We start from the raw sequence: 54,296 nt of genomic DNA, 5'->3' as shown, positions 1-54,296 counted from the left end.
TCGCGCGTGAGTGCGCTCGTGGGTCGCCGCGGAACCAGGCTGGTCCCCGGCGGGTTCATGAGGGGCGGCGCAGCTGCTCCGCCGACATCCGGAACAGCAGGACGTCCGCGTGGATGCCGCGTTGCTCCAGGTACTGCGTGTCTCGCCCCTGCTGTTCGAAGCCCACGCGCCCAAGGAGCTTCGCGGACGCCGTGTTGCGGGCGTCGCAGGTGGCCATGATTCGCCTCACCCCGGTGGCGAAGAGGCGGTCCGCCACAGCGGCCATCGCCTCGGTCGCGTAGCCCCGGCGCCGCATGTCCGGCGCCAACGTGATGCCCACCCTTGCCCGGCGACGGCCCGTCTCGGTCTCGACATGGAGGTCACCGATCAAGCCGGGCCGCTGGTTCTGCTCGATGGCGTACTGGAAGAAGCCGGGCCCGTCGGGATTCTCCGCGCGGTATCCGGCAACGATCGCCTCTGCCTCCGCTTGATCGATAGGCGAGCGCCAGGTCTGGTAGCGGGCGACACCGGGGTCGGAGCGGTAGCGGGCAAGGGGCGGCGCGTCGGCACGGGTGAATCGCCGTAGCCGAAGCCGACGCGTCACGATGTCGGGCATCCGTATCCCCTCTCCCTGTCTGTTGTCGAAACCGGCGACCGAGGCTGTGGGCTGTCAGAGACAGCCGCTGGGACTGGCACCACAGGCCTTGGGGGTCACCGGGCCGGCCGCTTCCACTGAGGCGGCTGCGTAGGCCGGGGTAACCGCGACGCCAAGGACCAAGGCCGCCGCTACACCAACCACCACGTGAACTGTTCGCCTGAGCACGACGCTCCTCCTAGACCGTGAACGAAAAGGCAACGCCCAGTAGGTCATCCGCCGATGGACGGTCGATCAACAACCGATCAACGGCTCTCCCCATCGCCCCGGTGCGAGCGACCGTCAGGGATGTTCCTCCTTCGGAAGGCGGCCATGGCCCGCGGGGAGCCTTGTCCGCGAAGCCGGCTTCGGCAGTCCCCCGGAACGGGTGGCATGCCGGCGTCCAAGAGTGCGCGGGCTCGGAGCAGCCGCAGACGGCTGGTAGCGGAGGCGGGCGATGGCTGGGGTCAGGGTCGGATTGTCCACGACTGGGGTGGCGAAGAGCGGCAGACCCGTGTGCTGGGTGTGGCGTCGGCGAGTGTCTCCCGTAGGAGGTCTGAGATGGCCTGCTCGTGGGGCGGAGGAGACGCGCCTGGATGCGTCGGCTTACCGGCCGAGTCTGCGTGCGGCGCCCCTGCTGACGCATGGCAGTCGTTCCCGGCAAGAGACTTCCAGCAAGGGCCTCGCTTACGCCGCAAGGGGCGGCGTGTTCCTTCGAGGCGGTGCGGGCGGGGCTGGGGGAGAGGGACTTCGGGTGAGGGATCATCGCTTTCGGAGACGGGTAGCTCCGAAAGGAGGCTCGGTCTACAACCGGGGAAGAACCTCTTCGGACCTTGGGGCGCGACGTTCCTGAAGCCAGTAGAGGTAGGCACGCAGGTCGCGTTCAAGCGCTCCGTCGAGGTAAGTGAGGAGGTCGTGCAATCCTGCGACCATCTCCCGATGGTCCCCCTGCTTGTGCTCAGACCATTCTGCGCTGAGGTCGGTAGCCCACTCGCGCAGTCGACCCCGCTCGCACCACCACGACCGGACGGACTCCGGGGTCCAATGCTGGTCCCCATCCCAGCCGTAGCCGTCGTAGGGGTCGTTGAGAGCAGCGCATAGCACCGCGTGCACCTGTGCCGGAGTCTTCGGCTGCCTGTATACGAACTCCTCGCCTGACTCGTCGTCGTACAGGATGTGTTCAGGGGCGACGATCCGTCCAGTCCAGCAGGTATCGGTCCCGCCACCGTAAAAGGGACCCGGTACGTTCTGCCAGCTGTGTTCCGGCCAGGAGCCCAGCAGGTACTCCTCGGGTCGCGGGAGAACCTGGATCGTGTCAGGCCGGGCGCCCGGCACCGGCGTACCGGCGGAGGACCGCGCGGTCGGGAGAGGATCCCAGTATCCACCGCGGTGGTCCATGCGCACTGCCCTTCATCCGTCCACCGCCCGTGCATGGCAAGGGTGTTCAGGATCTTCGTTGCTGAGTGACGTCGACCAGGAGGGCACGTGGCCGTCGATCTGGTCGCTCTGGTGACCGCACTGTACGTGAGGGTCGACGACGAGATCGGAGCGATGCGACGACTGGGACGACATCGTGTCGATCACCGACTCCACGCCGGTACCTTGCGGCACGTCACGGCCTACCGTCCAGCGGTCCAATGTCGCCGGCTGGGCCGGGTATGGCTACTGCGCGTCCCACTCCTGGTTCTTCTGGGGCTTGCGCCTGTACTTGGTGTGTGCACCCCGACCGCCATACCGATGCTGTGGGCACTGGCCAGCCCCAAGCTCGACGAGCATGAGGTGATGGCTGCGATGTTCTAGGTCAACCCGGCCTGGTCGCCGACCGCGAGGGCATCCTGCTGATCTCGGACAGGGCATTCGCCTCGCGGGCGTTCGAGCGGGAGCTTGCCGGGCTTGGCATCGAGTTGCTGCATTTCGCGGGCGTCGCAGTCCGAGTAGCGCAGCGCGTACTCGCCCTGGCCGCCGTGATCTGGCACAACAACTGGATCGGCGCACCCGTCACGCGTTCGCTGATCTCCTGGCCACTGATCACATCGGAGCTTCTCGTCCAGGGGGCGCTGACGGCGGAGGGTCGCTTGCCGAGGCCGGATTCTCTGATTGACGTACGTCGCCGCTGCCGAGCATGACATGGGCCCGGACCCGCATCGGCTCGTCCTCGTGCCGGGAGAGTACGACCAGTTCGTCGACCCGGGCCGTCATGGGGCCGAGGAGAGCCTCCACCTTGCGAGCGAGGAGGTGCGGGTCCGGGGTACGGCCGAGGGACAGGTGTGGGGTGAAGCCGTGAGAGTGCGATCCGCACAGCGGGAAGCGAAGCTCCAGGGACTCCCGCATCCGGGTCCAGGGCTCGTGGCCGGCGGCGGCCGGGTCGAGCCAGACGGTGGCGTCCTCGCGGTGGCCGAACCAGTGGACGCCCGCCAGGCGGGCGGTGAACGGCGGCGTCTCGGCAAGCGCCGCGGCCACCAGCGGCAGGGCTCGGGCGAACTCGGCCTCGGGGACGAAACCGAAGAGCACGTTGACGTGCGGCGGCCAGCGGCGGATCTGTCGGTCGTGTTCCCGGCGAATGTGCTGGATCGGCGGCCACAGCTGCTCCGGGGGCAGCCAGGCGACGGCGCTGCGGTTCGTCGGCGGGACGGCGAGGATGTCGCCGGGCACCGGGGGCGGCACGTAGCCGACCTGCCCGGCGAGGGTCTCATCGAGCCTGTCGACGCCGGAGGCACGGTCCCAGACGACCTGGCCGTCCGCCTCGAAGAACACCACCCGGTGCCAGGGGATCTCCCCGCCCGGCACGAAGTCGCCGAGCAGGACGCGATTCGGCGCGGCGCCGCGCTCCGCGATCCCCATCACGAACCGCTCGGGGTCGAATCGTGGATCCCAGAGCACACGGTGGTAGATCTCGTCGCTGGTGTGCACGTCAGCACCTGCTCTCGACTCTCAGGGTGCCGCGCGCCCCGTCGGCCCTGCAAGCCGGCGTGGCCCGCCCGCATTGCTTCAGTCTTCTCGCCGCTTCCGGCACTGGCGGGGATGGCCCACGGCGGGAGCCGGGCGATCAGGGCAGAGTGAGTCGGGCGCGGCCAGCGGGTTCCCGCGTACGAGGGGGCCGCACTCACCGTGGACAGTGTCGCTCCGCCGGCTCACGTGTGGCCGCGCCGATCTGAGGGAGCCACCCTCATGCAATAAGCGTCTCTATGACGATAACCCTCTGGGGTGTGCAGGCGGCCACAGACGTCCTGGCTGTACAGCTAAACGTTGCGAGCAGGAACGACCTGGTCGCGTTCCGCGCCCGCAATGGCGCCCACCCCTTCATCGAGGTCGGGGGCGTATCGTCCACTGGGTCGTAACGGAGCCCGGTCGGGAGATTCAGCGCCGTGCCACCGGCAACCTCGACGAGCTCCTGTACGGGTCGCCCTCGATGCCACCTTCTTCAAGGTGCAGCACTGGGAGCTGGGACAGGGCGACCACTTCCGCGCTGGTAGGGACACTCAGATCGGCTGGCTCGCCCAGCGGATCGAACTGCTGCGGCGCCTCGACGCCGTCCCGCCCGAGCGGCATCGGGCGGGACAGACGGCGAAGAGGACCACCAGTCCCGAGGCCCGTGCCGGCCGGCAACAACTGACGCTGGTCCAGCCGCAGTCGGGCGCGTGAACGTTGGTGAGAAGCAGCAGCGTTCACGCACCGGGCTCAGGGACGTACAGGGCGAACGTGGTCGGCCGAGAGATGCAGCTCGTACGGGAGGCAGCAATCGGAGCAGAGAGTGGCGACGAGGGTTCCGCAGGCGCACAGTTGGTTCATTCCGCCATTCGGGGTCGCGCCGCAGCAGGCCGGGGATGCGTGCCGCAGCTCCAGGCCGCGTGCATCGTCCGGGTTGATGACGATGTTGCCTCGTGGCCCCTCCGACACCAGCGGCTTTCCCTCCACGTTCCGGTGCTCCCCAAGGCGCGGCATCACAGGCCCGGGCAGCTCGGCGACGACCAAGGGCGCACCGTACGGCTCCGTCTCGATCGCGTAGCAGCCTGACGGCACAGTGGCCGGCGACGGGCCCGGCTCATCCGCGTCCCACCACGCGTAGTACGGGGCCTCGGGAACAGCGGGCAGCCGTGTGAGCGGCCCCGTCAGCGCGACTCCACAAGTCGCGCAAACGAACACCACCGCTTCGGCCTTCATCACCTCGGAGGCGACGTCCTGATCTTGATTTTGCTGATCGTGCACGCGTCGACAGTACGCGGCAAGCTGCCGGACGGCCTGAATTCCATGGTCGGGCAGCGCATGACACCGTCTTGAGTCGGGCAATCAGGTGCTGCTGAAACTGGGCGAGATCGTCGTCCTCGCCGCAGGGTGTTCTTCTCCCCGAGCAACAGAAGCAGTGCACCCGCCGGATCTCGACGCCAAGCTGGACCCGCTTGAGTTCGCGCTCACCGAGCGGACCGAGCGGACCGAGCGGACCTTCGCCTTCGACGAGTTCGGCCGGCCCGGCACCCGTCCCACCGCCGGGCCTGGGCTGGGCGAAGATCTGCGCGGCCCACCCGGCGAGGTCGAGCTCTGTTTCACGCCGATCAACGCGCTCCGGGCGAACCCGGTAGAGGCGCACTTCGGGCCGCTGCTGCTGCAGCCCACCTCACCTACTCCGTGCACCCCAACCACACACTCCAAGCTCGCGCGCGCTGGTCCACTCCTTGTACGGGCGCAACCAGAACGCGCGCCCTCCAGGCGTCCGGACCGCGCAGCGCAGGGAACGCGCCGGTGGCCGCAGCGAGAAAGTCATCGGCTGGGGCGGCCGCCCTCTCCATCCCGCGGCCTGACCGTCCGCCCGGTGATCGTCGGCGGTTCAGCCGAGCGGCCGCACCCGGAGGACCGAGGCCCGTCAGGGCGTTTCCGGCTTACGGGCCAGCAGGCAGGCGTGCGGTCTGTTCGCCAGTCCGCCGGGCTCCTGCTCCAGCTTCGCGGTGACGACGAGTCCGGCCTGTTCGAGCAGGTCGACCATGCGGTCCAGGGGCAGCAGGTACGACTCGTAGGACACCGGGCGGCCGTAGCCGTGGGTCGGCTGCAAACGCTCATCGCCTACGTAGTCTCCCCAGAGCAGGTAGCCGCCGGGCGCGAGCGCACGGTGGAACTCGGCGAACACCGTCGGCAGCCATTGCGGGGGAGTGTGATGGGTGGAGTACCAGGCCAGGATGCCGCCGAGCTCGTTGTCCCTCATCTCCAGCGCCGTCATCGAGCCCTCGGCGAACCGCAGGTTCGGATAGGCGTTCCGGGCCAGCCCGACCATCGTCGGCGACAGATCGACGCCGAAGGCGGACACCCCCAGCCCGGCCAGATACGCCGTCACACGGCCGGGGCCGCATCCCAGGTCCGCGACCGGCCCCAGACCCGCCGTCCGCACCAGTTCGGCAAACCCCGCCAGCATCGCGCGTGACAACGGGTCCATCTCGGCGGGAGGCGGGACGCGTAGGACGTAGTCGGCGGCCACCGTGTCGTACGAATCGCGGACAGCCGTCAGAAAGGAGGGCTCAGCCATACGGCCGACCCTAGTGCAGGCAACTGACAGACCACGGCACGACCTTCAGCCGACCTGCGCGACACCCACCGCTGCCGACACCCAGCCCTCTCACCTACAGCCCGGTGGCCAGCCAGATGGCCGCGGCTGAGGCGGCGATGAGCCCGGCGTTGAGTGCGATCCGGCGGTCTTCGCCGGTCAGGTGGCCCGTCCAGGAATGCCTGCACGCCGTGCTGTGGAACGGCACGGTCGGCCTGGCCCCCTCGGACACGACCTGCCCGCGGAGCTGGCCGTGGTGCCGCTGATCGACATGCCGCCGAGCCGAGTGGTGGCGGTGTGCAACGAAGGGGACACCAACCCGTTGATCCGGTCCTTCATCGAGATCGCGGCAGCCGCCTACCGCCACTGAAAGCCGACAACCGATGCCGCCGCCGCGCGTGAATGATGCGAGGTCCTGGCGGGATCCGCCGTTGTCAGAGGCTGCTGGCACCACTCCGTTGACAGCCGACCTCCACGACCAGCAGCGCTACTACTGCCCGATGGACGCCGAACGCATGCAGTAACCCCCTGCGCTACGGGCGCGTTCGCAGGTTGCCGATGACGGCCACGCCCAAGCTGTCTGCTTCCCGCGCCATCGGGGGTGGTCCTCTCCCCAGGTCATGCCAGTGGTCGAGCGTTGCCTCGAAGGACGACGTCCAACGCGGCCCGAGAAACCTCTTGTTCGCGTCAGATGCGATTCGCGCCGTTCCTGAGTGAGCTCAGAAAGGTCAATGGGTTGAGCTTGGAGTCTTGCTGTGAGGGGTGCGGCGATCAGGTTCTGCACGAGATGATCATGATGTATTCGCTCAGAGCGTTCGTCCGGTTGGCGAAGCCGTGGTCCGCGTCGGCCTGGAAGAACAGGGAGTCGCACAGGGGAGAGGACCGGGACTCGCCAGAGCACGTACAAGACCCGCGGTCGTGCTGGCGACCCGGCGCAAGCCGCGGGCCGGACCGGCACGGAAGTCGCCGTTCCCGATCACGCCCGGGGCCGGGCCAGTACTGAAGTCGTCCTTTCCGGCCCCGCCGGGGCCGGACCGGTTTCATCTGGCTCCCAACATGATCGGCCGGAGAAGTCCTAGGCCGTGTGTCGAAAGTGGATCTTGGACTGTGAATGATCACGGTTCATGAGTCGGGGAGATCTCACGGACGAGCAGTGGGCGGTGCTGAAGCCGTTGTTGCCGAAGGGCATAAGGGGCGGGGCGGCCGCCCGTCTGGCCTCGGCGGCGGTTGATCGACGGCATACGGTTTCGGGTCCGGACCGGTGTTCCGTGGCGGGACGTCCCCGTCGAGTACGGACCGTGGGGCCGGGTCTACGACCTGTTCCGCCGGTGGCAGCGGAACGGCACCTGGCAGCGGATCCTCACCCGGCTCCAGTCCCTGGCCGACGCGAAGGGTGCGATCGTCTGGGACCTGAGCGTCGACTCCACGGTCTGCCGCGCCCACCAGCATGCGGCCGGAGCCCGAAGGCAGGGTGACCTGCAGAAGGAACCACCGGGCGGCATCTTCACCGAGCCCCGTGATCACGGGCTGGGACGCTCACGCGGCGGATTCAGCACCAAGCTCCACCTGGCCGTCGAACAGGGCCAGAAGCCTATGTCGATCGTGGTGACGGCAGGACAGCGCGGAGACTCGCCGCAGTTCGAACCGGTGCTGGAGAAGGTTCGCGTACCCCGCATCGGGCCGGGCCGACCACGCGTCCGCCCGGACCGCGTGCGGGCTGACAAGGCGTACGCCTCCCGCAAAAACCGCGCCTACCTGCGCCGCCGCGGGATCCGCTGCACCATCCCGGACAAGGCCGACCAGGCACGCAACCGTCAAAGGCTCGGCTCCCGCGGCGGCCGGCCGCCGCACTTCGACCCGGCCGACTACCGCCAGCGCCATGCGGTCGAGTGCGGGATTAACCGCCTCAAACGCCACCGGGCTGTCGCCACGAGGTACGACAAACTCGCCGTCCGCTACGAAGCAACAGTGCTGGTAGCAACGATCAACGAGTGGCTATGACCCTGTCTCGCGCGTCATCACGTACGTGTTTCCGACATCGGGATCGCCGTAGAAGAAGAACAGCTTCAGCTCGTCGTGCTGATCGCGGTCCACGTAGAAGAACCACGCGTATGTCGATGGGGGTTCAGGAGTCGAGGTGACAGTGGCCGTCGCGGGGGAACGGCTCTCCACTCGGGTCCGGGCTGTCAGCGCGAGTTGGACGACCTGTCCGCCGTCGTCGTCAGTCAGTTGCCAGGTACCCGTACCGGAGAGGCGCCAGCCGTCCTCGAAGTCGAAGTCCTGCCCGTCGAGCTTTTCGAGAAGGGCCGTTCCGTCTTTGCGAAGCACCACGCGGGTCCCCTCGACGTTTTCCCAGCCCCCGGCGACTTCGGCTGCCGTGGTGTCGTGGATCCCTGTTCCCTCGTAGTACTGGTAGGGACCGGCGCACGCCGTCAGAACAACCAAAAATGTCATCAAGCCACCAAGGGCCACCCCCCACGCACGCAGCCTGCTTCCGCCTGCCACCACGACCTCCCGCCCTCGGCCCGCATTGGCCAACCGATAGGAGTGGGCCGTGGAGAGATACCTTGTCAGACCTGTTGAACGTGTTCAACTCTGCGACTGGAGAGGTGGCGCGCACCGCCCCCGGCTCGTGCATCCAGCGCTGCCCGCAGTCATCGATGAGCACCACGAACAGCGCTTTCGATACACGGCCTAGTCGCTGGCGGCGCCGGCGCGGTGGGCGGTCGCGATCTTCGCGTACAGCAGGTGGGCGATGGCTTCAGCCGCCAGGAGCAGGACCACGAGCCAGGGTCGGAGCACGTCCGCGCCGAGGACCACGAGGAGGGGGATCACCACCCCCGGCACCGCCCAGACGGCCACCTCGCGAGCGGGCCGGCCGAAGCGGAGGCCGATCAGGCCATGTGCCGCGTGGTAGGCCGCGAGCCCGCCGGCGAGCGCCCACACCGTGCCCCGGGCGAGGTGGTCGTGGGCGGAGTCGTCCACGGCGGTGGCCAGCCCGGCGGCCATGGAGATCACGGCAGCGGTGACGAAGAAGTGCAGGAAGCCGCCGACATCACGGGCGAGGAGGTATGCCGCACGGGCGCTCGCGGTGCCGATGACCCGCTCCGCAGCCGTCGACGCGAAGTCGAAGTACGACCACCACAGCGCGGCCAGGAGGATGAAGCCGATGACCGCGACGACACCGGCCTGGGCGGTCCAGGTGTGGTCGGCGGAGGTGATGAGGCCGAGGACCGATTCGCCCAGCACGATGATCACGAACAGGCCGACTCGTTCGACCAGATGTCCGGTGTGGACCCGCCGTGGGATGCCGCGCCCTCGCGCGGTCAGCAGCAGAGCCATCTCAGCAAGGAGCAGGCCGGCCCAGGCCACGTACCGCCAAGGCGCGGGAACGGCCGCGGAGCCCGCCCAGAGCAGAGCCGACAGCAGGCAGTACGTCAGCGGCCGCCAGCGTGGGATCCTGCCGGGCGCGGGGAACCGGGTGGCGGGCCACCACAGGGCCAGCAGGACCAGACGGGTCCCGGCGTAACCGAGTGCGTAGGCGGGGCCCCGGTCCCCGTCGGCCTCCGGGACCGCCGCGGCCATCAGGGCGAGGCAGAGCATGGCGGCCAGCATGGCGAGGCGGCGTCGGGCGCTGTCGTCCTGGAAGAGGTTGGCGGAGACGGTGAGGTTGGCCCACATCCACCACGGCGGAAAGTACAGCCCGAGGAACACGCCGAACTCGCGCCAGCCGGGGTCGCCGTGGAGGCCGTGCGAGAGCTGGGCGACGAACGCGACGAACACCAGGTCGAAGAAGAGCTCCAGCCAACCGGCGTGCCGGGGCTCGGGCTCGGCCTCCCAGGGGTCCGACGGGGGAGGCGGCGGCGACGGAACCGCAGGGTACGGAGTGCTCATCAGGCCATCCGGGTGAGGATACGACCGGACACGAACTGCCTGCATCAGACCACGAAACGCCCCTCCCACGCCCGCGACCCGCCCCCTGGCCACGAGCGAAGGCCGCCGATACGGTCCATGCGTGTGCACCTACGCCTTCGTCCACCACAAGCCGCACTACGCGTGCGTATCGTGCCGGATCAGCTTCAAGCGGCACCCGCGCGACGCCGGTCACACGTGCCCGCGCTGCAACGGGCCGTTGCTGTGCGCCGGCCACGACTTCGCCGCACCCCGCCGGAGCAACCGAAAGGCATGGTCGGTCGTCGCGGCGGTCCTCAACGCCGGGTTGCGTTACGAAGGCTTCGAGACCTGTGGTTGTCGGCGAGAGCCCAAGTTCCGCCCACGTACCCGTGCGCAGTTGCGTGCCCGCCGCACCATCGCCGCTCGTACCGGCACTCCGCTCGCGGAGGTGCTCGGTCGGGCTGATCCGCTGGACCTGACGGGTCGCGCCTGAAGGCGCTGGCGGATCGAACCGTCCGGGTACGGATCCCGGAGCCCTACGAGGGCGGTTGGAGCACGCTTCGGGGGCCCGCACAGCTGGCGCCTTCCCGCTCCACTCGTCCACGCAGCTCCCGGTCCGCCGTGACGACGAGGCACGGCCGACCGTTCGCGCCGCGGGCGAGCTCGGCGATCAGGTCGTCGCCGCTGCCGGAAGCCTCCTCGACTCGCACACCGGGTACCGAGGCGACGCCTCGGGCGCCGCCCTCGACGACCAGGACGATCTCGTACGGGCCGGGAAACGGCCCGTCGGCAGGCCCGCCGGTCGCAGCGAGCCGGTCACGCAGCCGCTCGGCGGCTCCTCGTCGGTCACGCCACCAACCGTCCGGGACGGATCCCACGACGTTGGCCCCGTCGACCACGAGCAGGGGACGAAGAGGCAGATCTTCTGGATTCACCGCTCCAGCATGTCAAAGAGAGAGGGTGTGTACGGGGGGCAGCCAGGTGACGATCAAGGCAGCGAGCGCCGAGGCACGGCAGAAAATAGGGAGGCCGCGTGGCGACGTGTGGGGGGAGAGGACAAGTGGGACGGGGGCACCACTTGTGCCGCACCCTCGCCTGCGACACGGCGTGCAGGGGTCGCCGCAGGCTCATCCGCACATTCCAGATCCTGAGGCGGAGCGCCCCTGTGGCCACGCGAACGAGGATCCGACGCACGAGCGCCCGAGTGCTGGCGGTGTCTGCAGCTGGCCAGGCGACCCGCACACGACGTGAGCACGCGGCGATAGGGGACTGCTTTGGGGCGGTTTCCCGTGCTGGGTCACAGCCAGCTCGAGCGCCAGCAGCGGACGGTGCTGTGAGGACCTGTCCATGCGATCATCCGATATGGCGCCTCGGTGATATTTTGACCGGAATCGTGGGAGGGGCGGGCGGATCCGTGGACAGTGACCTGCGGCGTGCGGTCGTCGTGACGCTTGGCGAACTCGGGCGAAGCGATGACTGGCGCGACCGGGCGGATGCCGGTCACAGCCTGGCAGGGTTCGCCGAGATGCCGGAGGCCGTAGAGCCGCTGCTGGGGCTTGTGCTCGATTCTGGTGACACCTTCGTCACCCGGCGGACTGCGGAGGGCTTGCTTCGGCGAAAGGACAAGGCCGGACTGGCGATCGTCGCGTCCGCACTGGCAGTCGCCAAGGACAACCATGCCGACTGGATCCATACCGCAATCGTCGACGTTTTCAGCGTCTTCTCGGACGACCTGGACGAGGCGCTACGGCTCTGCGAGGAGCTGTCGGCCGACGCCGACGATCGTGTTGCCCGGGGGGCCCGTCGGCTGCATGGCAGCCTGGCGAAGATCGATCCCGTTCTCCGCCCCGCATAGCGGGGGCGGTCGCTGTTGTGAGGGTGCGGATCGTCGACGACAGAGGCAACGAGGGTTTCCACCCACACCGGCTCAGCCCGCAACGCCCCACTCATACAGGCAGAAGGCCCAGTACTGAGCCTTCCGCGACACCCTCTAGATCCGCGAGTTGCGCAGCGACTGCCACACAGCGCCGGCCAGCGCCCGCGTTGCACGGGGGACGGACAGGCCCTCGTGCTCGCGGTACAGCTCCCAGTTGTAGGGGATCAGCGACATCTTGTTGGAAGAAAGTGATCCCGCCTGGTGTGCCCTGTACACGGCGAGCGGCTCGGCGAGGCCCCGGGCGTCAGCACCGTCCCGCATGATCGACAGCCATAGGGCGTAGTCCTGCCGCTTTCGCATCTCCGGCATCAGCCGCGTGCCGAGGACTCTCCGGTCGTACATGGCGGTCAGAGCGCCGATGTAGTCCCGCACCAGCATCGCCCGGTAGTCCACGTGCTCCCGCGCGCGGATCACCCGTCCGTTGGGGACGAAGTCGGTGCTCTCGCCGTCGTAGTCGGCGTCCATCTTGTAATAGGAGGTGAAGGTCAAGGGCGCATCAGCCTCAGCGGCGAACTCGAGCTGCCGCGCGGTCTTCTCCGGAAGCCACAGGTCGTCGCTGTCGAGAAAGGCGACGTAATCCCCCCGGGCCCGCTCGATCGCGAGGTTGCGGGCGCGCCCGGCACCACCCTGTTCCGGTGCTGATACCGGCTTGACGCGCTCGTCCTGACGGGCGAACTCCGTCAGCAGGTCCATGGAGCCGTCGGAAGACCTGTCGTCGGTCACCAGCAGCTCCAGGTCGGTGTGGGTCTGCGACAGTACCGACCGAACCGCTGCGCCGAGCGTCGCCTCCGAGTTGTACACAGGCATGACGACGGACACCAGGGGCACAGCGCTTCTCCTCGCTCGGTCAAAGACGACGTTCCATTCAAGCACTGGAATCGTAGTGGGAGCTGCCACGCATGTTGTTGTCACAGGTCAGGGCTGTGCGGGGCTGACATCCGCGCGGCTCCGGGTGGTGCTGGACTCTGGGGCCTGCTCCGTCACCGCCGACGCGGCAGCTCTGGCCGGGTTCGGCATCGCGGTGATCACCGTGGGCGGATCATCCACCGTCTCGGGCCGATCCTCGAGCTCCAGGCCACCAAGAGGTTCGCCGTGCTGATCGTCGGCGGCACCGTGGTCGCCGCATGCGTGGTCACTGCTCTGCTGTGGTGACGGGCGTGGGCGTGTTGGGCGTGTCGGTGGGACCGTGAGGCTTCCGTCCAAAGGATGGTGGCGGCCGCGCCATCGGCGTTGACCGAACGACGACCGCCATAGCGAAATGGACAGGGTGTGACCAGAAGACACAGGCGTCACCGGGGTTTCGGCGCTGCGGGACTGGCGGTGGCCCTCATCTGGGGATGTGCCACCGCTGGGAATGCGCGGCCCGCCGACGCGACACCCGGCGGCTTCGAGCGGGCGGCCGAGCAAGCGGCAGCGGAATTCGGTGTGCCGAAGGAAGTGCTTCTCGGAGTCAGCTACGAGTCCTCGTGGTGGGAGGCCAACGACGGCCGCCCCAGCACCAAGGGTGGCTACGGTCCGATGCACCTGACGGACACGACGTCCGGGGGAACGTACGCGCATCGCCCCGGCGAAGGGCCGGTGGACGCCACGGGCACCGACGACCCGTCCGAGCACACATTGCAGGCTGCCGCCGCGATGATCGGCGTCGCGCCCCAGGCTCTCCAGCGGGACGAACTGCAGAACCTTCGCGGCGGCGCCGCACTGCTCGCCTCGTACCAACGGCGGATCAGCCGGGAGATGCCGCTCGACCCGGGAAGCTGGTACGGGGCAGTGGCGCACTACAGCCAGGCCCCCGACACCGCCGCGGCCGGACGGTTCGCCGACGGGGTGTTCGAAGCGATCCGCAGCGGCAGGCAGAAGGTGCGCAAGGACGGCCAGAGGGTGTCGTTGCCGAAGACGCCGTCGGTGCGTCCGGCGAGGTCACAGCTCGCGTCGCTGGGCCTGCGGACGCAGGCCGCGGCGGCAGTGCCGGAGTGCCCCAGCGAGCTGGACTGCCGGTTCGTTCCCGCTGCCTCTTCGAACTACCAGGTGTCCGCGCGGAACTCGAACGGCATGGACGTCGACTTCATCGTCATCCATGACCTCGAAGGGTCCTATGACGGGGGAGTCAGCTGGTTCCAGGACCCCGCCAGCGGGGTCTCCGCGCACTACGTGATGAAGGCCGACGGCAGCGAGGCGACGCAGATGGTCGCCACCAAGGACATCGCATTCCACGCCGGCAACTACTGGGTCAACCTGCACGGCATCGGTATCGAACTGGAGGGATACGCCGCCCAGGGACCCACCTGGTTCACTCCCGCCCAGTACAAGGCGACTGCCGCGCTCGTGGCCTACCTGGCACGGCGCTTCGACGTCCCACTGGACCGGAAGCACATCATCGGGCACGACAACGTCCTCCCACCGAGGCCGTCCCGCGCGCCGGACGCACACTGGGACCCGGGCCCCTACTGGGACTGGGAGAAGTTCATGGCTCTCCTGGACGCCGATCACCGCCTGGCGCTCGAGGCCGGGGGAGGGCAGGCGAGCGGAAGAATCGCCATCGGACAGGCGGTCACGATCGCCCCGACGTACGGCAAGAACGCGCAGAAGGTGACGGTGTGCGCCTCGACGTGCCGGACCCAGACACAGCCTTCGAACCTCCTCTACGTCCGCACGGAGCCCCGCGGCGACGCCCCGCTCGTCTCCGACCTCGCCCTGCGTCCGGACGGGTCGGCGGGAACCGACCACATCGACGACTGGGGATCCACCGTGGTGTGGGGGCAGGAATTCGTGGTCGCCGATGTACGAGGCGACTGGACCGCCATCTGGTTCGGTGGGCGGAAGGGATGGATCCACAACCCGGCCGGCGTGAACACGCGCCTCGCCCCGAACGCGCGGATCGTTCGTCCCGCGAGCGGGGTGAAGTCGGTCTCCCTCTACACCACGGCCTACCCTCGCGCCGACGAGTACCCCCAGGGACTGCCCGCATCGGCACAGACGAAGTTCGGCGTGTACTCCTTCCCCCAAGGGCAGGCGTACGTGGCCGCTCGCACCCCGGTGGGAGCCGACGACTTCTTCCCCGCCACACCCACGCGCCGCGAGGTTGTGGTCACCGGTGACCAGAAGTACGAAGTGATCCAGTACAACCGGCGCCTGGCTACGGTGAGCACCGCGGAGACAGGGCGCTGACACCGGAGAAGACCCGCGGTTCGCAGTGGAGATGGCGCCCGGCGCCTCGGTGCCTGGGCGCCTGGCCGGCTCACCGGGCTGGGTCGGTCGGGGGTTCCCACAAGGGCGACAGTTCACGACACGCTGATTTGGGGCACGTCAAAGCAGAGGAGAGCCCTATGGGCAAGGTGGTCATGTACAGCTCGGTGTCGGTGGACGGCTTCGTCGCGGACGAGAATGACCAGCCCGGACCGCTGTTCGAGTGGTTGACGAACGGTGACGTCCCGTTGGACGAGAGCGGCGTGCTGAAGGTGTCGCAGACGTCCTATGACTACACCCGGCCGTACTGGGACCAGATCGGCGTCACGATCGCCGGCCGCCACGTCTTCGACCTGACGGACGGCTGGGACGGGAAGCCTCCGGGCGGGATCGACCACGTGGTCGTCGTGTCGCACCGGCCGATGCCCGAGGGTTGGGACCCCGAGGCGCCGTTTCCTTTCGTCGACGGCGTCGAGGCAGCCATGGCCAAGGCGCAGGAGCTCGCGGGTGACCGCGTGGTCGAGGTCGCCGCCGGCGACGTCGGCGGCCAGATGCTTGCCGCGGGCCTGGTTGACGAGGTGCGCATGGACGTCGTACCCGTCGTGTTCGGGTCCGGCAAGCGCTACTTCGGGTCGGTCCACGCGCAGCACCTGTTGGAGGATCCTGACGTGGTGATTCGGGGCAACCGGGTGCTTCACCTGCGCTATCGGGTGCGCCGTTGACCGAACTGAGCGGGTAAGCGAAGAGGTCCCTTGCGAACGGTGGCTCAAGATTTGATCTCCTCGTCCGCTTGGGTGGAGCGGATTTCCGTGCGGCCCTCTGGCACTTCCGGCGACGGCGAGGTTGTCCAGCTCCGTTGTAACCGTCAACCAATCCCGGTAACGACCGAGGCCAAAGACAGGAGCAACGCGCCCAGCGCCCCGACAGAACCGTACAGACGCACCTCACGCCGGCCGTCGTGTTGGCGGACATAGCGCGTGGTGGCCGCGGCAAAGGCCAGGCCACCAGCGATGAACCAGGGCCCCCACAGGTAGAGGTACCAGCGGGTCAGCAGGACGAGATCAGGCGCGACCGCGCGCGCCCCAGCCTCGACCAGCACTCCGTGGACCACGAACTGGCATCCGTGCCAGACGAGCAGCACGGTCGCGCCGCCGCCGCAGAACACCAGGAGTCGGCTCGTCCACTTGCCGCGACGGCGCGTCAGACCGATACCGATCACCGCTCCGGCGAGCTTCAGGAAACCGGTCACCCACAGCACGGCCAGGAACCACGTCACCCGGTCATGGGCAAGCTTCACCAGTGACGGAGCCACCGTCGCCTGCACACCGAAGGTGCCGCCCAACGCCCAGACGAAACTGGGGACCGCGAAGAGGAACCCCCATGCCGCAACGGCGAACCCGGGCCACGTGCCCAGTCGGAGGCGGAGTGGCCAACTCAGGGCCGGATGCACTGCATCGCCCAAGGAATGCTTGATCGTCACGACCCCACCGTTGCCGAACCTCGACGAAGGAGCCTCGTTCGCACGAACGATCACGCTCCCCCGCGCGGGGGAGTCACCTTTGATCCCGCCGACGGCTGGACGAGCCGCCGGCCTGCCGGTCGACGGCGGTGGCGGGTGGCAGCACGCTGCTCGGTACGTGCTGTCAGCTGACCCTGGAGACGAAGCCCTCTACCGCCGCAGTGAAGGCCCGCGCGTCGTCCAGCCACGGGTAGTGACCGGCGCCCGGCTGGACGGTGAGTGTCACGTGGGGGAAGAGTGACGCGGCATCGGCGGCGGACCTGGCGGTGGGCCACAGGTCCCTCTCGCCCGCGAGGAGCAGTACCGGGCAGGACAGGGCACCCAGGCGGCGCCGGAGTTCCTCGGTGTCGGGCGTGTAGTCCTTGTAGAAGTGCTCGCTGACGGGGAGCGCACGCTGGGCGGAGTCGGCGGCCGCGTGGGCGCGGGCGGCCTGGTCCCAGCGGCCGTACATCAGCGGCTCGAAGGCGAATCGGTACGGCGCGGCCTCTGCGAACGTCTTCGCGGTCTTCATGTGCCGGTGCGCCGCCGCGGCCTCTGCGTGCCAGGGCTCGGCCGCGCGGGCGGCGATCACCTCCTGCTCGCCGGTGTCGGAGGGCAGTCCGACGGCGGCGAACGACGGGGTGACCAGGGTGAGGCTGGTGAGCCGGTCGGGGTGGGCGGCGGCGTAGAGCATGGCCAGGCTGCCGCCCGCGGAGTGGCCGAGCAGGTCCACGCGGTCCAGACCGAGGTGGTGGCGCAGTGCCTCGACGTCGGCGACCAGGCGGTCGACTCGGCAGGTGGCCAGGTCGGCGGGCATCGCCGAGGCGCCGGTGCCGCGTGTGTCGGGCAGGATCAGGGTGCGGTGGGCGGACAGTCCGCCGAGGTCGCCGAGGTATTCGGCGGCGCGGCCGGGGCCGCCGGGGAGGCAGAGCAGCGGCGGGCCGTCGCCGAGTGAGCGGAAGGCGAGTGTGGTGCCGTCGTACGAGGTGAGAAATTCCATGGCGGACAGCCTGCGGGGTACTGGTCAGACCCGGCTATCGTTCAGCCACGGCTAAACGATCAGAGGGTAGGGGTGGGCATGGCGGTGGAGATCCGGCTCTCGGCGGCCGAGGTGGCGCGGGTGCGGCTCGCTCTGTCGCCGCTGGCCGAGACGGTGTTGGGGGTGCGGGCGGCGCTCGGTGTCGGTGGGCACGAGGTGCACCGGCCGTGGGTGCGCGAGGTGCAGCCGGTGCTCGCGCAGGAGCCGGAGTTGCCGTTGCTGCGGACGCTGCTCGAAGGCTGTCTGCCGTCGTTCCTGTTCCCGGTGCCGCAGGAGCGCCTGCCGGCGTTCGAGGCCGAGTTGGCGGGTTTGCGGGCGATGGACCCGGCGTACGTCGCGGAGGAGTGCGTCGCCGCGTTCGGCTCCGCCCGGGCCGGGAAGCTGCCGGGGCCGGCGGTGCTGCTGGAACGGGTCGCCGACGCGCTGACGCGCTGCCACGCCCGGCTGGTGGCGCCGCACTGGGGGCGGATGCGGGCCGTGCTGGAGGCGGACCTGGGCCGACGCGCGCTGGCGCTGGTGGACGGCGGGGTGGAGGGGCTCTTCGCTCAGTTGCACGGCGATGTGGTGTGGCGGGAGGGCGAGTTGGTGGTGCACGGGCGCCGCCGTCCGGATGTGGTGTGGACGGTCGAGGCGGAGGGACACGGGCTGATGCTGATCCCGTCCGTCTTCGGCTGGCCGGACGTGATCGTCGACTACTCCCCGCGCACTGCCGCCTCCATCCGCTACCCGGCGTCCGGTGTGGGGCTGCTCTGGGAGAAGCCCCGCGCGACGTCCGCCGGCCTCACCGCCGTCCTCGGCCGAACGCGCGCCGCACTGCTCGCCGAGCTCGGCGAACCGCTGAGCACCCCCGATCTCGCCACCCGCCTGGGTGTGACCGCCAGTGCCGTCTCCCAGCACCTCGGCGCGCTGCGCGGTGCGGGGCTGGTGGCGACCCGCCGCACGGGCCGTACGGCGGTACACCTGCGTACCCGTACAGGCACGGCGCTCACGGCCGAGCCGCTGGGCTGACCCGGGCCGGCCTCGCCCTCAGTCACCCATCACATCGTGCCGGAGGCATCCGACCGCGATCTCTCCCCGACAAGGCGCCAAGCCGGCCTCGCGATCGGCGATCGGCGATCGGCGCTCGGCGCTCGGCGAGGAGGCCTACCGGCGCGTCAGCCCGTGGCGGTCGGCCCAGTCGCTGATCGCCGCGGCGAGTTCCTCGGGGCGGTCCTCGGGGGAGTGGTGGCCGGCGACCCCATGGCGGGAGATCTCCAGGCCGGCGATGTTCTCCTCGCACCAGGCCACCGTCCCCTGGTCGGTCATCGCGCCCGGTCCCGGCTCGAACGCGGCGAGCAGCTTGGGCGTTTCGGGGCTGGCGGCGAGCCAGGCGTCGTAGCGCTCGACGCGGGCCACGACATCGGCGGGCTCGTCGTCCAGCGGCATCATGCGCGTCCACGCCAGTATCGGACGACGGCTCTGTGGGCTCGGGAACGGGCGGCGGTAGACCTCCAGGTCGACGGGGTCGAGCGGGGTGGCGAGCGTGCCGGGGAGCCCCTCGATGAACAGCGACTTCTCCAGGACCATCTCCTCGCCGACCCCGGGGGTGCGCAGGAGGGTGAACAACTCCCGCCCGGCGGGCGGGAATTCGTCGCCGACGAGAGGCTTGATGATCGTCTCGGTGAAGGCGAGGCCACGGACGCGGCCCGGGAGGCGGGCGGCGCGGTCGAACGCGAGGGCGCCGCCCCAGTCGTGGCCGACGAGGACGGCCTCGTCGAGCCCGAGGGCGTCGAACCAGGCGTCGAGGTAGCGGGCGTGGTCGTCGAAGGAGTAGGCGAGGTCGGGTTTCCCGGAGTCGCCCATGCCGATGAGGTCGGGGGCGAGAAGGCGGCGACCGGGCGCGGCCACGCCGGGCAGGACGTTGCGCCACAGGTGGGAGGAGGTGGGGTTGCCGTGGAGGAAGACGAACGGCAGGCCGTCGGGGTCGCCGGACTCGCGGTAGTGGAGGGTCGAGTCGAGGACGGGGAGGGTGGGCATGGCGGTGTCACTTCTCTTTCGGTGATGGGGAAAATTCAACGGGGAACGCGTATCGGGGACTCGTCGCGCGCGAGTCAGAGGTTGAGGCTCAGGACGCGGTCGACGGCGATCTCGATGACGACCAGGTCCGGTGGGGCGGGCGGGGAGGCTCGATAGCGGGCGGTGTATCGGCGGATCGCCTCGGCCAGGTGTACGGGGTCGTCGGTGACGGTGGCCCGGCCTTCGAGAGTGGCCCAGCGCACGCCGTCCACCTGGCAGAGCGCGACACGGGCCACCGGGCCGGCTGCTGCCACGTTGCGGGCCTTGCGGGCTCCCGCCCGGGTGGTCACGCGGGCCAGACCGGTGGCCGCGTCGAAGGTGAAGCGGACGGGGGCGACGTGCGGGGTGCCGTCGGGGCGCAGGGTGGTCAGCGTCGCCGTGTGGGGGCGGGTGAGGAACCCCTGCATGCCACCCGGGAGTTCGACGGTCGCCCGGCTCACTTCTTCTTCACGCCCTCGTTCCAGATCAGCTTGGCGATGTTGGGCTTCACTGCCGTGGTGATGACGCCCATGGCCGTTCGGACGTACCGCCGCTCCTCCAGCTCGCGCAGCATGCTCGCGGCGAGGTCGACGCGAGCGGTGAAGACGCCGTCGGCGCTCGTCTCGGCAGTGCGGTAGTCGGTGACGACGGGGTGCTCGAAGAGGCCCGAGGGCCGTACGAGGGTCCAGTCGAGGTCCGTGGCGCGGATCTCGGCCTCCATGCGACGCATGTCCTCGTGGAGGGTGCGGCCCAGACGTCGGTTGACCAGCGGGTCGAGCACGTGGTTGAAGAAGTGCGCGCCGGTGGGGCGCCAGTTCGGATCGGCGATGCTGGAGCTGACCACGAGCAGCGGCTTGATGCCGTGGCGGGCCATGCCCTCGGTGATGGCGGTGGCGCTCGCCGAGTACGTGGTGATGGTGTCCTTGCTGAAGCGCGCACCCAGCGCGGACAGGACGGCGTCGGTCCCGCCGAGCGCGGCGTGGACAGCCGCCGGGTCGGTGGCGTCGGCGACGGCCACCGTGAGACCGGGCCGCGCGGAGAGGGAGCCGGGCCGGCGGGTCACTGCCACGACCTCATGGCCGGCGGCGAGGGCTTGGTCGGTGAGGTGGCGGCCGGTCGGTCCGTTGGCGCCGAAGACTGCGATACGCATGATGCCGGGCATCCCTTCGTGTGATGGTCGGAACGCCCTTGACTGTGCCGATCACGAAACGCAGGCTCAACGCTGATGAATAACGCCGCCCCTGCCCCCGCCCGGACCCGAGGCCGCCCGCGAGGCAACCCGCCGACCCGCGAGTCGATCGTCTCGGCGGCCCGCGCTCTGTTCCTGGAACGCGGCTACCGGCGCACCACCTTGCGCGCGGTGGCCGGGCACGCCGGAGTGGACGCTGCGCTGATCTCGTACCACTTCGGCTCGAAGAAGGGCCTGTTCGCGGACGTGATGCAGTTCCAGTGCGCCAACGCGCTCGCGGTGGACGACGTCCTGGGCGGCGACCCGGCCACACTCCCGGGCCGTCTGATCGACGCGGTGACGGATCTGTGGGAGGACGCCGACTTCCGTCGGCTCACCGAGCAGGGCGACGAGGCCGCGGAGGTCATCCGCGAATACCTGGAACACGAGTTGCTGGCCCGGCTTGTTGAATTTCTCGGCGGCCGGGATGCGACCGCCCGCGCCACGGCCGTGGTGACCATCCTCGGCGGCCTCATCTACACCCGCTACCTCAACCCCCTCCCCACCCCCGCCACCCTCACCCCCTCCGAGACCCGCCGCGCACTGATCCCGGCACTCCGCGCAGCCCTGGGCCCCCGGCCGCGCACCGCGTGACGGCTGCTCGGGGCGCCCACGCGGAGACGAAAGGGATCAGCGAGCGAGGGGGGGGCACAACAGCTACAGCGAGCAGGGACTGCATTGAAGTCGCGCCAGAACCCGAACGCCGAGTTCTGGCACAACTGCCGTGAAGGCGAACCGATCCGCGGCGTCCGAGCCCGCCTTGACCGTGTGCGCGATGCGGTGCGGTGCCCGCGCAGAGCCCCATACCGTCTGTGACGGCCGCGGCTTGACTCGACCGTCTGCCGGGCCTACCAGCACGCCGCCGGAATGGCGTACGACTCCCGCAGTAACCGTTCCTACCTGCGTATACGCGGGATCAAGGCCACCATCCCGGTCCCGGCGGACAGGGTCCGCAACCGCCTGGGTCGCCGATCGCGCGGAGGTCGGCCGCCGAAGTTCGACAAGGACGACTACAAGCAGCGGCACGCTGTGGAGTGCGGGATGGCCGTAACCATCACTCTCACACGGGTCCTAATCGTACGGCGGGCCGATGACCGCTTGGCCGATCTGCTCGGCCAGCCAGGCGGCGTAGCTCTGTGAGTCCCCGGTCTCGCGGACGTCGACGCACACGGTGTGGGTCCCGATGTGTCGGGTGGTTCCCGCGTCGTCGCAGTTGAAGACGAGGGTGACCCCGTCGTGTTCGACCCGCCCGTCGTACCCGCGCTCTGGCACCGCGGGCCAGATCACCTGGTCCCAGCGGATCGAGCCGTATCTCGCGCCAACCAACGCGGTGAAGGCGTCCTCGACGCTGCCGACCGGCTGGTCCAGCATCGACGCCCAGAGCGGGAGCAGGGGAACGAGGCCATCCGCATCCTCGGAAAGCTCGGCCGCGTGCCAGTCGCACCGAAAGCCCGCCTGCCCGTCACTGAACTCCCTCGCCCAGAACTCTTCGTTCTCCGTGCGGAACCAGGCATCCGGCAGCACCCGACGCAATTCCCACACCTCCGCGACCGTGCAGAGCTCCACGTCCACCGATACCTGGGCGTAGTCCCGATCGCCCAGCGCGAGGAGCCGGCGCCCCGTGGCGAGGGCCGCTGCCGGGTCGGACGTGCGGAAGACGGGATAGGAGACGCCGTTGGACATGTGAGCACCCTGCCACACGTCGATGCTGGCCAGCATCTGCGTTTCGATGCCTGTGACCAGCACTTTCACGACGACCCCAGTGCCGCATCAGGCAACGCTCGCCCCGTCCTGCCGGACGGGTTCCGCTTAGTCTCGCGGGGTGCATTCCCATCTGAGCTTCGAGAACCCTCCCGCGCTGCCTCACGATGTGGTGGTCGAGACGCTGGAGCGTGCTCTGTGTGACCGTTCGGCGGAAGGCGAGGCGGCGGATGTGCTGGTCGGGGCCGCGCTGAACGACGACGACGCAGAGTTCGTCGAGCACTGGTGCGTGCAGGTGGGGACGCGGGCTGTGTCGGGCAGTCCGTTGCTCGGGCTCGCCGGCCTGTGCCTGGGGCACACCGCCCGGCGCTTCGGGCGCCTCAGCGATGAAGCCCTCGCGCTGGCGCAGTCGCTTTCGACGCGGGCCGAAACCGACCCGGCGGACGTGGACGGCCGGGCCGTCGACGGTTACGACGACGTCCGGAGCTTCCTGCACCGTTGGTGACGCAGTCTGCTGCCGTGGCGGGTCAGGCGGCGTCGGCCCTGCTCACCAGGGCTTTGAAGCGCTTGTCGGCGGTGTGCTTGTTCCGCCAGATGACGCGATGGGTGCGCCCTCAGGTCGGTGTGGTGGCGGGCCGGTGACGGCCGTGTTGTGGTCCGACCTTGGGGGTGCCGAGGGGAGGGCGCGATGAGGCGTGTGGGGGCGTGCTCTCGTTGGCTGTGGTTCGTTCGCGGGCTGTCGTGGGTTCTGGTCCACTGTGGTGGTGAAGTGGGTGAGGAGGACGGTCGGGGGCGGGAGGGGAGGGGCGGCAGGGCGGTGGATGTTTCCCGAGGGCCACCGCCATGCGAGGTTCGCTCCACTGCTTCTCGTGTTGACGTTCGTCAGTGGCTTGGTCGACGCGGCGAGTTTCCTCGGGGTCGGCCGGGTCTTCGTGGCCAACATGACCGGCAACGTGGTCTTTCTCGGGTTCGCGCTGTCCGGTGTCGCCCAGCTGTCGGCCCTGGCTGCGGCCGTGGCGTTGACGGCATTCGTGTCCGGGGTACTGGCGGGCGGTGCGTGGCGTCGGGAGGCGGAGGCGGGAAGGCTATTCGTGCCACTGATGGCGGTGCAGACGTTCTTGGTCGCGATCGCCCTTGCCGCAGAGGTGGCGGGTTGGGGGCGCTACGCGGTGCTGGTCCCTCTGGCCTCCGGCATGGGCCTGCAGAATGCTGTGGTGCACCGTTTGGGCGTGCCTGATCTGACGACCACTGTCATGACCCGGACCTTGACGGGGCTGGCGGCGGACCGCCCGGGGCCGGCGACTGTGCGGCGTGGGGTGTCGGTGGCGTTGCTCGCCGCAGGTGCCCTGTCCGGCGGGCTTCTGTATGCACGCACCGGAGTGGAAGGGGTGCTCGTCGCGGTCCTGGTGCTGTTGATCGTTGTCGTACTCGCCGCAGGCCGGTGGCGTTAGAGCGGGAGGCTGGTCGTGCCGGCCGGTCCGGCGCTCTCGCGTCGGTCTGCCTTGGCAGAACGGCGCCGCCCGGTGGCGACGCCTCCCGCGTCTGTGTCCGGTGCTGTCACGGTCGCCCAAGCACTGGCCGGCCCGCGCCGACGCGTACGACTCGTATCTCCTGATTCCCGCGCCCGCGGGCGCAGCAGGGGTACGTGGGCGTGTCGCTGCCTGAGGCTGAGGTGGTCGCGGGGTGAAGGGAGGCGTACAGGGGGGAGGGCTGCATCGAGGAGTTGGCGCGACGGCACCCGCCTCTTGGCCCGGGAATTCGGCCCCGGATCCAGACACCTCGTCCTCCCCTCTTCGCTGCCGCACGTCTCGTACGCGTCGACCTCACCCAGCCCACACCCTCGCCGACGTCGCGGACCGCGTCGTGCCCGTTCCGCCACTCCGCCTGCCACCTGCTCGACGTACTGATCGCGCTGTATCCAGCTCCCGCGCCTACGGTGGCGTCATGAGCGACCCGGAGAAGAACAAGGCCACAGCCAAGGCGTTCTACGACCTGATGTTCAACCAGTGTCGGCCCGCCGAGGCGATCGACCAGTACGCCGGCGACACCTACATCCAGCACAACCCGCACGTCGGTGACGGCAAGCAGGCGTTCATCGACTACTTCGAGCGCATGGCGGCCGAGTACCCCGGCAAGCACGTCGAGTACAAGCGAGACTTCGCCGACGGCGACCACGTCATCCTGCACTGCCACCAGACCTGGCCAGGCGACGAGGACTATGCGGGCATCGACATCTTCCGCTTCGACGCCGACGGCAAGATCGTCGAACACTGGGACGTCCTCCAGGCCATCCCACCCACCTCCAAGAATGAAAACACCATGTTCTGAGCGGATCTCCGGAATCACCGACATGGACGATGAAGCGCCCGACGGGGCCTGGTCGCTCTGCTCCCCGCTCGCGCGGGGATGGCCCTCACGGGCACTGGGTGGCCGACGGCACCTGCATCCGTTCCCCGCTTCGCCCGGGCCGCGGGCGGTCGGCGTGCGGGAGGGGTGGTCGGGGATCCCGCACGCCGGACGGGTTCAGTGGCCGGCGGCCGGGCCGACCGGCTGGTCCCAGTCGATGCGGTGGCGCCAGGTCGGGCCGAAGTTGCGCTCGGGGTTCATGGCGACCTTCACCAGCACCCGCATCAGTACCGGCATGACCGCGGCCGCGACGGGCCCGGGGGCCTTGACCCGGTTGACCCTCCTGGCCTGCGCGGCGATCTGCTCCACCCGGGGGCGGCGGGCCCGCTCGTAGGCGCGCAACGCCTGCTCGACCGGCAGGTCGCGCAGCGCCCGGGCCAGCTCGACGGCGCTCTCGGCTGCCAGCGAAGCACCCTGGCCGGAGCTGTTGGACGGGGCGTGCACGGCGTCGCCGACCAGCACCATCCGGCCGCTGTGCCAGCGCGGCACGCTCGGCATGATCCACACCGAGCCGTTGACCTGGAGTTGCTCCGGGTCGACCGCACGGACCAGAGCGCCCCCGGGGGCGTCCTGACCGTATGTGTCGCGCAGCACCCGCAGCCACTGTGCCGCGGGGACGGTACGGGCCTCGCTCAGGCGCATCGGGGTGTCGTGCGGGAGGTTGAAGCCGATCCGGGTGCGGCCGTCGGCCTCGCGCCAGTAGAGGTAATAGGCCCGCCGGCCGAACGCGAAGTGCGTGACGCCGGCCGGCCCGGGGACGGGGTGGTCCACCGCCGCCTCGAAGCCGAGGACGCCGGTGTACTGCGGGCCGGGTGCGCCGGGGTCGATCAGCGCCCGCACCGTGGAGTGGACTCCGTCTGCGCCGATGAGCAGGTCCGCCCGGGCGCTGCCGCCGTCTGCGAAGTGCGCGGTGACCCCGGTCCCGTCCTGCTCGGCGCCGGTCAGGCGCTTGCGGTGTTCGATGCGGATGCCCTGCGCGGTAGCGGCCTGGTGCAGCACCCGGTGCAGGTCGTTGCGGTGGATCTGCAGCGGCGGGGCGACACCGTCGAGCTGCGGGATGGTGATCTTCTTGCTGGCGAACGACAGTGCCGTACCCACGATCGGCAGGCCGATCTCCGCGACCTCCCGTCCCAGGCCGAGGAGTTCGAGTGCTGCCTGGCCATTGGGTGCCAGCGTCAGGGTGCCGCCGACGCCCTCGGTGGGGCTCGGGTAGGCCTCGTACACGGTCGCCTCGATGCCGGCCTTGCGCAGCGCCATGGCCGTCACCGGCCCGGCGATCCCGCCGCCGACGACAAGCGCGGTTCGTACCTTGCTCGTCTTGCTCATGTCTGTCATCTCTCCCAACGGATGATGCCTCCGGGGCGCGCGTGCGCACCGGGGCGCGGTGTACCGCCCGGGTGGAGAGTCCGGCTATCGTTGCCGTTGCCATCTCGTGGCCGGATTCTCCTGTCCAGGTGACTGGTTCGGGATACGACGGGCCCGGCGTCGGTGCTGCAACACCACGCCGGGCCCCCTTGATCAGCTCGCCGAGGGCGCCCCCCGGTCCTCCGGCCCCGGCATCGCGGCCGGGGCCCGACCGGTCGTCTCCCAGGCCCGCCACTCGGCCAGGCCCGGGAACGATCCGGACGTCAACTCCTCGAGCAGCGCGCGAACCCACGCCTGCTCCGCCTCGCGCATGGCGATCTCGTACTCGTCCTCGACCAGGAACAGCCGCGGCACGAAAGCGGCGTGCTCGGCCGCGGCCGCGCGCAGCGCCTCGGTGCCCTCCTCCAGAGCCGCGAGGCGCTCCCGCAGCAGGGCTGCGGCCTGGTCGGGGCCCACGACCGCGAACACCGACAGGCCCGCCTTGAACCGGCGTGGCTCCGCCTGCGGGGTGGAGATCAGCTCCCGCACCCAGTCCAGCAGCTCCGCGCGGCCCGCGTCGGTGATCCGGTAGACCGTCCGCTCGGGCAGGGCGCCCTCCCGGCCGGATTCCGCGACCTCGATGAAGCCGTGCCGGGAGAGGTTCCCCACCACCGTGTAGAGAGAGCCGATCTTGATCTCCATGTCGGCCTCCTTCCCCCGGGCCCGCAGCACCGAGGCCACCTCGTAGGGGTGCATCGGCCGCTCCAGTAGCGACGACAGCACCGCCAGCCCGAGCAGATTGGAAACCTTGCGCCGCTTCACCACAGCTCCATAGTCGTATCCGAGTACTCGTCTACGAGTATAGGGATCGACGGGATCCGCGTCATCCCCTCGGCCCGTCGTGTTGTCCCACAGGGGTGTTCCCGTCCCGGCGCTGCCGCCGCCGGCGGCCTGGACACCGATCGGCTCACCTGCCGTCACCAACGTTGGCCCACCAGCGCCAACCCCCACCTGCTGGTCACGATCACGACAGACCCTCAACCGCCTGCGCCAGGACCGGATCCTCAACGAAGCGTTCGCAGCGAAAGCCCGTGGCGGTGGCGCAGCGGGTCCGGCATCATCCCGGTGTGATCGTGATGCAACCCGTTTTGGAGATCTTCGCCGCAGACGACTTCGCGCTCTGGCCGGTTCGCGAGTACGAGTCGTACGGCTACCTCGTACTGGACGGGAAGCTGACTCCCGCGGAGGTCGGCACGGCGGTGAAGCGGATCGCCGACTGCAACGACTTCGAGCCGGAGGAGGAACACGGGCCGTGCCCGACCGACCCGCTCGGCGCTTTCCTGCACGGGCTGCTCACCATGCCCGACCTCTTCGCCGCCGGCGGGTTCCGGGTGACTGACACAGCTACCGGCACCGTCTTCGTCGAGCCGGGCTGCTGCAACGGCCTGGAGACGTGGCGGGACTGGCGGGAGGTGCTGGACGGCACCGGCTTCTCCTCCTTCGGCCACGACCCGTCCTCGGCGGCCGAGCGTGTCGGCGACAACGTCCGGCTGACTCTCGACGCCGACGCCGACGCGAAGGACGGAAGCCCGGTGATCGCATTGCCGGTGGACCAGGTACGCGCGCTCGTCACCGGTGCCGAGGCGGACTTGCGGGACTTCCACAGCCTTGCCGGCGCCTGGGCCGAAGAACAACTCCCGACACACGCCGCCGCCGTCACGGCCGCCTTGGCCCGGGCACTGGACCTGGAGCCCACAGCATGACCAGCTTCCTGACCCACCGGGCGCGTGTGCACGACGCTCGGCTCCCCGTCCACCGGCGGCACAGCGCGCTGCGCACCTGCCTCACCGTTTTCGCTCCGTACGGCCTGCGGGCGACGTACCACCATCTCACGCTCAGCGCCGCGATCCCCCGACGGCTGGAGGCGGACCCGGACGCGCTGGCGCGGGCGGTGGAGGAACTGCACGAGGCGCGGGTGCTGTGGCTCGCGCGGGCAGGGGAGTACGCCGTGCAGCGTCGCGCGGAGAAGCAGGCCGGGCGGCGGGCCGTACCGAACCCTCGGCCGTGGTGGCTGCGGAGCTGGTGGGAGAGCCCGGAACGTGCATGGTATGAAGCCCCGTTTCGCCACCCGTCGCTGCGACTGCCCGAGTACGTCCGGCGACAGAACGCGCTTCTGGACGGCGCCGATCTGCCCGGCTGCCCGGCTTGTGGGGACGAGGGACCGCGAGTGCTGAACTCGACCGGGCATGGCCGGGTCGAGCTCTGCCGTGGGTGCGCGTGGGCGCTGGCGCCATGTCCGTGCGGCCGCCGGCACCGGTTCGTACCGGATACCCCGTTCAACTGGAACGGGATCTGGCGGCGGGCGCACATGAGCGATGACGGCACGCCGAACCCACACTGGCCTACGAGATAGCGACTCGGATGCCGCACGGCGAACGCTCGGGAAGCCCAGGCCCGTACATCACGACGAACCCACCCGCAGGACCACCACGGCCAAGGGCTGACGTACAGGATCCGGCCTGCCAACGCTCAGGAGTCCGGAAAACCCGCGCGCTTCGAACCGTCAGAAGGCCGACCCCGACCTGCGTGAGTAGATGTAGCCCGCCCCGGCGGCCACCTGTCAGTGGGCCGCCGAGGGGCTGGAGGCTCGCGGTGAAGCGTCAGGCGAGCGCCGGAGTGGGGGCGGGAAGGTAGGGGGTGATGTTGCGCCAGGCGCGCTCGATGTACTCGTTCTTCTCGCCGACCGGGGCGACATAGTGCAGTGCGTCCTCGGCGGCTTCCTTGCTCTTCAGCCGGGTGATGATCCAGGCGGCGAGGTAGTGCGAAGCCAGGCAGCCGCCGGCGGTGGCGATGTTGCCCTTGGCGTAGAAGGGCTGGTTGAGCACTTCGATGCCGGCGGCGACGACCCAGGGCTTGGTGATCAGGTCGGTGCAGGCGGGGATGTCGTTGAGCAGCCCGAGCCTGGCCAGTACGAGCGCGCCGGAGCACTGTGCCGCGATGAGTTGGCGCGAGGGGTCCAGGCCCCGCAGGACATTCATGATCGCCGGATCCTCGACGACCTCACGGGTGGCGATGCCGCTGCCGATGATGACGGCGTCAGCGGTGCACGCCTCCTCCAAGGTCGACATCTGCTCGATGACCACCCCGTTCATGGACGTCACCTTGGGGCTGGGGGTGGCGATCGTGACGCGCCAGTCGTCCGCCTTGATGCGGTTGAGCACTCCGAGCGCGATCAGGGAGTCGAGCTCGTTGTACCCCTCGAAGGTGAGGATGGCGATGTGCATGGCGGCTGTCCTTCCAGGCGGGCGTGGAATGACCGCGACGGTACGGACCCGCGAGCAGGACAGTCAAAGAATTGTCATGGGTACACTTCGGTCCATGGCAGTCCCACGCTACAAGGCTCTGGTCGACGCATTCGCCTCCGACATCAGGACGGGGCGACTCGCGGCGGGCGCGAGGTTGCCGACCCACCGCGCGCTGGCAGCCCGTGAGGGCGTCGCGGTGGTGACCGCGACGCGGGTGTACGCCGAACTGGAGGCCATGGGCCTGGTCAGCCGGGAGCAGGGCCGCGGCACGTTCGTGCGCGACCTCGCGGTGCCACCCGGCCAGGGCATCGACCGCCAGCTCGTCGCCACGGACGCAGTCGACCTCAACTTCAACTATCCGTCGCTGCCCGGCCAGTCCGGCCTCCTGCGCCAGGCCCTACGAGAAGTCGCCGTCTCCGGTGATCTCGACTCGTTGCTGCACTACCAGCCGCACTCGGGCCGACCCCAGGACAGGGCCTCGATCGCACGGCACCTGCGGCGCCGGGGAATCACGGCTGACCCGGACCGAGTCCTTGTGGTCAACGGCGCGCAGCAGGGCCTGGCCATCACGGTCATGGCCACGCTCAACGCAGGCGACGTCGTCGCGGTCGACGCACTCACCTATCCCGGATTCAAGGTGCTTGCACAGGCATTCCGCCTCGACCTGGAACCCATCCCCACCACCGCCGACGGGCCGAACCTCGACGCCCTGGAGAAGCTGTGCGCCACCCGACCGGTGCGCGCGATCTACACCATGCCGACCCTGCACAACCCCCTGGGCTGGGTCATGACGGAAACCGACCGCGTCCGCCTGATCGGGATCGCCCGCCGGCACGGCGTGCTCATCATCGAAGACGCCTCGTACGCCTACCTGGTCGAGAACCCCCCACCGCCGCTGGTGGCGACCGCACCGGACATCACCGTCTACGTCTCAGGGCTGTCCAAGAGCGTCGCCACGGGCCTGCGGGTCGGGTTCGTCCTCGCCCCGACGACCACGGTGCCGCAACTCGAACGCGCGATCCGAGCGACCACATGGAACACCCCGGCCCTGACCACCGCGATCGCCTGCCACTGGCTCGATGACGGCACGGTGGACCAGTTGGAGGCGCAGAAGCGAGACGACGCGAGGGCCCGCCAGGCCATCGCCGTGCAAGAACTGGCAGGGCTACCGCTGGTCGGCCATCCCTCGTCCTACTTCACCTGGGTGCCGCTGCCCGACGACGCACGCGCCGACCGCCTGACGGCCACCCTCGCGCGTCACCGCATCTCGGTCTCCACGGCGGAGCCGTTCACCACCTCGGCCCACCCGCCGCAGGCGATTCGCCTCGCCCTGGGCTCGACCGACCTGGACAGCCTCCGCTCGACGCTGTCTACGGTACGGCGCCTTGCCATCGAAGACCCATTCACCTGACCCCACTTGCACGCTCGGCGCCGAGCTGCGGGGCGCACCCCTTCATCCCGTACGGATCCAGGATGACCCCCATTCGGTCGGCTGCGGTGAGAGCGGCGCGCTGGGCGACCAGTCGGTCGCGATCCGGCCCGCAACGCCAACAGACCCCTCACGACCGGGCTGCAGCGGAGCCGAGAGTCTGTTGCGCAGCGGCGAGAACGCTTGGTTCGACCGGCAAGCGACGTCGCTGAGATACGGAAACACCTCGGTGCTTGGCGCGGGGCCACGGTTGCGCAGCGCTTCCGCTAACCGGTGACCGCAGCGGCGGCGAGCAGCAGGGCCAGAGCACCGCAGGCGTCGAAGACACCGCACCATTCGGACCATTGCCGGGGCGCCACCTGGGCTCTTGCGTAATGGACGGCGTCCCAGACGGCGTGGCCCAGCCAGCCGGCCGCGAGGACGAGCAGGGCGAGGGTGCCGTTCAGGAGAACGGCCGACAGGGCGACGGCGGCGAAGCCGACGAGGCCGGCGAGCTGTCCAGCGAGGATGCCAGGGCGGCGCAGTTCGCCCCGAAGCACGCCGAAGAGCAGGTAGAACAGCGGCATCGCGGCCAGCACTCCCGCGAGGAACTCCGGCGCGGGGCGGCCGTCGAGGAAGGTCAGCGCCGCCAGGGCCAGGGCGAACAAGGTGGGCCAGCGGTGCGCGATCGTGTGCATCCGGGTGCCTCCCGCGTGCGGGCGTACGGAGGAATGTGGGCGAGAACCACGGTCCGGGGGCGTCCGGGTCGGCGGGAAGCGGTGTCCGGCCACCATGTCCTTTCCCTTGGGGTACCCGTCCTTCCGGCATAGGGTCGGCGCATGGCGGAGAGGCTCATGGTGGTGGTCGGCTACGAGGCCGCCGAGTTGCTGGACATCGCGTGCGTGACCACAACCCTGGCCATGGCCAACGGGATCGGTGCGCCCGAGGTCCCGTACCGCGTGCTCCTCGCCGGTCCGGGCGGCGGTCCCCTCGTCTGCGGCTCGGGGCTCGTCCGGGGCAGTGAACGGTCGCTGGAACGACTGAACGGCCCCCTCGACACGCTGATCGTCTCCGGCGGTACGGGGTACGAGCGGGCAGCGTCGGACATGCGGCTCGTCGGGCACGTGCGCCGGCTGGCGCGGGAGAGCCGGCGGGTGGCGTCGGTGTGCACGGGTGCGGGGGTACTGGCAGCCGCCGGGATCCTGGACGGCCGTCGTGCGACCACCCACTGGCGCTTCGCCCGTCAGCTCGCCGAGCGGCACCCCAAGGTGAGAGTGGACCCGGCCCCGATCTACGTCCGCGACGGTCACGTCTACACGGCGGCCGGGGTGACGAGCGCGCTGGACCTCACCCTCGCGTTCGTCGAGGAGGACCACGGCCCCGAACTGGCCCGCCAGGTAGCCCGAGACCTCGTGGTGTATCTGCAACGGCCCGGGAACCAGGCACAGATGAGCCTGTTCACCGCAACCCCGTCGGCCCCTGACGACGGGGTCCGCGCGCTGGTCGAGCACATCGCGGCCCACCCGGAGGACGACCTGAGCACGACGGCGCTGGCCTCGCGGGCCGGGGTGACGCCCCGCCATCTCACCCGCCTCTTCACGGAGCAGCTGGGCCGGTCGCCGGGCCGCTACGTCCGGCAGGCCCGCACCGAGGCCGCTGCGCACATGCTTGCCTCGACAACTCTGCCGATGGCCGGCGTGGCGGCGCGCTGCGGCTTCGGCAGCGCCGAGGCGCTGCGGCAGGCGTTCACGGAACGGTTCGGGATCGCCCCGTCCCGCTACCGGGCGGCGATGCGCCCGGCCTGAGGCGTGCGGGGCGACCAACAGGACCCAGGGCTCGCCCGGATGATGCGCACGAAGGTGCTCCCCGCCGCGCGGGCATAGCAGGCCGAGGTGATCAGAACCCTGAGGAGTGTCGAGCCGATATCCCCTCGATGAGTACCAGCTCCCGAGACCTGGTTCGGCCCCGACCGCCCCCTCATCCTGGCGCTCCTGGCAGCGGCTGCAGCACCGGCCGGAGGACCTTCTGCCGCTCGAACATACTCAGCACACCTACCTCGATCGTCAGCGTCCGTCCCGATCAAAGTCCACTCCGAGAGCGCAGCTGCGTCGCGCCCCAGATACGCGCCGCAGCGGCCGGCCCCTCGGACCGCCCAGAACTACGACTCACGACACAGCCCCAGGAGGGCGGTAGCTCAGCGCGCGGGAGGGCGAATCGCCTAGGCAGTGTCCGGCGGATCAGGGACGGACCGGGAGGCGGTGGGCCGGGGACGAGCCGTCGGCGGGGATGGAGCCGCGCGTCGCCAGGATCTCGCCTGTGTCGGCGAACTCCCAGTGGGTCGCGTGCTTCCCATCCTTGAATGGCCATTCGACGCGGACGACAGGGCGGCTCAACAGGCTCTCGAACCAGCCGGCGCACCGCTCCGCGAGCTCCTCGACCGTGCCGGAGGCCCGGAAGAAGCCATGCTCGGGCGAATCGTGAAGGTTGAAGAGCTGGTCGCAGACTTTCCCGGCCAGCACGTGTGTGCCGTAAAAGTGCACGGCCCACTCGGCGAGCACGAGTCGGCGCGCCTCATCGACAAGGCTGATATGGACGAGGAACGACGACTCGTCCTCGGGCCGTCCGACCTGGCTGGGAGCCCACGGCACCTGCCAATCAGCGGCCCGGGCTCGCAGGGCTGCCAGGAAGGCGAGTTCGGCCTCGTCGAAGTCCCAGGGCTCCTCGCCGTACTCCTCCGGGTCCTCGACCTCGAACCAGCTGTTGACGTCCACAGGGAGACTCTAGAACCACAGGGGTGCCTCGTAGATCACAGGCGGAGCCATAGGCGGATTGCCGCGGTGGTGACGGTGCCGTGGAAGACGTACGCCCGCTCGTCGTAGCGGGTGGCGACGGCCCGGGAGTTCTTGAGCCGAGTGATGGTGCGCTCGACCTCGTTGCGGCGTTTGTAGATCTTGCTGTCGAAGCCGATGGGCCGCCCTTGCTGCCGCGTCGTTTGCGGTTGGCCCGCTGGTCCTTCGGTTCGGGGACGGTGTGCTTGATCTGGCGTCTTCGCAGGTAGCGGCGGTTGCGGCATGAGCTGAATGCCTTGTCGCCGCCGACGTGGCCCGGCCGCGTGCGAGGCGGTTCGCCCTGCGGGTCGGGAACGCGCATGCGTTCGAGAACCGCGATCATCTGCGGTGCGTCGCCCCACTGCCCGGGCGTGACCAGGAACGCCATGAGGCGGCAGCCGCCTTCACCGGCAACTTGGATCGTGCAGGTCAGGCCGCCCCGGGACTGCCCGAGTCCTTCGCCGGAGCGGTGATGCCGAGGCGTTGTCCTTTTGTCGGATGTGAGCTTCTCCTCGCGGGCCCCGGCCGCGTGCTGATGGGCCCGGCATGACGTCGAGTCGAGGCTGAACATGCTCCAGTCGATCCGGCCGGCGAGGTCGGGCGTCGGCCTGGGCGGCACCAGTCGGACCCACTCCGAATTCGTCAGATCACCGCGGCCCCATGCCGAAGAAAACGAGCCGACAATCCAGCGGTCACATGATCCGCCGGACACTGCCTAGAGGCGGAATAGGGCTTCACGCAATCCCTATGGCGCGGCGCACCGCGGCAATGGATTCACATGTGGCGAGGCCCGCGTCGCCTTCCGCCCTGGCTGAGCCGGATGAGGGAGCCTACTGAACGACGAGCCGATCCACGCCGATCTGAGTCGGATAGTAGGTGAGGAGGATTTCACCGACCGCACACTCGGCGTAGGTGTTGACGACGGACTCGGCCATGATGCGCCTCGCTCCCTCGTTCAGCTCCTCGGCAAGGAAGAAATGCCCCGGCGGCGGCTTTTTCAGCCCCTGGTGCTTCTCGTACCAACCGGCCCATGAAGCTTGCGGGTCGTACCCTGGGGTCTTCGAGTGCCATGTCGGGCAAACTTCGTTGAGACCCCAGGCGAACTGACGGTAGGCGCTCGAAGCACCCCGGTCGTACACCTGGAACACCACACCGGGACTGCCCGCCGTGTAGCCGAAGAAGACCTTGAGCGATTCCTCGCGCTGCTCCTCCGCAGGAAGCACGTCCGACAATGTGTTCTCGTTCAGGACCACCCTGCCTTTTCGGGCGTGGCCTCCGTAGAAGAACTCGGGGCGAAAGGCGGGATCGCAGGTCGTCACTGCGTACGTCATGGCAGTGTTGTTCTTGTCGGAGATCACCTCGACCCAGTACTGCTCCCTGGGTCGATAGACGTTCCTCACGAACGGGCCACCGCTCTCGAGAGAGGTCCGGAAGACGGGCGGACCCAGCTCTTTCTGGAACTTCTCCAGCGTGTAGCCCGCTCGGAGCTGGCTGAGCTTGCGGTACTCCGCGGCATGCCAGTCGGTTCGAGACTCTCTCAGGACGGTGACAGCCGTGACGAGAGTGCTGACCGCGGTCAGGAGATTGGACAGGAAGAACACGGCGACCAGCAGCATGTTCCGCTTGGTGAACGCGCTGAACCGCTCACCCGCCGTCCCGCCTCCGCTCTGCTCTCCGGGCCCTTCCGAGTCCTCCATAGTCACTCCACGAGCGTGTCAGCCGCGATCTGGTCTACACACCGGAACCCTAGGCCTGGGGGCGGACCAGCGCACGAGCTCCTCAACCAGTCGACTGACCTGCCGATACGACCGGGGCGGAGGGCCGGGAGAGACGCCGGCCGCCAGAGGGCGTCTTGTCGATCATGTGTCGAGCCAGATGAGGGCGCCGGCGAGGGTGACTGCGGCGAGGTAGCGGTCGGGACGTTTGGCGTAGCGGGCGGCGATGCCGCGCCATTGCTTGAGGCAGTGGAAGCAGCGTTCGACGACGTTACGGCGCCGGTAGGCGTCCGCGTCGAACCCGCAGGGCTGTCCACGACGCCGTCTGCGTCCCTCTGGCCGGCCGACGCGTTCGGGGATCGTCGCCTTGACGCCGCGCCGTCGGAAGCAGGCCCGGAACGTGCGAGCCGAGTAGCCCTTGTCCGCGACCACGTGGTCGGGCCGGGTGCGGGGTCCGCCCGTCCCGGCCTTGCCACGCGGATGTGAGATAGGACGGCTTCAGCAGGGGGTGAGGGACTCGCCCCCTGCCCGCGGGCTGCTGCGAGGCGTTCGCCTCCTCGGTGGGTCGGCCTGTCGGGGCTGGGGAGGAGTGTGGTGGCGGGCCTGCGTGGGCCGGGGGTGGTGTCTCGCAGGGGAGTGTTTGCCGGTCCGCCGGGGTCGTTGTGGCGTGTCGTGGTGAGTGGAAGGCCGGCTTGCGGGGCTGACTTACCACCGGGTTTACCAGGCATGTCACAGGCGACTCACCACCGAACTCACCAGGCGAAATATGGCTTCGTGACGGCCTGGGCTCCTGGTGGTCAGCCCGGCGGTGAGTGGGGTGTCGAAAGAGCGAGGCATCAGCGGTTGCCGACTTCTTCAAGGAGCCCTGGATGCCTCCGCCCGCCCTGCTAGGACTCCGTCGTGACCCCCGCCTGACAGGTGTCGGCGTACGAGTTCATCTGCAGAGCTGAGTACGGGGTCGTTCGCAGAGTTCTGCGGCTGGCTACTTGATCAGCAAGGAGATTTATGCCGATCGCTCGGATGGGCGCCGCTCTGCTGCGATGATGTGATCATGGCGATTGATTCAGTGGTTTTACGGCGGCGTGTGGACGACCTCGAATCGGCAGCGCTCTTCTATGAGGGACTGACGGGCGAGCCGGCGGTCCGTTTTGAGTTCGCGGGGCTGAAACTGGCCAGCACGGGCCCCTTTCTCCTGTTCACGGGGCCTGGGGACGTCGCGGAGCGGTTTGCCGGGGTGGCAGCCACCTTGTCTGTCCCGGACTTGGACTCCGCGGTCGCGGCCTGCGAGGCGGCGGGCGCTGAGGTGATCGCCGCTCCTGCGGTCACGCCGAACGGACGTCGGGCAATCTTGAGGCACCCGGACGGAGGGGTTTTCGAGTACGTCAGTCGGTGACCTGGAAGAAGGCTCGTCGGTAGCGGTCCGCCAGTTTCCGTCGGAAACGTACATCCCCGTGAGGCCTGATCCCGTTGAGCTCAGGCCTCACGGTGATGGGGTTCTTGAGGCGGTAGCTGTTGCCGTTGATCGGGACGATGTGGCAGTGGTGCAGGAGCCTGTCGAGAATCGCGCCGGCCAGGACGTCGTCGCCGAAGAACCGTCCCCGATTCGGTGAAGGTCTTGTTCGACGTCAGGATGATCGAGCCCTTCTCGTAGCGTTTCGAGATGAGCTGGAAGACGAGGTTGGCCTCGGCCCGTCCGAGGGGCTGATGGCCCGCCTCATCCAGAACACGGACGTTGGGCCTCAGGTAAGTCTGCATCTTACGGGCCAGGCGGCCGATGTCGTCGGCGGCATTGAGCTGGCGGACCCTGTCATCGAGGGTCGTGAAGCAGATAGAGTAGCCGGCCCGACAGGCCGCGAGCGCCAGTCCGACGGCGATATGTGTCTTGCCCACTCCCGGCGGGTCGAGTAGGGCGGCGTTGGCCTTGTTCTGGACAAAAGCGGGTGGCCATGGCCATGCCCTTGATCTTCCGGGGATCGAGGTCGTGCTGGAACGAGAAAACGTACTCGTCCGACGTCTTGTGGTGCGGCAGCTTCGAAAGCCGTGGCCCCTGGTGGAAACGGCGGTCCTCGCGGATCGCCAGCTCTTCGGAGAGTGTCAGGTCCAGCAGGTTGAGGTAGCCCATCTTCGCGGTGAGGCCGGCCGCCGTGGCGCCTCCCGCTGTTCAGCTGCCCGCCGACGGCGGGAGCGACGGCGGGCCGGCCGGGTTCGCGGAGACCACCCCGGGGCCGGTACGGACACCGGTGCGCCCGCGGAAGTGGCCTGGCTGTGGTGGCTGGGGCCGGATGTGCGGATGCGCTGGTGGGGCCGTCGGCCTGTCTGGTCGTGCAGGTTGCTGCGGTTCGGGCCAAGCGGTGGGGGAGGGTTCCTGGGCGGTGACGGTTCCGGCGCGTCTCGCGGACGCTGTCACCGGTGTGCCGGAGGAACAGTCGGTGCGGGTGCTGCGGTTGTTCGTCGTTCCGGTCACCGAGACCGGCAGAGGGGAGGGCCGGGTGTAGGCGGCCGGGGCTCTGATGGAGCTGGTCGGGCCGCAAGCCGGGCGGGCGCGTGTGCATGCGGATACCCAAGGCCAGTTCCAGCCGGTGTTCGCGCTCGCCCACCTGCTGGGCTTCGACCTGATGCCCAGGATCAGGAACTGGAAGGGCATGACCTTCTACCGGCCGTCGAAGCAGACAGACCGAGTACGTGCACGCTGACGCGCTGTTCGGAGAGTCGGCCAAGAACACGATCGACTTCGACCTGATCGAGTCCCAGTTCCGGCACCTGATGCGGGTGGCCGTCTCCGTCCGCGAGGGCGCCATCTCCTCCTCGACGTTGCTCAAGCGCCTGCGCTCAGGATCGAAGAGGAACGCCACCTACGCGGCGTTCCGCGAGGTCGGCCGCGTGATCCGCACCGTGCAGCTGCTGCATTACCTCTCCGACGCCCCGCTGCGGCGACGGGTGACCGCAGCGACCAACAAGGTCGAGGCGTTCAACGGCTTCTCCCAGTGGCTCGGTTTCGGCGACTGCGGCGTCATCGCCGACAACGACCCCGTCGAGCAGGAGAAGGCGATGAAATTCAACGCCCTGCTCACGAACGCCGTGATCTTCCACAACGCCCTGGACCTCGCGGAGATCGTGCGGCAGCTCCTGGAGGAGGGATGGGAGATCGATCCGGAGGACCTGGCGCACATCTCGCCGTACCTGACCGAGCACATCAACCGGTTCGGCGAGTACTCCGCGTACGAGCTCGGCATCCAGCCCGAGGCGTACGACCCGAAACTGGACGTCGACTTCACCCAGCTTCAGGAGGGGCCGCCGGTCCCCGAGCGCTATGGCGAGGCGGCATGAGCCTGGCGCAACGGGCCGCACTGGGGGCGCGTCTCGGCCGGTCGGTGAAGCGTTGACGGGCCGATGCCGCGTGCCCAGGCCCACGGTCAAACCGCCGGCAGCGCGTGGGCGTGCGCGGCAGCCAGTGCAACGTGCACTGCGCGGTCTGCGGTCGCCTCGTCGACCGGCTCGCCGGTGAACACGAGCCGGACGTAGATCGGCGCGGCGAGGGCCTTGAGGAGTTCGGCCGGGTCGGTGTCCGCAGGTAGTTCGCCGCGCTCTATGGCTCGGGTGACAACGGGTTCCGCCCGCCGGAAGGGGTCGTCAGCGTATTTGACTTCGGCGAGCTGCGGGAGGCGCACGGCGTCCGAGGGGACGGTGGTCAGCAAGGCCCGGCCTGCTTGCGTGGTCATGGTGGCAACGAGGGAGCGGGCCAGCGCACGCAGGTCATTTTCCACCGCCCCGGTGTCGGGGATCAGGACGTCTGCGGCGAAGTGGCTGGCCAGCGCGTCGGCGACAAGGCCGTCAGAGTCTTTCCAGTTCCGGTAGATCGTCGTCTTGTGTACACCGGCCCGTTGGGCGATGCCTTCGACGGTCAGCGCTGCATACCCGGTCTGCGTGAGCTCGGTGATGGTCGCCTCCAGCACGGCGGCGCGCATCTTGTTGCCTCGCCCGACAACGGGGGCACGCCTTGAGGGCGACCCGACAGACTCCATTGCAACTCCTGGTCGCTTTATGGCGGAACGTGCGACAGGATCAGGTTATTGCAACTTTGGGTTGCAATGCGGCTGCGCTCTCGCGCGCCCGCAGGAACCCCTGGCCCACAGATTGAGGTTCCGATGACTCGTGACTCCCGGGCTGCCGCCCGAGCCTTACTGCGCGACCGCTGGACGCCGGACTCCATCCTCGACCAATCGGCGCGACTGGCCGTGGTCACCGGCGCCAACAGCGGCATCGGGTACGTCACCGCTCGCGAACTCGCCCGCCGCGGCGCCCATGTCGTCCTGGCATGCCGGAACCGCGGGCGCGGGCAGGACGCCGTGGAGCGGCTGCGGACCGAAGTCCCCGACGCCCGCGTCGAACTGCGCCTGCTCGACCTCGCCGACTTGAAGTCCGTCCGCGGTTTCGCCGAGGGCTGGAGCCGGCTCGATCTCCTGGTCAACAACGCCGGCATCGCCATGGTGCCGTTCTCCCCGACCGCCGACGGCTTCGAGTCCCAGTTCGGCGTCAACCACCTCGGCACGTTCGCGCTCACCGGCCTCCTCATGCCTCACCTGCTAGCCGCACCCGACCCGCGCGTGGTCACTGTCAGCAGCGAGGGGCAGCGATTCGCCCGATTCGACATGGCCAACCTCAATGCTGAGCACCGGTACAGAGCGGCGTTCGCCTACGTACACAGTCCAAGCGGGCCAATCTCTCCTTCGCCATGGAACTGCAGCGAAGGGCCGATGCCGCTGGGCTGAGGCTGCGCAGCATGGCTGTCGCCCCCGGACTCACACGTTCCAACGTGCTCACTGGCGGCGCCAACAACACGCGGGGCCGCGTATACGGGATCCTCACGCGCCTGCTCTTGCGCATCGCCTTCCGCCCCACACCAGACGGTGCCAAGACCTCCCTGTACGCCTCAACCGTCCCCAATCTGCCTGGGGGGAAGCTACGTCGTGCCCGATGGGCCGTGCCAGCTCCGTGGCGAGCCCGCCCTCCGCAGCCGGGAACGTGCCATCCAGGACTCTGCTACGGCCCGCCAGTTGTGGGTGCTCTCGGAACAGCTCACCAGCGTGCACTACTCATTGCCCGCCGAACCGCCTTGGGTGTAGTTCCCCTGGAGGGACAGCCTCGGGGGTGATGTGACTGCCGTCGGAGTAGCCGCTCGATCCGGTCGGATGCGCGCGAGGAGTTCCTGCTTCTAGGCAGTCAACTCCGCGGCGGTGAGCACGCCTGCGCCGTGCAGTGCACCGAGGTCGCGCGGATGCGCCAAGGCGTCCAGGAATCCGGTCCAGGAGTCGGCCTCGAACATCTGATCCGGCAGGTCGATCTTCGGGAGCAGCTTCGAGGTTGCCTTGCGCAGCCACTTCAGGGACTCGCTCTCGCCGAGTGCGCCGAACCGGTCGACGATCAGCTGCAACCGGCCGTTGGGCTGAACCTCGAAGCTGAGCTTCGAGTCCTGCCCGGCCTCCTCCAGGCGTTCGGCGAGATCTGCGATCGGCGCAAACGTTCGCCGACAAGATCAAGAACGTCAAGAACTCCCGCAATCGGGAGGTCCGCGTGCTGCGCTGGACCGGATGTGGCTGCCGCCTCACGGCCTTCGGTCCCGTCGACAACGAGACCGCCGAGAAAGTGGAGAGTCTGTATGTCCTCGCGGCTTGACCCGCGCCGAACGGCCGCGATCACGCCGAGATGAACGGCTCCGTCAGATGCGGCGTCGCCAGGTGCAGCGTGGTGCCGGTTTCGCGGCTGAGCATGCGCTTCCTTGAGTGCCTGGCTGCCTCAGGGTCGTTCTCGTGCGAGTAGGCGAGCTCGAGGTTGAGCAGCTGGAGCGCGTGCACCAGGAGGTCGCCGGTGATGAGCGCCAGCTCGCGCCCGTCGGCGACCAGCACGCTCTGGTGCCCGGGCGTGTGCCCGGGCGTCGCGACCGCGTGCCCGGCGCGCAGCGGAGTGTCCCCGTCGAGGAGCCGGAGCCGACCGGCCGTCGCGAGCGGGTCGGTGAGGGTCTCGCGAAGCTGCGGGTTGAGCGCGTCGAGGGCGTCGAACTCGGCCCGCTGGAGCAGGTATTCGGCGTTCGGGAAATAGGGGCGGCGGCCACCGGTCGCACTGCCGGTCGAAGCGTTGCCGTCCAAAGCGCCGCCCGCTGATGGGGCGGCCGCCTCGGTGACGACCGCCCACCCGACGTGGTCGGTGTGCAGATGAGTGAGCACCACGGTGTCGACTTCGACCGGGTCGATGCCCGCGGCGGCGAGCGACTCGGGGAGCGCACCGGGCACGGGCGCCCACGAGCCGGCCGGGCTGTCCGCCGGACCGATCCCGGCGTCCACGACGGTGAGGCCCTTGTCGCCGCGGATCGCGTACGCGCGGAACTGGAGCCGCCAGCGGCCCTCCGCGTCGACCGCGCCCGGGTCGTATCGGTCAGCCTCGGCCCACTGAGCGGCCGTGGCCTCGGGGAAGGCCTCGGCACGCGGGGAGAAGAACGGGCCCTCACCGTCGGCGAGCGCGATGATCTCGGTCGAGCCGATCCGGAGGCGGGGAACGCTGAGGGACATGGCCGCGATCCTGCCATGCCTGTATCCACACCCAACTGCCTTCTCAGAAATGAGTAGTTCGCCATAGGTTCCGCGACATGCCAGAGATCGCCGAACCGGCCGCCGCTGTCGAACAGTTCGACTGTCCGACCTGTGAGGTGCCCGCCGGAAGCACCTGCCGCACCCGTGGCGGTAAGGTCGCCCCGAAGTACCACACCCCGCGTTTCATACTGGTGCCCCAGCTCCGCGCCGAGCTCGAAGTCCGCACCCCGGCCGACCACTGCCCCGCCCACGCGCGGGAGATGGGCCCGGCCATCGACGCCGCGGTCCCGAGGCCACCACGAAGCCCACGAGATTGGGTTACGCCTGTTGCGGTACCGCCCAGCAGGAGCTCCAGAGCCAGCTCGACGCCCTGGTGAAAGCCGGGTGCGACCCGGTCTGCTCAGAGAAGATCAGCACCCGCGTCAAGGTCCGGCCCGAGTTCGTCAAGGCGATGGACTTCGCCCGCACCATCAAGAAGGCCGTCCCCCACCAACGGGTGATCTTCACGGTGTACGAGGTGAAGCGGCTGGGACGCGGCGCCGCCGAGCCCCTGGCCATCGCCGAGGACCTGCGCCACCACGACATCCAGCTCGAACTCCTCACCGGCCCCCTCCAAGGGGTCCACGACCCGTCCGGGCACGGCGCCGCCCTCTTCGCGTTCTTCGCCGGCATGGCCGAGTCCGAGCGCGAGTACATCCGGGAGAAGTGCCTGGAAGGCCAGGCGTCCGCCCGCGAGCGCGGCCGGCACGGCGGACGCCCCAAGGTCGTCGACGACGACATGGCCGCCTACGCCCGGAGCCTGCGGGCCAACGGCGTCCCCGTCCCCGAGATCGCCCGCAAGCTCGTCATCACCTCGGGCAAGAACCAGAGCAAACGCCCCTCGGTCGCCACCGTCTACCGCATCCTCGCCGAGGACGCCGACAGCACCGAGCGAGCCCGGACGCCCTTCAGGGACTCAAGATCAACTCATTGCCCCTTTGACCCGTATCTGGGTCACACCCCGTCTGGGCCGTGGTACGGCTGGGGTCTGCCGGCTGTGGCCGTCCACCCCAGGACGTTGACCGAGCTGTCAGCTGGCTGGCAACAGCCCCAACGGCGTGCCGGGACGCACTGGTCCGAGGTACGTGGGCACACCGTGCAGATGCGGCTGGGGCGCCCGCTCGCAGGGTCAGGAGGCGGTTTCGTCGGGAGCGGGTGGTTCGTGGTGGACGGTGCCGTGTTCGTCGAGGCGGGGGTGGAGGGCCTGGGGTGCGTGGGTGTTGATGTCGGAGGGGCGTGGGCCTTCCGGCCCGTCGGGTCCCCAGCGCAGCAGACGGCGGACGCGGGCGATCCGGGAGACGGTGCCGTGGACCTCGACCTGGTTGAGCCGGCCGGCGCGGAGCCGTTCCGCGGCCGCGGCGAGCACGGCGAGCTCTGTGACGCCCGGGTGGGTGTTCTCGGCGACGAGGGTGTGCGCGTCGACGTCTGGTTCGGCGTCGTAGGGGATCAGGCCGCGCTGGCGTGGTTCCATCCATGCCAGAGCGAAGGCGAGGGTTCGGCGGGCGTCGTGGGCGGTGGCCAGCAGAGCGCTGCCTGGTGTCCAGGGCTCGGTTCCGGACCGTTCGACGATCAGGAACGCCACGGGCATGAGCAGGACGTCGGGGTGCGTCTCCACCGCTCGCGTGGAGTCGCGCAGTACGGAATCGGGGAACCTGGTGCCGCTGTAGGCCAAGGAACGCAGGGACAGGCGTTCGGCTGCCTGGAGCGGGGTGAGGGGCGCGTCCGGGTCAAGCACGAGGTCGTCGTCGACCCGCGGACTACGGGCGCCGGAACCCGGGGTCCAGTCAGGATGGAGGGGTTCGGGGTCGGTGGGCCGCGGGGATTCGATGTCGCCGTGCGCATCCATGGCCGCGTACTCCTCGGCCCGCACCACGCGATAGCGGGTGCCGAGCACGGTGAGCTCGTCGACGTACTCCTTCTCCAGCCGGGTGACCGCCGCCAGCAGCGCACGCCGTTCCGCCGGGCTCTTCGCCTCGTCCTTGGCGCGGAACCACAGCAGCGAGTTCAGCGCGTCGCGGGCCTCCTGCGGACAGCCGTGGGTGACCGCGACGACCACCCGCCACCGCATCCCGGCGCCCTTGCTGTGCGCGGCGACCCCGAACAGCGGGCCCCGCACGACCAGGCTGTTGTGGCGTGCCGCCGCGTCGCGGGCATCGGCCTCCCTCACGGCCTCCACCGGCTCCACCGGAACCCTCACCACCACCGGCCACCCGTCCGGTCCCACACCGTCTTCGCGCATGAAGCCATCCTGGCGGCCGCCGCGCGTCCGCATCGTGGTTTCGCCGAATCGTCCACGGTCCTCGGCATGCGCCGGGCGCGACGTTGACGCCTCGTGCCGGCGTACAGATGAACGTGCGCAGTGCGGTACGGGGACACGCGCACGGTTACTCTCCCGGGATGCCTCTTGATCAGTACGTCTACTTCGCCCTCTCCAGCGAGCGCACAACCGCGCGGGAGATGACGGCTCTGCTGGGTCTTCAGCCTGATGAGACGAAGGTGCGTGGAAGCCGCATCGCCCAGCCGGCGATACTGTGTGCCACCAGTGGAGGATCGTGTGCCGGGAGCCGGGTCTGCGAGTAGATGAACAAATCGCCCAGGTACTCGAACGACTCCTGCCCCACACCGATCGCATCGCAAGTCTTGCAAGGCGACTGGATGACGAACCCGAGGCGGGCAGGGCGGCAAAGCTGCAGGTAGTGCGCTACTTCAGAGCGGCCGGCGATCCTGGCGACGACAGCCGGCCACCCGCCGAGGAGAAGCCCAACCTCTTCGGCTGGTCTCTGGATCAAAACGTGCTGGACTTCCTCACTGCCACCGGAGCAATCGTGGACATCGATGAGTACGACCTGACGACTTGAGCCGCAGTCTGGTGTGTACGCCGAGAGCCCTGTCAGTCACCTCGCATGCGCAAGCGCCTCGGCGGCGGCCCGCAGCTCCGCGAGGGGTGGACCCAGCAGGCTCTACAGCTCCCGAACTCCTCGGCGGAACATCATCCACCCACGTGAACGGCCCTCACCGCGGGCGTCCCGCAACACAGCACGACTCAAGCGGCAGCCATTGCGCTCGTGACGACCGCCCTTCGAGACGACAAGGAAGCATGCTCACGCTTCGCCGACACCCCCGTCCCGCACGCCGGCCCCACGACGTGGCGTTGTCCAGGCCCTGCCCGACGATGCCGAGCCCGAGGAACTTGGCGGCGCCGATGAAGCTCCCCGCGAGGGCTCGGCGGACAAGGAAGACGGAGCCTGTACGTCGCAGGACCGGGGCCTACTGATCCCAGCGGCGAAGGCGCCGAAGTGGCGCTCGGCCCGCGAAGCGGGAGGAACGCCGGAACTGTGGTCGAGGCCAGGTCGGGGCAGTCTGCCTCCGCCCCTCGCCGCGTGGCGGTGGGTGGAGACCGGATACGCGGCGGCGTGGCTCCGTTCACCTTCAGCAGCAGCGTCGGCCGATGAGTTCCAACAGCACCGCGTGACCAGCCCGCGGGCAGATGTTCACGGGGAAAAAGGCTGCCTTGTTGTCAGCGAAGACGTTCGCGCAGGTCACCGGGGCGACGAGCGCCTCCAAAGAATCCAGCACGGTAATCTCAGGTCATGTCTGAGACATCGGTGGCGCACTTCTATGACGAACTGGCCGACGACTACCACCTGATCTACTCGGACTGGGACGCGAGCATCCGTCGCCAGGGGGACGCCCTGGACACGCTGATCGGCCAGGATCTCGCGGCGGTGCTCGACTGTTCCTGCGGCATCGGCACCCAGGCCATCGGCCTGGCGCTGCACGGGCACCGGGTCACCGGGACCGACATCAGTCCCCGCGCCGCCGCCCGCGCTGCCCGGGAGGCCGCTCGCCGTGGCCTGAGCCTGCGCACGGCCGCCGCCGACATGCGGCGCCTCCCGTTTGCCGACGGCCGGTTCGACACTGTCGTCTGCGCCGACAACTCGCTGCCCCACCTGCTGACGGAGCAGGAGGTGAACGCCGCACTGGTTGAGATGCGCCGAGTCCTGCGCCCCGGGGGCCGGGCGCTGATCAGCACACGGCCCTACGACGACCTGCGGCGCGATCGCCCGGCTTCGACGCCTCCACAGGTCCACAGCGCCGCCGAAGCCGGCGGAGGGGAGCGATCCGTCACCTTCCAGCTCTGGCACTGGCACGAGGACGGCGAGCACTACGACCTGGAGCACTTCCAACTCGCCCCGGCAGGCGGAGATTGGCGCGTCCAGGTCCGCCGGACGACCTACTGGGCACTCGGTCGGGACCGGTTGGCCGGCCTCGCAGCCAAGGCCGGGTTCGTCGACCTTCGGTGGCGGATGCCACAGGAGACGGGCTTCTTCCAGCCGCTGCTTGTGGCCCGCGCCGGCGCGTAGGGGGTTCCATCGATGACGGTGCCGTTGAAGGTGAGGCGGTCGACAATGGCCGCGCACGGGCGGGGGCCGACGAAGGTCTTGGTCCAGCGGCTGAAGGGCTCGTTGGAGGCGATGGCGACGCTGTTGTTCTCCTCGCGTCCGGCAAGGACCAGGGAGAGGGGTTCGGCGCCGTGGCGGTCACGTTCCATTGAGTCGACTTCGTCGATGCAGAGCAGGTCGACGCGGCCGTAGCGGGCGATGGTTCTGTTCAACTGCTTCTCGTCGGCGGCTTCGACCAATTCGTTCACCAGCTTCGTGGCGAGGGTGTGGACCACGGCCGGGTCGATGTCGGGGTTGGCGTGGAAGTCGAACTTGCGCAGCGACTTTCCGCGGGGGGAGCTCGGCAGCATTGATACGTCGCTCCCTGACCGGCGACGGGCTCGGTGTCGGCCGTTAGTCGGCGGACGAGGCCCTGCGGATGAGGTCGCGGAGGTTGTCGGCGTGGTTCGGGTCGCGTCCGTAGAGCTGGTCGTGCAGGGCATCGTCGATCTTCTTGACCCGGAGGCAGAGCGCGTGGAAGTGGTGGGTGTCGCTATCGAGCTGGGCGAGGAGCCGTGATCGGGGGCCCCGAGCGAAGAGGTGGTCGGTGTTGTCCCACCAGAAGTCGTGGGCGAGGTAGTTGCGCCGGTCGGCCGCCGCGAGGAGTGCGGTGTCGAGGTCGGAGTCGTCGCGAAGGCGGTGTGCGACGGCGCGGATCGTGTCCTTGAGCGGTTTTCGGACCGCTTTCTCCCATGCGGGTTCCCGCTCCAGGGCGCGTCCTTGGTGGGCGGCGAGGGTCAGGCGCTGGTGGAAGAAGAGGCTGTGGATGCTCTTCTCCATGGCGGTGGCGGCGTGGAGAGCGAGGCCGAAGGCCTGTTGAACGCGTGCTACGTGGTCGTCGTTCCAACCGTACGCCGGCGTTGCTGTCTCGCCCGTCATGCGGGTCAGTATGAAGCAGGCCGGAGGCAGGACGCTTCGGATTTCCGCAAGGGGGGATCCGGCGGTCTGTGGGCCTCAGGGACTGCCGGATGGAGGCGGTTTTCCCTTCCCCGAGGCCGTCGAGTGAATGCGGGGGCGCCCGTAAGGAGAAGGAGGCGGCCGGGGTTGCGGGCGCCGCGAACCGCACCGGGTCCAGAATGCCAGTGCCCACCACCTACTCTGCAGTCACTCCTCGCTCCCCACACCGTTCATGGGTCAAGGAATTGCGGTGAGGAGCATCGCTGGCCGTTTTCAAGGCTGTGGCGGAAATTTCGTGATGGCGGCGAACCTGGTGCTCGTCCAGACGGAGTCGTCCTGGAACTGGGCCCTGGTTCCGGCAGATCCCCGAGCTGAAGACTGCCAGACGTCGGCAATGCACAGAGGTCCGCTGCACGTGCATGCTGATGTCCGCGACAAAAACGGGGGCGTCAGTGGAAGCAACCACAACCCGCAGCGTGACGCGTGCACGCATGGGATTGGGTCTGGCAGCGGTGGTTCTGCTGGTGCCTCTCGCCGGCTACGTGCTGGCCGGCGCAGGAATAGCCCCGGACGGCACACCCATTGTGCTCGGCCTGCTGTCGGGGATCGCCGGCTTCGTCCTCCTCACCGAACTGTCCGGTGAGCGAGCCCCGTTCCGGCACTCATCGTCGCACCTGACTGCGCGCACATTGACCGGTGAGCGGTCCGTCGACCTCGACCGGATAACGTCCGTCCGACTGCTGACGACCTTCTCGTACGGCAGCGCGCACCGGACCCTGCTGGTGCGCGACGCAGTCGGTGTGCGCCTCGGTATCACGACCGAGAGAAGCCGTGGGAAACTACGCCGCGCGATCGAGAAGGCGGAAGCGAACGCCGCGCGAGGTGGCCCCAGACCCCGTGTGAGCCGTGCGGCCCGGGCGTATCTGGGTCTTGCCCCAGGACAAGGGCTCGTCGTCCATACAGTTTTAGTCTTTCTGCTTCTGACTACGGCCGGGGGTCTGTACCTGGTTGCTGTACTCCGACTCGGTGGGCAGTAAGCCTTCCCCGTAGTGGCTGGTGAGCCCGCCACTGCCACTCGTGAGCATGGGATGCGTGGGCCGGACGTGCATGACAGGCCGCGGATGGAGGAACCTGCCTTCGCGTCGCAGCACCGTCACGAGCTTCCGGAACAGCCTCGGGCTGAGCCTGGTGAACGGGCCGATCCATGACGGTTCCGAGGCCATGATCACACCAGCCGTAGCGAGATCATCACACCGCGCTCAGGCGGAGGTCCCCAGCCCAGCTATCACAACGGACCCGACCGGTGGGGAATGAGAGCTCCACTGCGATGCGCCCGGTGTTCGGTTCGTGCTCCTCCCGTACCGCGAGAACGCTCTCCCCGATGTGGTCTCCGAACGGCGGCTCGTCGTCCATCGCTCTCACTGTGATGAGACCCGAGTCGCCCATGCCGTAACCGGCGTGCGGCTCCGACTCTTCAACGATCAGACACCAATCCGATCCGGTCGTGATGTGTACGGCGGCCTTCCGGCCATCGATCAGCCACACATCGAGCGGGCCCGCGGGGTCGTCACTGCCGTACCAGTGCCACGACCCGACGACACCTGCGAGCGGGCGCCCCACCAAGCTCTGCGCGCTCACCCCGGATCCATGAAGCGGGCACTCGGTCGACTTCTCAGACTCCATCAGCCGACAGTACCGCCGACCGACCTCCCAGCTCACAGCCTTATACGGGGCAGGTCTCCATGGCGGACGGATGGCCCCGTTCACCAAGGACTCGTGGCACGTACGCATCGGGAGGATCGCGAACTGGGCCGGGGTACTGCGGCTCGCGGCCCGATCAGGCGGATGGGTGCTCCAACCCGTTACCGGACGCGTCCCGCCAAACCCTGCTGGCATGGCCGAGCTGTTGTCTGGCATCTACGCGGTCGGCGAGCAAGGAGAAATCTGGATGCGGCAGCTCCTGACGGGTGAGCTGCCACCCGAAGACGAGATCGCGAAGGCTGAGGGCTTCCTCACCGGGCCGGGATCCGTCGAGGACCTTGAGCTCTTCTTCTAAGACTGAAAAGCCGTCGCTTCGACGTCACCGCCGTGCCCAGATGAGGATGGAGGCGAGGTGGAGTGCGGCCTGGTAGGCGATGGCGAGCTTGTCCGTTCGCATGGCCAGGCCGCGCCACTGCTTCAGCCGGTTGATGCATCGCTGGACCGCGTTGCGTTGCCGATACGCCTCGGCGTCGAAAGCCGGTGGGCGACCGCCGGCGCGGCCTCGCCGCAGACGGTGGCCGATCTGGTCGGACGGCTGGGGGATGACAGCGCGGATTCCACGTCGGCGGAGGTGATTTCGGATCGCGCGGGATGAGTACGCGCGGTCCGCCAGGACGGCATCAGGTCGGGTCCTCGGTCTTCCCGGCCCGCTTCGTGGAACACGGATGCCGGCCATGACGGTCTCGAAGGCTGGGGCGTCGCCGGCCTGGCCTGCGGTGACGCGAAGGACCAGAGGTCGTGCACGGCTGTCGCTGGCAAGGTGGACCTTCGTGCTCAGGCCGCCGCGGGAGCGTCCAAGCGCATGGTCGTCGGGTTCGGCCCGACCTGGAGCCCCTTTTTCCTGGCTCCGGCGGCGTGCTGGTGAGCCCGGCAGACGGTGGAGTCCACCGACACGGTCCACCCGATGTCGTCAGCACCCTCGGCCGCTGCCAGGACTGCGGCAAGGATGCGTTCCCAGGTGCCGTCCACGGCCCACCTGATCAGCCGTTTGTGGGCGGTCCGGAACGAGCCGAGCTCGTCGGGCAGGTCTCGCCAGGGCGAGCAGGTTCGGTACTTCCACGCGATGGCTTCCAGGGTGCGGCGGTGATCGGCCCACCGCCGATGTGGACCGGATCGGCCGGCATCAGCGGCTCGATCCGGTCCACATCGCATCACTGATCACTAACCGGACGGACACGTCCGATCAACAGACCAACCGATCAAAGAGACACGCTCTAGCCTCGCGCTTTCATGAGTATGGTCGTCGAGCCGGTTGCGAGCGTACGGGGTTGCTGCTGATCTGGCTCTTTGTTTCCTGGGATGGTCCCTGGGCTCATCCGAGGTGTTGCACCTGCCAGGTGCACGGTGTTCCGAGCCGGCGGGAACGATGCATCTGCGGAAAGGAGGTGACGAAGGTGAGCTCTCCTGCGAGGCTGCAGAACATGGAGAGCCCGCTGCTGGACGCTGAGGACTACGCGTCGGTTCATCGTGCCACGCACCTGCTGTCCGCTCGCTACTGCCAGGTCTTGACGCTCGACGCTCGTATGGAGGCGTGGGCGGAGTTCGTTGCGGAGGTCGAAGAAGGCGTCGAAACCATGTGGGCTTGGGAGTTCGACAACGACATGGCCGATCGCGACTGGCTCCACGACGCCTGGCCGATCCTTACCGAACGGGTCCGCAGATCCCGTCAGCCCGAGCTGGATGCCCTGGACGAGCGGTTCCGCACGGCTACGGCACCGATCAAGCCGTTCGGCATGAGCCAGAGCGAGATGGCAGGGCAAACGCGGTGGTGGCTCTTCCGCTACCCGCTTCTGGTGACCGGAGATCCGACTGAGCAACTGCCTCCGACGTGGTCCCCGGCACCCATGCACATCGAGTGACGCCGACCGCGGTCCACAAGGCGGCCAGGCATGCAGAAGGCGCCGCCGAGCTGGGACGATATGGCTTGTCTCAGGCCGGGGGCGCGCTGCTGGTCGAGACAGTCCGCAAGACCGGCCTGGACCGGGCGATATCGGCGGCGCTCGTCCAGTGGCAGCGTCCGCGGGCTGTGCACGATCCGGGCAAGACGCGTCGTACAGGACGCTGGGGATCGTGGCGGAGATTCGGCCGTACTGCGCGCCGAGACGCCAGTCCACCGCCGTGCGGATCGCGTCTGCCAGCTCGCCAGGGTGCCGGGTCGGCGGCCCCTGGGGGATGTCGTAGCCAGTGACGACGGCGGACAGCTGGGGCAGGGCGCGGTGCACGCGACGCTCGGTCCCGACGTACCCAGAGCGCAGTTGCGTGGCATCAACGTCGAGGGCACGTGCGATTGCCTCGAGGGTGCTGTCACTGGGACTGCGGTCGCCTTGTTCGATCTTGCGCAGCATCGAGAGGGAGGGGCTGTGGTGGTGGCGAGTTCGGGCTGAGAGAAGTGGCGTGCGTCGGCGGGCGGGCACGCGCTCGCCGACCTCGCGCGGGCTGTCGGCGGACATCCTCTGACCGTACCGGCACGCCCGCGCCCCCACGGCCGGTTCGTCAGCGCTCGTCCAGCACGGCAACCAGGTCCACCAGCGAGTGGACGCGCCAATCTGCCGCCGCTACGACCTCCGAGTCGTCCGCCCACAGGTACCCCCATGGGCCGCGGCGAAGGTGCGCTGTCCGGAGGCCGGCCACGCGGGCGGGGAAGATGTCATCGGCGGGGTGGTCGCCGACGTAGACGGTCTCGTGCGGTGCCGCGTTGGCGACCTCGATGACCTTCTCGAAGAACGCCGGTGCCGGTTTGGCGACGCCCCACTCACCCGACATGACGACCAGGTCCGCGGGGAGGTCCATGGCTCGCAGCAACTCGCCGGCTCGCGCGGTCTGGTTGCCTGCGACGACGACCCGGATGCCGAGCGCGCGCAGACCGGCCAGCGCCGGGCGGACATCGGGATAGAGGTCCGACTCGTCGAGATGCTCGCCTCGTCCTGCGGCCTCGCGGGCGGCGTACGCGGCGCTGATGTCGATGCCGGGGCGTAGGAGGCGGAGAGCGTCAGCGTTGTCGAGGCCGCGGGCGACGACGGCGCCTACAAGAGCGGACAGGGTGTGGTGGGGGACATCGAGCCAGTTGGCCCAGAGGGCCCAGTAGCGATCGTCGCGCACGAGGGTCTCACCGACGTCGAACACCATGGTCTTGATCACCCGATGAGCCTATGAGTGTCCGGGGGCGGTTGTCAGTGCTGGGCCGTACGATCCGCTGCATGGCGATCGAACCCTCTGATGAACTGACCAAGCCGGAGCAGTAGCTGCTCCCCGAACGCGCGGGGATGGTCCCTCCGGTCTGGTGCTCGGGAGGCCCGGGCCGGACTGCTTCCTGTGTGCGGGGATGGCCCCCATGGCACTGTCGATGCCGAGCAGCAGCGTTTGTTCACCGGTTCCGGCAGCGGTGGATATCGTCAAGCTCGTTGATGTCGACGAGAAATGACGGCACCGCCGCGGTGCTGCGTGATATCCCGGTGCGCATCGTCGGGTTGGGTCCCAGACTGCGGGCATGGACGAAAGCAGCAGGACCGCAGCGTTCACGCCTGAAGTCAAGTCGAGTGAGTTGCTGGGGTATTCGCCCGATGCACGGCTGCTGATCATCAACTGCGATGACTTCGGGATGTATCCCGCGATCAACGCCGCAGTGATGGAGTCGGTCGAAGAGGGCATCGCCAGCTCGTGCAGTCTGATGGTCCCGCCTCCCGCGGCGTCGCATGCCCTGGATCTGCTCAGGCGACGGCCGCAGGTCCCGTTCGGGATCCATCTCACCCTGGTGTCCGACTTTCCCAGCATGCCCTGGGGACCGCTGGCTGCCAGGGAACGGGTCCCCTCGTTGCTTGACCCAACAGGCGCGCTGTTTCCCCCGACACCCGCTGGACGGGCGGCCCTGCTCGGCCAGGCTCGACCTGATGAGGTCGAGGTCGAATTCCGGGCCCAGATCGCTGCTGTCGCCGACGTCGGGCTCACGCCGACCCACCTGGACTTTCATTGCCTGGCCGATGGCGGCCGCGACGACATCCTCGACCTTACGGTCGCGCTGGCCGCGGAGTACGGTCTCGCGGTCCGGGTCTGGCTCGAACCAGCGCGCCGGTCGACGCGGCAGCAGGGCCTGCCAGTCACGGACAACGACTTCCTGGACAGCTTTTCCCTCGGCATCGAGGGGAAACCGGCCCGATACGTTCAGCTGCTGCGTGACCTGCCCGCCGGACTCAACGAATGGGCGGTGCATCCCAGCCTGGGCGATGAGGAGTCGCAGGCCGTCGACGGTGGCTGGCTCGTGCGCCGGACGGACTACGAGTTCCTGACATCGCCGCTGACCCGTGAGGTTCTCCAGCAGGAGGACATACACGTGATCGATTACCGAGCGATCCAGCATGTCTGGTCCCAGTGCGCCGGCTTGCCATGAGTGATCCGGCCCGCTGTCCAGATGGACAGCGGGCCGTCAAGCGGGAAGCTGTCATCAGCCTGCCCTGATGGATTCCTCGGCTGGGATCTCGCGGTTGGGTCGCGGTGGTGTGGTCGGGAGGAGGATGAAGGAACTCAGCTGTCGGTTTGGGCCGGCGGGGAAACGAGGGCTGCTCCGCTACGAGGGCGCCCACCCCACCCGCGAGCGGGCCGACGAAGCCGTACGCCTGGTCCTCGCCGGATTTGCACGCCAGCTGACCGGCGACGAAAGCGTCGACCTGGCCGCCTGCCGGCCCTTGGAGGCCGCACGCGTTCTGACCGCGCAGATCCCCTACCCCAGCCGCTGACCGGCTGGGCCTTCGTCAAGGACCTCGCCGCCCACTCCGGCGCCTCCCTGCTCTTCGGCCAAGCCGAACTCACCCCAGCCGCCTAGGGTCTGTTGCGAAAGTTGATCTTGTTCGTTGATGATCACCTGTCGTGGGACGTGGTGATCTGACGAATGGCCAGTGGGCCCGGCTTGAGCCG

The 54,296-nt window shown here is 69.0% G+C and carries 53 protein-coding genes and 11 pseudogenes; 30 read left to right on the top strand and 34 right to left on the bottom strand.

What is annotated here, in order from left to right; translation table 11 throughout:
* Positions 1 to 55: 55 nt before the first annotated feature.
* On the bottom strand, positions 56 to 595 hold the full coding sequence (locus ACWGN5_RS00320) for a GNAT family N-acetyltransferase (protein WP_453510184.1): 540 nt from the start codon (positions 593 to 595) through the stop codon (positions 56 to 58).
* Positions 596 to 2,168: 1,573 nt separating this feature from the next.
* On the opposite strand from ACWGN5_RS00320, the pseudogene ACWGN5_RS00315 reads away from it, so the two are divergent.
* A pseudogene (locus ACWGN5_RS00315) lies at positions 2,169 to 2,739 on the top strand (hypothetical protein); the annotation flags it as partial.
* Here the strand turns inward: ACWGN5_RS00315 and ACWGN5_RS00310 are convergent.
* On the bottom strand, positions 2,642 to 3,523 hold the full coding sequence (locus ACWGN5_RS00310; protein ID WP_453510183.1) for an RNA repair domain-containing protein: 882 nt from the start codon (positions 3,521 to 3,523) through the stop codon (positions 2,642 to 2,644). The pseudogene ACWGN5_RS00315 and the gene ACWGN5_RS00310 overlap by 98 nt on opposite strands.
* Before the next feature lie 516 nt (positions 3,524 to 4,039).
* Here ACWGN5_RS00310 and ACWGN5_RS00305 point away from each other — a divergent pair.
* A complete protein-coding gene (locus ACWGN5_RS00305; protein ID WP_453510182.1) occupies positions 4,040 to 4,255 on the top strand; it encodes a hypothetical protein in 216 nt (71 codons plus the stop codon).
* A 36-nt stretch (positions 4,256 to 4,291) separates the two neighbouring features.
* Here the strand turns inward: ACWGN5_RS00305 and ACWGN5_RS00300 are convergent, their stop codons facing one another.
* A complete protein-coding gene (locus tag ACWGN5_RS00300; protein ID WP_453510181.1) occupies positions 4,292 to 4,819 on the bottom strand; it encodes a hypothetical protein in 528 nt (175 codons plus the stop codon).
* Between the two features lie 652 nt (positions 4,820 to 5,471).
* Positions 5,472 to 6,125 (bottom strand): class I SAM-dependent methyltransferase, encoded by a 654-nt coding sequence (locus ACWGN5_RS00295; RefSeq protein WP_453510180.1) that lies wholly within the window; start codon positions 6,123 to 6,125, stop codon positions 5,472 to 5,474.
* A gap of 173 nt (positions 6,126 to 6,298) precedes the next feature.
* On the opposite strand from ACWGN5_RS00295, the pseudogene ACWGN5_RS00290 reads away from it, so the two are divergent.
* Both ACWGN5_RS00290 and ACWGN5_RS00285 read left to right on the top strand, forming a co-directional pair.
* Positions 6,299 to 6,513: pseudogene (locus ACWGN5_RS00290) on the top strand (LysR family transcriptional regulator); the annotation flags it as partial.
* 754 nt (positions 6,514 to 7,267) lie between these two features.
* A protein-coding gene (locus ACWGN5_RS00285) for an IS5 family transposase (RefSeq protein WP_453510179.1) occupies positions 7,268 to 8,144 on the top strand; the annotation gives its coding sequence in 2 pieces (ribosomal slippage) (positions 7,268 to 7,333 and positions 7,335 to 8,144; 876 coding nt in all).
* Here ACWGN5_RS00285 and ACWGN5_RS00280 read toward each other — a convergent pair.
* Positions 8,139 to 8,597 (bottom strand): hypothetical protein, encoded by a 459-nt coding sequence (locus tag ACWGN5_RS00280; RefSeq protein WP_453510615.1) that lies wholly within the window; start codon positions 8,595 to 8,597, stop codon positions 8,139 to 8,141. The genes ACWGN5_RS00285 and ACWGN5_RS00280 overlap by 6 nt on opposite strands.
* Positions 8,598 to 8,837: 240 nt before the next feature.
* Entirely contained in the window at positions 8,838 to 10,037 is a 1,200-nt protein-coding gene (locus tag ACWGN5_RS00275) for a low temperature requirement protein A (RefSeq protein WP_453510178.1), read from the bottom strand.
* A gap of 121 nt (positions 10,038 to 10,158) precedes the next feature.
* On the opposite strand from ACWGN5_RS00275, the gene ACWGN5_RS00270 reads away from it, so the two are divergent.
* Positions 10,159 to 10,530, top strand: coding sequence for a hypothetical protein (locus ACWGN5_RS00270; protein ID WP_453510177.1), 372 nt, complete (start codon positions 10,159 to 10,161; stop codon positions 10,528 to 10,530).
* A 43-nt stretch (positions 10,531 to 10,573) separates the two neighbouring features.
* On the opposite strand, the gene ACWGN5_RS00265 is transcribed toward ACWGN5_RS00270, so the two are convergent.
* Positions 10,574 to 10,972: an NTP pyrophosphohydrolase gene (locus ACWGN5_RS00265; RefSeq protein ID WP_453510176.1), complete on the bottom strand. Its 399-nt coding sequence runs from the start codon at positions 10,970 to 10,972 to the stop codon at positions 10,574 to 10,576.
* A gap of 479 nt (positions 10,973 to 11,451) precedes the next feature.
* Between ACWGN5_RS00265 and ACWGN5_RS00260 the strand changes: the two genes are divergently transcribed.
* Entirely contained in the window at positions 11,452 to 11,892 is a 441-nt protein-coding gene (locus tag ACWGN5_RS00260) for a hypothetical protein (RefSeq protein WP_453510175.1), read from the top strand.
* A 135-nt stretch (positions 11,893 to 12,027) separates the two neighbouring features.
* On the opposite strand, the gene ACWGN5_RS00255 is transcribed toward ACWGN5_RS00260, so the two are convergent.
* Complete coding sequence (locus tag ACWGN5_RS00255) at positions 12,028 to 12,801, bottom strand: glycosyltransferase family 2 protein (protein WP_453510174.1); 774 nt, start codon at positions 12,799 to 12,801, stop codon at positions 12,028 to 12,030.
* Between the two features lie 597 nt (positions 12,802 to 13,398).
* Between ACWGN5_RS00255 and ACWGN5_RS00250 the strand changes: the two genes are divergently transcribed.
* Together ACWGN5_RS00250 and ACWGN5_RS00245 are read left to right on the top strand one after the other, a co-directional pair.
* Complete coding sequence (locus tag ACWGN5_RS00250) at positions 13,399 to 15,141, top strand: N-acetylmuramoyl-L-alanine amidase (protein ID WP_453510173.1); 1,743 nt, start codon at positions 13,399 to 13,401, stop codon at positions 15,139 to 15,141.
* A gap of 158 nt (positions 15,142 to 15,299) precedes the next feature.
* Entirely contained in the window at positions 15,300 to 15,881 is a 582-nt protein-coding gene (locus ACWGN5_RS00245) for a dihydrofolate reductase family protein (RefSeq protein WP_453510172.1), read from the top strand.
* Between the two features lie 143 nt (positions 15,882 to 16,024).
* On the opposite strand, the gene ACWGN5_RS00240 is transcribed toward ACWGN5_RS00245, so the two are convergent.
* Together ACWGN5_RS00240 and ACWGN5_RS00235 are read right to left on the bottom strand one after the other, a co-directional pair.
* Positions 16,025 to 16,639, bottom strand: coding sequence for a DUF3995 domain-containing protein (locus tag ACWGN5_RS00240; protein ID WP_453510171.1), 615 nt, complete (start codon positions 16,637 to 16,639; stop codon positions 16,025 to 16,027).
* A gap of 163 nt (positions 16,640 to 16,802) precedes the next feature.
* Positions 16,803 to 17,657: an alpha/beta fold hydrolase gene (locus ACWGN5_RS00235; RefSeq protein WP_453510170.1), complete on the bottom strand. Its 855-nt coding sequence runs from the start codon at positions 17,655 to 17,657 to the stop codon at positions 16,803 to 16,805.
* Between the two features lie 78 nt (positions 17,658 to 17,735).
* Here ACWGN5_RS00235 and ACWGN5_RS00230 point away from each other — a divergent pair, with 78 nt between their 5' ends.
* Positions 17,736 to 18,704, top strand: coding sequence for a DUF5937 family protein (locus ACWGN5_RS00230; RefSeq protein ID WP_453510169.1), 969 nt, complete (start codon positions 17,736 to 17,738; stop codon positions 18,702 to 18,704).
* Between the two features lie 135 nt (positions 18,705 to 18,839).
* Here the strand turns inward: ACWGN5_RS00230 and ACWGN5_RS00225 are convergent, their stop codons facing one another.
* The 3 genes from ACWGN5_RS00225 to ACWGN5_RS00215 are packed head-to-tail and all read right to left on the bottom strand — an operon-like array spanning position 18,840 to position 20,880.
* Positions 18,840 to 19,751, bottom strand: a complete 912-nt coding sequence (locus ACWGN5_RS00225) for a haloalkane dehalogenase (protein WP_453510168.1) — start codon at positions 19,749 to 19,751, stop codon at positions 18,840 to 18,842.
* Positions 19,752 to 19,786: 35 nt separating this feature from the next.
* Positions 19,787 to 20,158, bottom strand: coding sequence for a pyridoxamine 5'-phosphate oxidase family protein (locus ACWGN5_RS00220; protein WP_453510614.1), 372 nt, complete (start codon positions 20,156 to 20,158; stop codon positions 19,787 to 19,789).
* 29 nt (positions 20,159 to 20,187) lie between these two features.
* On the bottom strand, positions 20,188 to 20,880 hold the full coding sequence (locus ACWGN5_RS00215; RefSeq protein WP_453510167.1) for an NAD(P)-dependent oxidoreductase: 693 nt from the start codon (positions 20,878 to 20,880) through the stop codon (positions 20,188 to 20,190).
* 75 nt (positions 20,881 to 20,955) lie between these two features.
* Here ACWGN5_RS00215 and ACWGN5_RS00210 point away from each other — a divergent pair, with 75 nt between their 5' ends.
* Positions 20,956 to 21,552, top strand: coding sequence for a TetR/AcrR family transcriptional regulator (locus ACWGN5_RS00210; RefSeq protein WP_453510166.1), 597 nt, complete (start codon positions 20,956 to 20,958; stop codon positions 21,550 to 21,552).
* Between the two features lie 477 nt (positions 21,553 to 22,029).
* Here ACWGN5_RS00210 and ACWGN5_RS00205 read toward each other — a convergent pair whose 3' ends face one another.
* On the bottom strand, positions 22,030 to 22,710 hold the full coding sequence (locus ACWGN5_RS00205; protein WP_453510165.1) for a hypothetical protein: 681 nt from the start codon (positions 22,708 to 22,710) through the stop codon (positions 22,030 to 22,032).
* A gap of 70 nt (positions 22,711 to 22,780) precedes the next feature.
* Between ACWGN5_RS00205 and ACWGN5_RS00200 the strand changes: the two genes are divergently transcribed.
* The 3 genes from ACWGN5_RS00200 to ACWGN5_RS00190 all read left to right on the top strand — a co-directional run bounded on the left by ACWGN5_RS00200 (position 22,781) and on the right by ACWGN5_RS00190 (position 24,987).
* Entirely contained in the window at positions 22,781 to 23,164 is a 384-nt protein-coding gene (locus ACWGN5_RS00200; protein ID WP_453510164.1) for a hypothetical protein, read from the top strand.
* A 364-nt stretch (positions 23,165 to 23,528) separates the two neighbouring features.
* On the top strand, positions 23,529 to 24,110 hold the full coding sequence (locus ACWGN5_RS00195; RefSeq protein ID WP_453510163.1) for a YoaK family protein: 582 nt from the start codon (positions 23,529 to 23,531) through the stop codon (positions 24,108 to 24,110).
* A 493-nt stretch (positions 24,111 to 24,603) separates the two neighbouring features.
* Complete coding sequence (locus tag ACWGN5_RS00190) at positions 24,604 to 24,987, top strand: nuclear transport factor 2 family protein (protein WP_453510162.1); 384 nt, start codon at positions 24,604 to 24,606, stop codon at positions 24,985 to 24,987.
* Between the two features lie 195 nt (positions 24,988 to 25,182).
* On the opposite strand, the gene ACWGN5_RS00185 is transcribed toward ACWGN5_RS00190, so the two are convergent.
* Both ACWGN5_RS00185 and ACWGN5_RS00180 read right to left on the bottom strand, forming a co-directional pair.
* Complete coding sequence (locus ACWGN5_RS00185) at positions 25,183 to 26,391, bottom strand: FAD-dependent oxidoreductase (RefSeq protein WP_453510161.1); 1,209 nt, start codon at positions 26,389 to 26,391, stop codon at positions 25,183 to 25,185.
* Between the two features lie 192 nt (positions 26,392 to 26,583).
* A complete protein-coding gene (locus tag ACWGN5_RS00180; protein ID WP_453510160.1) occupies positions 26,584 to 27,231 on the bottom strand; it encodes a PadR family transcriptional regulator in 648 nt (215 codons plus the stop codon).
* Positions 27,232 to 27,545: 314 nt separating this feature from the next.
* Here ACWGN5_RS00180 and ACWGN5_RS00175 point away from each other — a divergent pair, with 314 nt between their 5' ends.
* Together ACWGN5_RS00175 and ACWGN5_RS00170 are read left to right on the top strand one after the other, a co-directional pair.
* Positions 27,546 to 28,172, top strand: coding sequence for a hypothetical protein (locus ACWGN5_RS00175; RefSeq protein WP_453510613.1), 627 nt, complete (start codon positions 27,546 to 27,548; stop codon positions 28,170 to 28,172).
* Complete coding sequence (locus ACWGN5_RS00170) at positions 28,169 to 28,822, top strand: hypothetical protein (protein WP_453510159.1); 654 nt, start codon at positions 28,169 to 28,171, stop codon at positions 28,820 to 28,822. Before ACWGN5_RS00175 ends, ACWGN5_RS00170 begins: the two co-directional genes overlap by 4 nt.
* A 247-nt stretch (positions 28,823 to 29,069) precedes the next feature.
* On the opposite strand, the gene ACWGN5_RS00165 is transcribed toward ACWGN5_RS00170, so the two are convergent.
* Positions 29,070 to 29,693 carry a DJ-1/PfpI family protein gene (locus ACWGN5_RS00165; RefSeq protein ID WP_453510158.1) on the bottom strand — a complete coding sequence of 208 codons (624 nt, stop codon included), beginning with the start codon at positions 29,691 to 29,693 and terminating at the stop codon, positions 29,070 to 29,072.
* A gap of 94 nt (positions 29,694 to 29,787) precedes the next feature.
* On the opposite strand from ACWGN5_RS00165, the gene ACWGN5_RS00160 reads away from it, so the two are divergent.
* Positions 29,788 to 31,125 carry an aminotransferase-like domain-containing protein gene (locus tag ACWGN5_RS00160; RefSeq protein WP_453510157.1) on the top strand — a complete coding sequence of 446 codons (1,338 nt, stop codon included), beginning with the start codon at positions 29,788 to 29,790 and terminating at the stop codon, positions 31,123 to 31,125.
* A gap of 284 nt (positions 31,126 to 31,409) precedes the next feature.
* Here the strand turns inward: ACWGN5_RS00160 and ACWGN5_RS00155 are convergent, their stop codons facing one another.
* Positions 31,410 to 31,820 carry a hypothetical protein gene (locus ACWGN5_RS00155; protein ID WP_453510156.1) on the bottom strand — a complete coding sequence of 137 codons (411 nt, stop codon included), beginning with the start codon at positions 31,818 to 31,820 and terminating at the stop codon, positions 31,410 to 31,412.
* A 141-nt stretch (positions 31,821 to 31,961) separates the two neighbouring features.
* Between ACWGN5_RS00155 and ACWGN5_RS00150 the strand changes: the two genes are divergently transcribed.
* Entirely contained in the window at positions 31,962 to 32,927 is a 966-nt protein-coding gene (locus tag ACWGN5_RS00150; protein WP_453510155.1) for a GlxA family transcriptional regulator, read from the top strand.
* 432 nt (positions 32,928 to 33,359) lie between these two features.
* Here the strand turns inward: ACWGN5_RS00150 and ACWGN5_RS00145 are convergent, their stop codons facing one another.
* From ACWGN5_RS00145 to ACWGN5_RS00130, 4 genes and pseudogenes are all read right to left on the bottom strand, one after another.
* Positions 33,360 to 33,893 carry a hypothetical protein gene (locus tag ACWGN5_RS00145; RefSeq protein WP_453510154.1) on the bottom strand — a complete coding sequence of 178 codons (534 nt, stop codon included), beginning with the start codon at positions 33,891 to 33,893 and terminating at the stop codon, positions 33,360 to 33,362.
* A 35-nt stretch (positions 33,894 to 33,928) separates the two neighbouring features.
* A pseudogene (locus tag ACWGN5_RS00140) lies at positions 33,929 to 34,548 on the bottom strand (IS5 family transposase); the annotation flags it as partial.
* A gap of 232 nt (positions 34,549 to 34,780) precedes the next feature.
* On the bottom strand, positions 34,781 to 35,566 hold the full coding sequence (locus tag ACWGN5_RS00135) for an ETEC_3214 domain-containing protein (RefSeq protein ID WP_453510153.1): 786 nt from the start codon (positions 35,564 to 35,566) through the stop codon (positions 34,781 to 34,783).
* Between the two features lie 243 nt (positions 35,567 to 35,809).
* Positions 35,810 to 36,097, bottom strand: a complete 288-nt coding sequence (locus ACWGN5_RS00130; RefSeq protein ID WP_453510152.1) for a transposase — start codon at positions 36,095 to 36,097, stop codon at positions 35,810 to 35,812.
* Positions 36,098 to 36,716: 619 nt separating this feature from the next.
* Here ACWGN5_RS00130 and ACWGN5_RS00125 point away from each other — a divergent pair.
* A complete protein-coding gene (locus ACWGN5_RS00125; protein ID WP_453510151.1) occupies positions 36,717 to 37,058 on the top strand; it encodes a VOC family protein in 342 nt (113 codons plus the stop codon).
* A gap of 100 nt (positions 37,059 to 37,158) precedes the next feature.
* On the opposite strand, the pseudogene istB reads toward ACWGN5_RS00125, so the two are convergent.
* Positions 37,159 to 37,790: pseudogene (gene istB, locus ACWGN5_RS00120) on the bottom strand (IS21-like element helper ATPase IstB); the annotation flags it as partial.
* 385 nt (positions 37,791 to 38,175) lie between these two features.
* On the opposite strand from istB, the gene ACWGN5_RS00115 reads away from it, so the two are divergent.
* Positions 38,176 to 38,358: a Tn3 family transposase gene (locus ACWGN5_RS00115; RefSeq protein WP_453510150.1), complete on the top strand. Its 183-nt coding sequence runs from the start codon at positions 38,176 to 38,178 to the stop codon at positions 38,356 to 38,358.
* Positions 38,348 to 38,992, top strand: coding sequence for a Tn3 family transposase (locus ACWGN5_RS00110; RefSeq protein ID WP_453510149.1), 645 nt, complete (start codon positions 38,348 to 38,350; stop codon positions 38,990 to 38,992). Before ACWGN5_RS00115 ends, ACWGN5_RS00110 begins: the two co-directional genes overlap by 11 nt.
* An 86-nt stretch (positions 38,993 to 39,078) precedes the next feature.
* On the opposite strand, the gene ACWGN5_RS00105 is transcribed toward ACWGN5_RS00110, so the two are convergent.
* On the bottom strand, positions 39,079 to 39,630 hold the full coding sequence (locus tag ACWGN5_RS00105; protein ID WP_453510148.1) for a TetR/AcrR family transcriptional regulator: 552 nt from the start codon (positions 39,628 to 39,630) through the stop codon (positions 39,079 to 39,081).
* Between the two features lie 180 nt (positions 39,631 to 39,810).
* On the opposite strand from ACWGN5_RS00105, the pseudogene ACWGN5_RS00100 reads away from it, so the two are divergent.
* A pseudogene (locus ACWGN5_RS00100) lies at positions 39,811 to 40,788 on the top strand (oxidoreductase).
* 89 nt (positions 40,789 to 40,877) lie between these two features.
* On the opposite strand, the gene ACWGN5_RS00095 reads toward ACWGN5_RS00100, so the two are convergent.
* Together ACWGN5_RS00095 and ACWGN5_RS00090 are read right to left on the bottom strand one after the other, a co-directional pair.
* Positions 40,878 to 41,096, bottom strand: a complete 219-nt coding sequence (locus tag ACWGN5_RS00095) for a hypothetical protein (protein WP_453510147.1) — start codon at positions 41,094 to 41,096, stop codon at positions 40,878 to 40,880.
* Between the two features lie 262 nt (positions 41,097 to 41,358).
* Complete coding sequence (locus ACWGN5_RS00090) at positions 41,359 to 42,228, bottom strand: MBL fold metallo-hydrolase (protein ID WP_453510146.1); 870 nt, start codon at positions 42,226 to 42,228, stop codon at positions 41,359 to 41,361.
* A 77-nt stretch (positions 42,229 to 42,305) separates the two neighbouring features.
* On the opposite strand from ACWGN5_RS00090, the gene ACWGN5_RS00085 reads away from it, so the two are divergent.
* Positions 42,306 to 42,626 (top strand): zinc finger domain-containing protein, encoded by a 321-nt coding sequence (locus tag ACWGN5_RS00085; RefSeq protein ID WP_453510145.1) that lies wholly within the window; start codon positions 42,306 to 42,308, stop codon positions 42,624 to 42,626.
* Positions 42,623 to 42,934, top strand: a pseudogene (locus tag ACWGN5_RS00080) (recombinase family protein); the annotation flags it as partial. The gene ACWGN5_RS00085 and the pseudogene ACWGN5_RS00080, both read left to right, overlap by 4 nt.
* Positions 42,935 to 43,417: 483 nt before the next feature.
* Here ACWGN5_RS00080 and ACWGN5_RS00075 read toward each other — a convergent pair.
* Positions 43,418 to 44,527, bottom strand: coding sequence for a DUF5954 family protein (locus ACWGN5_RS00075; RefSeq protein ID WP_453510144.1), 1,110 nt, complete (start codon positions 44,525 to 44,527; stop codon positions 43,418 to 43,420).
* Positions 44,528 to 44,840: 313 nt separating this feature from the next.
* On the opposite strand from ACWGN5_RS00075, the gene ACWGN5_RS00070 reads away from it, so the two are divergent.
* Together ACWGN5_RS00070 and ACWGN5_RS00065 are read left to right on the top strand one after the other, a co-directional pair.
* Positions 44,841 to 45,146, top strand: coding sequence for a DUF4279 domain-containing protein (locus ACWGN5_RS00070; protein WP_453510143.1), 306 nt, complete (start codon positions 44,841 to 44,843; stop codon positions 45,144 to 45,146).
* A gap of 732 nt (positions 45,147 to 45,878) precedes the next feature.
* Positions 45,879 to 46,652 (top strand): class I SAM-dependent methyltransferase, encoded by a 774-nt coding sequence (locus ACWGN5_RS00065; RefSeq protein ID WP_453510142.1) that lies wholly within the window; start codon positions 45,879 to 45,881, stop codon positions 46,650 to 46,652.
* A gap of 8 nt (positions 46,653 to 46,660) precedes the next feature.
* On the opposite strand, the pseudogene ACWGN5_RS00060 reads toward ACWGN5_RS00065, so the two are convergent.
* Both ACWGN5_RS00060 and ACWGN5_RS00055 read right to left on the bottom strand, forming a co-directional pair.
* Positions 46,661 to 47,074, bottom strand: a pseudogene (locus ACWGN5_RS00060) (ATP-binding protein); the annotation flags it as partial.
* A gap of 10 nt (positions 47,075 to 47,084) precedes the next feature.
* Positions 47,085 to 47,609: a hypothetical protein gene (locus tag ACWGN5_RS00055; protein ID WP_453510141.1), complete on the bottom strand. Its 525-nt coding sequence runs from the start codon at positions 47,607 to 47,609 to the stop codon at positions 47,085 to 47,087.
* 494 nt (positions 47,610 to 48,103) lie between these two features.
* On the opposite strand from ACWGN5_RS00055, the gene ACWGN5_RS00050 reads away from it, so the two are divergent.
* Positions 48,104 to 48,664: a hypothetical protein gene (locus tag ACWGN5_RS00050; RefSeq protein ID WP_453510612.1), complete on the top strand. Its 561-nt coding sequence runs from the start codon at positions 48,104 to 48,106 to the stop codon at positions 48,662 to 48,664.
* A 99-nt stretch (positions 48,665 to 48,763) separates the two neighbouring features.
* Here ACWGN5_RS00050 and ACWGN5_RS00045 read toward each other — a convergent pair.
* Together ACWGN5_RS00045 and ACWGN5_RS00040 are read right to left on the bottom strand one after the other, a co-directional pair.
* Positions 48,764 to 48,850, bottom strand: a pseudogene (locus tag ACWGN5_RS00045) (IS5/IS1182 family transposase); the annotation flags it as partial.
* Between the two features lie 25 nt (positions 48,851 to 48,875).
* Positions 48,876 to 49,310 carry a hypothetical protein gene (locus ACWGN5_RS00040; RefSeq protein WP_453510140.1) on the bottom strand — a complete coding sequence of 145 codons (435 nt, stop codon included), beginning with the start codon at positions 49,308 to 49,310 and terminating at the stop codon, positions 48,876 to 48,878.
* A 211-nt stretch (positions 49,311 to 49,521) separates the two neighbouring features.
* On the opposite strand from ACWGN5_RS00040, the gene ACWGN5_RS00035 reads away from it, so the two are divergent.
* Positions 49,522 to 49,683, top strand: coding sequence for a hypothetical protein (locus ACWGN5_RS00035; protein WP_453510139.1), 162 nt, complete (start codon positions 49,522 to 49,524; stop codon positions 49,681 to 49,683).
* A gap of 24 nt (positions 49,684 to 49,707) precedes the next feature.
* On the opposite strand, the pseudogene ACWGN5_RS00030 reads toward ACWGN5_RS00035, so the two are convergent.
* Positions 49,708 to 50,565: pseudogene (locus ACWGN5_RS00030) on the bottom strand (IS5 family transposase).
* 244 nt (positions 50,566 to 50,809) lie between these two features.
* On the opposite strand from ACWGN5_RS00030, the gene ACWGN5_RS00025 reads away from it, so the two are divergent.
* Positions 50,810 to 51,247, top strand: a complete 438-nt coding sequence (locus ACWGN5_RS00025; protein WP_453510138.1) for a hypothetical protein — start codon at positions 50,810 to 50,812, stop codon at positions 51,245 to 51,247.
* 411 nt (positions 51,248 to 51,658) lie between these two features.
* Here ACWGN5_RS00025 and ACWGN5_RS00020 read toward each other — a convergent pair.
* Together ACWGN5_RS00020 and ACWGN5_RS00015 are read right to left on the bottom strand one after the other, a co-directional pair.
* Positions 51,659 to 51,733 (bottom strand): annotated as a pseudogene (locus tag ACWGN5_RS00020) (helix-turn-helix domain-containing protein); the annotation flags it as partial.
* 148 nt (positions 51,734 to 51,881) lie between these two features.
* Positions 51,882 to 52,526 carry an HAD family hydrolase gene (locus ACWGN5_RS00015; protein ID WP_453510137.1) on the bottom strand — a complete coding sequence of 215 codons (645 nt, stop codon included), beginning with the start codon at positions 52,524 to 52,526 and terminating at the stop codon, positions 51,882 to 51,884.
* Positions 52,527 to 52,875: 349 nt separating this feature from the next.
* Between ACWGN5_RS00015 and ACWGN5_RS00010 the strand changes: the two genes are divergently transcribed.
* On the top strand, positions 52,876 to 53,772 hold the full coding sequence (locus ACWGN5_RS00010) for a carbohydrate deacetylase (RefSeq protein ID WP_453510136.1): 897 nt from the start codon (positions 52,876 to 52,878) through the stop codon (positions 53,770 to 53,772).
* Between the two features lie 172 nt (positions 53,773 to 53,944).
* Positions 53,945 to 54,168: pseudogene (locus tag ACWGN5_RS00005) on the top strand (DUF2267 domain-containing protein); the annotation flags it as partial.
* Positions 54,169 to 54,296 lie beyond the last annotated feature (128 nt).

The sequence above is a fragment of the Streptomyces sp. NPDC055815 genome (assembly GCF_053616475.1).
Note: the sequence above shows the minus strand (reverse complement) of the source record. Positions and strands in the feature narration are given on the sequence as shown.

What these genes read in the sequence shown, in the direction of transcription:
- ACWGN5_RS00155 (WP_453510156.1), bottom strand. Translation starts at nt 31,820, where the DNA reads ATGCACACGATCGCGCACCGCTGGCCCACCTTGTTCGCCCTGGCCCTG.
- ACWGN5_RS00035 (WP_453510139.1), top strand. Translation starts at nt 49,522, where the DNA reads ATGGCCGAGCTGTTGTCTGGCATCTACGCGGTCGGCGAGCAAGGAGAA.
- ACWGN5_RS00055 (WP_453510141.1), bottom strand. Translation starts at nt 47,609, where the DNA reads ATGACGGGCGAGACAGCAACGCCGGCGTACGGTTGGAACGACGACCAC.
- ACWGN5_RS00295 (WP_453510180.1), bottom strand. Translation starts at nt 6,125, where the DNA reads ATGGCTGAGCCCTCCTTTCTGACGGCTGTCCGCGATTCGTACGACACG.
- ACWGN5_RS00185 (WP_453510161.1), bottom strand. Translation starts at nt 26,391, where the DNA reads ATGAGCAAGACGAGCAAGGTACGAACCGCGCTTGTCGTCGGCGGCGGG.
- ACWGN5_RS00220 (WP_453510614.1), bottom strand. Translation starts at nt 20,158, where the DNA reads ATGCAGGGGTTCCTCACCCGCCCCCACACGGCGACGCTGACCACCCTG.
- ACWGN5_RS00245 (WP_453510172.1), top strand. Translation starts at nt 15,300, where the DNA reads ATGGGCAAGGTGGTCATGTACAGCTCGGTGTCGGTGGACGGCTTCGTC.
- ACWGN5_RS00040 (WP_453510140.1), bottom strand. Translation starts at nt 49,310, where the DNA reads ATGGAGTCTGAGAAGTCGACCGAGTGCCCGCTTCATGGATCCGGGGTG.
- ACWGN5_RS00165 (WP_453510158.1), bottom strand. Translation starts at nt 29,693, where the DNA reads ATGCACATCGCCATCCTCACCTTCGAGGGGTACAACGAGCTCGACTCC.
- ACWGN5_RS00150 (WP_453510155.1), top strand. Translation starts at nt 31,962, where the DNA reads ATGGCGGAGAGGCTCATGGTGGTGGTCGGCTACGAGGCCGCCGAGTTG.
- ACWGN5_RS00090 (WP_453510146.1), bottom strand. Translation starts at nt 42,228, where the DNA reads ATGTCCCTCAGCGTTCCCCGCCTCCGGATCGGCTCGACCGAGATCATC.
- ACWGN5_RS00075 (WP_453510144.1), bottom strand. Translation starts at nt 44,527, where the DNA reads ATGCGCGAAGACGGTGTGGGACCGGACGGGTGGCCGGTGGTGGTGAGG.
- ACWGN5_RS00190 (WP_453510162.1), top strand. Translation starts at nt 24,604, where the DNA reads ATGAGCGACCCGGAGAAGAACAAGGCCACAGCCAAGGCGTTCTACGAC.
- ACWGN5_RS00115 (WP_453510150.1), top strand. Translation starts at nt 38,176, where the DNA reads ATGGAGCTGGTCGGGCCGCAAGCCGGGCGGGCGCGTGTGCATGCGGAT.
- ACWGN5_RS00275 (WP_453510178.1), bottom strand. Translation starts at nt 10,037, where the DNA reads ATGAGCACTCCGTACCCTGCGGTTCCGTCGCCGCCGCCTCCCCCGTCG.
- ACWGN5_RS00320 (WP_453510184.1), bottom strand. Translation starts at nt 595, where the DNA reads ATGCCCGACATCGTGACGCGTCGGCTTCGGCTACGGCGATTCACCCGT.
- ACWGN5_RS00025 (WP_453510138.1), top strand. Translation starts at nt 50,810, where the DNA reads ATGGAGAGCCCGCTGCTGGACGCTGAGGACTACGCGTCGGTTCATCGT.
- ACWGN5_RS00175 (WP_453510613.1), top strand. Translation starts at nt 27,546, where the DNA reads ATGCAACCCGTTTTGGAGATCTTCGCCGCAGACGACTTCGCGCTCTGG.
- ACWGN5_RS00125 (WP_453510151.1), top strand. Translation starts at nt 36,717, where the DNA reads ATGGCGATTGATTCAGTGGTTTTACGGCGGCGTGTGGACGACCTCGAA.
- ACWGN5_RS00215 (WP_453510167.1), bottom strand. Translation starts at nt 20,880, where the DNA reads ATGCGTATCGCAGTCTTCGGCGCCAACGGACCGACCGGCCGCCACCTC.
- ACWGN5_RS00160 (WP_453510157.1), top strand. Translation starts at nt 29,788, where the DNA reads ATGGCAGTCCCACGCTACAAGGCTCTGGTCGACGCATTCGCCTCCGAC.
- ACWGN5_RS00280 (WP_453510615.1), bottom strand. Translation starts at nt 8,597, where the DNA reads ATGACATTTTTGGTTGTTCTGACGGCGTGCGCCGGTCCCTACCAGTAC.
- ACWGN5_RS00105 (WP_453510148.1), bottom strand. Translation starts at nt 39,630, where the DNA reads ATGCGCGCCGCCGTGCTGGAGGCGACCATCACCGAGCTCACGCAGACC.
- ACWGN5_RS00010 (WP_453510136.1), top strand. Translation starts at nt 52,876, where the DNA reads ATGGACGAAAGCAGCAGGACCGCAGCGTTCACGCCTGAAGTCAAGTCG.
- ACWGN5_RS00235 (WP_453510170.1), bottom strand. Translation starts at nt 17,657, where the DNA reads ATGGAATTTCTCACCTCGTACGACGGCACCACACTCGCCTTCCGCTCA.
- ACWGN5_RS00210 (WP_453510166.1), top strand. Translation starts at nt 20,956, where the DNA reads ATGAATAACGCCGCCCCTGCCCCCGCCCGGACCCGAGGCCGCCCGCGA.
- ACWGN5_RS00065 (WP_453510142.1), top strand. Translation starts at nt 45,879, where the DNA reads ATGTCTGAGACATCGGTGGCGCACTTCTATGACGAACTGGCCGACGAC.
- ACWGN5_RS00170 (WP_453510159.1), top strand. Translation starts at nt 28,169, where the DNA reads ATGACCAGCTTCCTGACCCACCGGGCGCGTGTGCACGACGCTCGGCTC.
- ACWGN5_RS00085 (WP_453510145.1), top strand. Translation starts at nt 42,306, where the DNA reads ATGCCAGAGATCGCCGAACCGGCCGCCGCTGTCGAACAGTTCGACTGT.
- ACWGN5_RS00135 (WP_453510153.1), bottom strand. Translation starts at nt 35,566, where the DNA reads ATGCTGCTGGTCGCCGTGTTCTTCCTGTCCAATCTCCTGACCGCGGTC.
- ACWGN5_RS00230 (WP_453510169.1), top strand. Translation starts at nt 17,736, where the DNA reads ATGGCGGTGGAGATCCGGCTCTCGGCGGCCGAGGTGGCGCGGGTGCGG.